53 protein-coding genes (2 of these 53 running past the window's edge) are annotated in these 57,209 nt (G+C 71.1%); 45 read left to right on the top strand and 8 right to left on the bottom strand.

The features are described from left to right. The 4 genes from ABCS02_RS25945 to ABCS02_RS25930 form a co-directional block, all read left to right on the top strand. Nucleotides 1-717 carry the 3' portion of a L,D-transpeptidase gene (locus tag ABCS02_RS25945; protein WP_345838582.1) on the top strand. The gene continues 177 nt to the left of window position 1, outside the view, so 717 of the gene's 894 nt are visible here — the last part of the coding sequence; its start codon lies beyond the left edge, outside the window; its stop codon occupies nt 715-717. A 287-nt stretch (nt 718-1,004) separates the two neighbouring features. Next, nucleotides 1,005-1,805: a glycosyltransferase family A protein gene (locus tag ABCS02_RS25940; protein WP_345838581.1), complete on the top strand. Its 801-nt coding sequence runs from the start codon at nt 1,005-1,007 to the stop codon at nt 1,803-1,805. Between the two features lie 11 nt (nt 1,806-1,816). After that, a complete protein-coding gene (locus tag ABCS02_RS25935) occupies nt 1,817-2,299 on the top strand; it encodes an A24 family peptidase (RefSeq protein ID WP_345838580.1) in 483 nt (160 codons plus the stop codon). Nucleotides 2,300-2,308: 9 nt separating this feature from the next. Next, the gene (locus ABCS02_RS25930) at nt 2,309-3,322 is read left to right on the top strand and encodes a YihY/virulence factor BrkB family protein (RefSeq protein WP_345838579.1); all 1,014 of its coding nucleotides are present in this window, start codon (nt 2,309-2,311) and stop codon (nt 3,320-3,322) included. A 13-nt stretch (nt 3,323-3,335) separates the two neighbouring features. Here ABCS02_RS25930 and glgP read toward each other — a convergent pair whose 3' ends face one another. Then, nucleotides 3,336-5,879 (bottom strand): alpha-glucan family phosphorylase, encoded by a 2,544-nt coding sequence (glgP, locus tag ABCS02_RS25925; protein WP_345838578.1) that lies wholly within the window; start codon nt 5,877-5,879, stop codon nt 3,336-3,338. 84 nt (nt 5,880-5,963) lie between these two features. Between glgP and ABCS02_RS25920 the strand changes: the two genes are divergently transcribed. Next, nucleotides 5,964-6,209, top strand: coding sequence for a response regulator (locus ABCS02_RS25920; RefSeq protein WP_345838577.1), 246 nt, complete (start codon nt 5,964-5,966; stop codon nt 6,207-6,209). A 7-nt stretch (nt 6,210-6,216) separates the two neighbouring features. Next, nucleotides 6,217-6,828: a CYTH domain-containing protein gene (locus ABCS02_RS25915; RefSeq protein WP_345838576.1), complete on the top strand. Its 612-nt coding sequence runs from the start codon at nt 6,217-6,219 to the stop codon at nt 6,826-6,828. A gap of 13 nt (nt 6,829-6,841) precedes the next feature. Here ABCS02_RS25915 and lpdA read toward each other — a convergent pair whose 3' ends face one another. After that, nucleotides 6,842-8,239: a dihydrolipoyl dehydrogenase gene (lpdA, locus tag ABCS02_RS25910; protein ID WP_345838575.1), complete on the bottom strand. Its 1,398-nt coding sequence runs from the start codon at nt 8,237-8,239 to the stop codon at nt 6,842-6,844. Between the two features lie 83 nt (nt 8,240-8,322). Here lpdA and ABCS02_RS25905 point away from each other — a divergent pair, with 83 nt between their 5' ends. The 3 genes from ABCS02_RS25905 (at nt 8,323) to ABCS02_RS25895 (ending at nt 10,169) form a co-directional block, all read left to right on the top strand. Then, a complete protein-coding gene (locus tag ABCS02_RS25905; protein WP_345838574.1) occupies nt 8,323-8,817 on the top strand; it encodes an FHA domain-containing protein in 495 nt (164 codons plus the stop codon). Beyond that, complete coding sequence (locus ABCS02_RS25900) at nt 8,817-9,506, top strand: MerR family transcriptional regulator (RefSeq protein ID WP_345838573.1); 690 nt, start codon at nt 8,817-8,819, stop codon at nt 9,504-9,506. The genes ABCS02_RS25905 and ABCS02_RS25900 overlap by 1 nt, the downstream gene beginning before the upstream one ends. Before the next feature lie 186 nt (nt 9,507-9,692). Beyond that, nucleotides 9,693-10,169, top strand: a complete 477-nt coding sequence (locus ABCS02_RS25895) for a MerR family transcriptional regulator (protein WP_345838608.1) — start codon at nt 9,693-9,695, stop codon at nt 10,167-10,169. A gap of 188 nt (nt 10,170-10,357) precedes the next feature. Here ABCS02_RS25895 and ABCS02_RS25890 read toward each other — a convergent pair whose 3' ends face one another. Next, on the bottom strand, nt 10,358-11,167 hold the full coding sequence (locus ABCS02_RS25890; protein WP_345838572.1) for a ParA family protein: 810 nt from the start codon (nt 11,165-11,167) through the stop codon (nt 10,358-10,360). Between the two features lie 115 nt (nt 11,168-11,282). Here ABCS02_RS25890 and ABCS02_RS25885 point away from each other — a divergent pair, with 115 nt between their 5' ends. From ABCS02_RS25885 to def, 3 genes are all read left to right on the top strand, one after another. Continuing rightward, nucleotides 11,283-14,690 carry a pyruvate carboxylase gene (locus ABCS02_RS25885; RefSeq protein ID WP_345838571.1) on the top strand — a complete coding sequence of 1,136 codons (3,408 nt, stop codon included), beginning with the start codon at nt 11,283-11,285 and terminating at the stop codon, nt 14,688-14,690. A gap of 71 nt (nt 14,691-14,761) precedes the next feature. Then, on the top strand, nt 14,762-16,207 hold the full coding sequence (locus ABCS02_RS25880) for a MinD/ParA family protein (RefSeq protein WP_345838570.1): 1,446 nt from the start codon (nt 14,762-14,764) through the stop codon (nt 16,205-16,207). Nucleotides 16,208-16,214: 7 nt separating this feature from the next. Then, complete coding sequence (gene def, locus ABCS02_RS25875; RefSeq protein WP_345838569.1) at nt 16,215-16,706, top strand: peptide deformylase; 492 nt, start codon at nt 16,215-16,217, stop codon at nt 16,704-16,706. A gap of 136 nt (nt 16,707-16,842) precedes the next feature. On the opposite strand, the gene ABCS02_RS25870 is transcribed toward def, so the two are convergent. Beyond that, on the bottom strand, nt 16,843-18,675 hold the full coding sequence (locus ABCS02_RS25870) for an AMP-binding protein (RefSeq protein WP_345838568.1): 1,833 nt from the start codon (nt 18,673-18,675) through the stop codon (nt 16,843-16,845). A 119-nt stretch (nt 18,676-18,794) separates the two neighbouring features. Here ABCS02_RS25870 and ABCS02_RS25865 point away from each other — a divergent pair, with 119 nt between their 5' ends. The 3 genes from ABCS02_RS25865 (at nt 18,795) to ABCS02_RS25855 (ending at nt 21,981) form a co-directional block, all read left to right on the top strand. Next, nucleotides 18,795-19,511 carry a lysophospholipid acyltransferase family protein gene (locus ABCS02_RS25865; protein WP_345838567.1) on the top strand — a complete coding sequence of 239 codons (717 nt, stop codon included), beginning with the start codon at nt 18,795-18,797 and terminating at the stop codon, nt 19,509-19,511. Between the two features lie 4 nt (nt 19,512-19,515). Then, on the top strand, nt 19,516-20,853 hold the full coding sequence (locus ABCS02_RS25860; RefSeq protein WP_345838566.1) for a 3-deoxy-7-phosphoheptulonate synthase class II: 1,338 nt from the start codon (nt 19,516-19,518) through the stop codon (nt 20,851-20,853). A 198-nt stretch (nt 20,854-21,051) separates the two neighbouring features. Next, nucleotides 21,052-21,981 (top strand): hypothetical protein, encoded by a 930-nt coding sequence (locus ABCS02_RS25855; protein WP_345838565.1) that lies wholly within the window; start codon nt 21,052-21,054, stop codon nt 21,979-21,981. A gap of 98 nt (nt 21,982-22,079) precedes the next feature. On the opposite strand, the gene pknB is transcribed toward ABCS02_RS25855, so the two are convergent. Continuing rightward, nucleotides 22,080-24,035: a Stk1 family PASTA domain-containing Ser/Thr kinase gene (pknB, locus tag ABCS02_RS25850; protein ID WP_345838564.1), complete on the bottom strand. Its 1,956-nt coding sequence runs from the start codon at nt 24,033-24,035 to the stop codon at nt 22,080-22,082. 88 nt (nt 24,036-24,123) lie between these two features. On the opposite strand from pknB, the gene ABCS02_RS25845 reads away from it, so the two are divergent. Further along, nucleotides 24,124-24,468, top strand: a complete 345-nt coding sequence (locus ABCS02_RS25845; RefSeq protein WP_345838563.1) for an Rv2175c family DNA-binding protein — start codon at nt 24,124-24,126, stop codon at nt 24,466-24,468. A gap of 163 nt (nt 24,469-24,631) precedes the next feature. Here ABCS02_RS25845 and ABCS02_RS25840 read toward each other — a convergent pair whose 3' ends face one another. Then, entirely contained in the window at nt 24,632-25,729 is a 1,098-nt protein-coding gene (locus tag ABCS02_RS25840) for a polyprenyl synthetase family protein (RefSeq protein ID WP_345838562.1), read from the bottom strand. Nucleotides 25,730-25,793: 64 nt separating this feature from the next. On the opposite strand from ABCS02_RS25840, the gene ABCS02_RS25835 reads away from it, so the two are divergent. The 12 genes from ABCS02_RS25835 to ABCS02_RS25780 all read left to right on the top strand — a co-directional run bounded on the left by ABCS02_RS25835 (nt 25,794) and on the right by ABCS02_RS25780 (nt 39,252). Next, nucleotides 25,794-26,150 (top strand): DUF3040 domain-containing protein, encoded by a 357-nt coding sequence (locus ABCS02_RS25835; protein ID WP_345838561.1) that lies wholly within the window; start codon nt 25,794-25,796, stop codon nt 26,148-26,150. Between the two features lie 173 nt (nt 26,151-26,323). Then, on the top strand, nt 26,324-26,755 hold the full coding sequence (mraZ, locus tag ABCS02_RS25830) for a division/cell wall cluster transcriptional repressor MraZ (RefSeq protein WP_345838607.1): 432 nt from the start codon (nt 26,324-26,326) through the stop codon (nt 26,753-26,755). Between the two features lie 100 nt (nt 26,756-26,855). Next, the gene (rsmH, locus tag ABCS02_RS25825) at nt 26,856-27,821 is read left to right on the top strand and encodes a 16S rRNA (cytosine(1402)-N(4))-methyltransferase RsmH (RefSeq protein ID WP_345838560.1); all 966 of its coding nucleotides are present in this window, start codon (nt 26,856-26,858) and stop codon (nt 27,819-27,821) included. Beyond that, nucleotides 27,818-28,393, top strand: a complete 576-nt coding sequence (locus tag ABCS02_RS25820) for a hypothetical protein (protein WP_345838559.1) — start codon at nt 27,818-27,820, stop codon at nt 28,391-28,393. Before rsmH ends, ABCS02_RS25820 begins: the two co-directional genes overlap by 4 nt. Nucleotides 28,394-28,406: 13 nt before the next feature. Further along, nucleotides 28,407-30,194, top strand: coding sequence for a penicillin-binding protein 2 (locus ABCS02_RS25815; protein ID WP_345838558.1), 1,788 nt, complete (start codon nt 28,407-28,409; stop codon nt 30,192-30,194). A 20-nt stretch (nt 30,195-30,214) separates the two neighbouring features. Then, the gene (murF, locus tag ABCS02_RS25810; protein WP_345838557.1) at nt 30,215-31,627 is read left to right on the top strand and encodes a UDP-N-acetylmuramoyl-tripeptide--D-alanyl-D-alanine ligase; all 1,413 of its coding nucleotides are present in this window, start codon (nt 30,215-30,217) and stop codon (nt 31,625-31,627) included. Beyond that, nucleotides 31,624-32,733, top strand: a complete 1,110-nt coding sequence (gene mraY, locus ABCS02_RS25805; RefSeq protein ID WP_345838556.1) for a phospho-N-acetylmuramoyl-pentapeptide-transferase — start codon at nt 31,624-31,626, stop codon at nt 32,731-32,733. The genes murF and mraY overlap by 4 nt, the downstream gene beginning before the upstream one ends. Continuing rightward, the gene (murD, locus tag ABCS02_RS25800) at nt 32,715-34,268 is read left to right on the top strand and encodes a UDP-N-acetylmuramoyl-L-alanine--D-glutamate ligase (RefSeq protein ID WP_345838555.1); all 1,554 of its coding nucleotides are present in this window, start codon (nt 32,715-32,717) and stop codon (nt 34,266-34,268) included. Before mraY ends, murD begins: the two co-directional genes overlap by 19 nt. Further along, nucleotides 34,222-35,469, top strand: a complete 1,248-nt coding sequence (gene ftsW / locus ABCS02_RS25795; RefSeq protein WP_345838554.1) for a putative lipid II flippase FtsW — start codon at nt 34,222-34,224, stop codon at nt 35,467-35,469. The genes murD and ftsW overlap by 47 nt, the downstream gene beginning before the upstream one ends. A gap of 10 nt (nt 35,470-35,479) precedes the next feature. Then, on the top strand, nt 35,480-36,556 hold the full coding sequence (locus ABCS02_RS25790; protein WP_345838553.1) for a glycosyltransferase: 1,077 nt from the start codon (nt 35,480-35,482) through the stop codon (nt 36,554-36,556). 163 nt (nt 36,557-36,719) lie between these two features. Further along, nucleotides 36,720-38,117: a UDP-N-acetylmuramate--L-alanine ligase gene (gene murC / locus ABCS02_RS25785; RefSeq protein ID WP_345838552.1), complete on the top strand. Its 1,398-nt coding sequence runs from the start codon at nt 36,720-36,722 to the stop codon at nt 38,115-38,117. 4 nt (nt 38,118-38,121) lie between these two features. After that, on the top strand, nt 38,122-39,252 hold the full coding sequence (locus tag ABCS02_RS25780) for an FtsQ-type POTRA domain-containing protein (protein ID WP_345838551.1): 1,131 nt from the start codon (nt 38,122-38,124) through the stop codon (nt 39,250-39,252). Between the two features lie 59 nt (nt 39,253-39,311). Here the strand turns inward: ABCS02_RS25780 and ABCS02_RS25775 are convergent, their stop codons facing one another. After that, nucleotides 39,312-40,019, bottom strand: a complete 708-nt coding sequence (locus tag ABCS02_RS25775) for a MerR family transcriptional regulator (protein WP_345838550.1) — start codon at nt 40,017-40,019, stop codon at nt 39,312-39,314. Between the two features lie 66 nt (nt 40,020-40,085). Here ABCS02_RS25775 and ABCS02_RS25770 point away from each other — a divergent pair, with 66 nt between their 5' ends. The 13 genes from ABCS02_RS25770 (at nt 40,086) to ABCS02_RS25710 (ending at nt 53,089) form a co-directional block, all read left to right on the top strand. Continuing rightward, nucleotides 40,086-40,502, top strand: coding sequence for a hypothetical protein (locus tag ABCS02_RS25770; protein ID WP_345838549.1), 417 nt, complete (start codon nt 40,086-40,088; stop codon nt 40,500-40,502). A 188-nt stretch (nt 40,503-40,690) separates the two neighbouring features. Then, nucleotides 40,691-41,833 carry a cell division protein FtsZ gene (ftsZ, locus tag ABCS02_RS25765; RefSeq protein WP_345838548.1) on the top strand — a complete coding sequence of 381 codons (1,143 nt, stop codon included), beginning with the start codon at nt 40,691-40,693 and terminating at the stop codon, nt 41,831-41,833. A 3-nt stretch (nt 41,834-41,836) separates the two neighbouring features. Beyond that, complete coding sequence (locus tag ABCS02_RS25760; protein WP_345838547.1) at nt 41,837-42,526, top strand: YggS family pyridoxal phosphate-dependent enzyme; 690 nt, start codon at nt 41,837-41,839, stop codon at nt 42,524-42,526. A 32-nt stretch (nt 42,527-42,558) separates the two neighbouring features. After that, on the top strand, nt 42,559-43,014 hold the full coding sequence (gene sepF, locus ABCS02_RS25755; protein ID WP_345838546.1) for a cell division protein SepF: 456 nt from the start codon (nt 42,559-42,561) through the stop codon (nt 43,012-43,014). A 2-nt stretch (nt 43,015-43,016) separates the two neighbouring features. Next, nucleotides 43,017-43,319 carry a YggT family protein gene (locus tag ABCS02_RS25750; protein ID WP_345838545.1) on the top strand — a complete coding sequence of 101 codons (303 nt, stop codon included), beginning with the start codon at nt 43,017-43,019 and terminating at the stop codon, nt 43,317-43,319. 88 nt (nt 43,320-43,407) lie between these two features. After that, complete coding sequence (locus ABCS02_RS25745) at nt 43,408-43,998, top strand: DivIVA domain-containing protein (protein WP_345838544.1); 591 nt, start codon at nt 43,408-43,410, stop codon at nt 43,996-43,998. Nucleotides 43,999-44,006: 8 nt separating this feature from the next. Next, nucleotides 44,007-44,582, top strand: coding sequence for a signal peptidase II (gene lspA / locus ABCS02_RS25740; RefSeq protein WP_345838543.1), 576 nt, complete (start codon nt 44,007-44,009; stop codon nt 44,580-44,582). 1 nt (nt 44,583) lies between these two features. Continuing rightward, the gene (locus ABCS02_RS25735) at nt 44,584-45,504 is read left to right on the top strand and encodes an RluA family pseudouridine synthase (protein WP_345838542.1); all 921 of its coding nucleotides are present in this window, start codon (nt 44,584-44,586) and stop codon (nt 45,502-45,504) included. A gap of 28 nt (nt 45,505-45,532) precedes the next feature. Next, nucleotides 45,533-49,045: a DNA polymerase III subunit alpha gene (gene dnaE, locus ABCS02_RS25730; protein ID WP_345838541.1), complete on the top strand. Its 3,513-nt coding sequence runs from the start codon at nt 45,533-45,535 to the stop codon at nt 49,043-49,045. Nucleotides 49,046-49,108: 63 nt separating this feature from the next. After that, nucleotides 49,109-50,149, top strand: a complete 1,041-nt coding sequence (locus ABCS02_RS25725; protein WP_345838540.1) for a hypothetical protein — start codon at nt 49,109-49,111, stop codon at nt 50,147-50,149. A 33-nt stretch (nt 50,150-50,182) separates the two neighbouring features. Beyond that, nucleotides 50,183-51,484, top strand: a complete 1,302-nt coding sequence (gene hisD / locus ABCS02_RS25720) for a histidinol dehydrogenase (RefSeq protein ID WP_345838539.1) — start codon at nt 50,183-50,185, stop codon at nt 51,482-51,484. A gap of 7 nt (nt 51,485-51,491) precedes the next feature. Continuing rightward, nucleotides 51,492-51,974, top strand: a complete 483-nt coding sequence (gene nrdR, locus ABCS02_RS25715) for a transcriptional regulator NrdR (protein ID WP_345838538.1) — start codon at nt 51,492-51,494, stop codon at nt 51,972-51,974. Between the two features lie 80 nt (nt 51,975-52,054). Then, on the top strand, nt 52,055-53,089 hold the full coding sequence (locus ABCS02_RS25710) for a quinone-dependent dihydroorotate dehydrogenase (protein WP_345838537.1): 1,035 nt from the start codon (nt 52,055-52,057) through the stop codon (nt 53,087-53,089). A gap of 113 nt (nt 53,090-53,202) precedes the next feature. Here ABCS02_RS25710 and ABCS02_RS25705 read toward each other — a convergent pair whose 3' ends face one another. Further along, a complete protein-coding gene (locus tag ABCS02_RS25705; protein ID WP_345838536.1) occupies nt 53,203-53,763 on the bottom strand; it encodes a DUF3043 domain-containing protein in 561 nt (186 codons plus the stop codon). A 70-nt stretch (nt 53,764-53,833) separates the two neighbouring features. Here ABCS02_RS25705 and ABCS02_RS25700 point away from each other — a divergent pair, with 70 nt between their 5' ends. From ABCS02_RS25700 to ctaD, 4 genes are all read left to right on the top strand, one after another. Continuing rightward, on the top strand, nt 53,834-55,246 hold the full coding sequence (locus tag ABCS02_RS25700; protein ID WP_345838535.1) for a M20/M25/M40 family metallo-hydrolase: 1,413 nt from the start codon (nt 53,834-53,836) through the stop codon (nt 55,244-55,246). A gap of 43 nt (nt 55,247-55,289) precedes the next feature. Further along, nucleotides 55,290-55,655, top strand: a complete 366-nt coding sequence (erpA, locus tag ABCS02_RS25695; RefSeq protein WP_345838534.1) for an iron-sulfur cluster insertion protein ErpA — start codon at nt 55,290-55,292, stop codon at nt 55,653-55,655. Nucleotides 55,656-55,843: 188 nt separating this feature from the next. Further along, complete coding sequence (coxB, locus tag ABCS02_RS25690; protein ID WP_345838533.1) at nt 55,844-56,740, top strand: cytochrome c oxidase subunit II; 897 nt, start codon at nt 55,844-55,846, stop codon at nt 56,738-56,740. Continuing rightward, nucleotides 56,740-57,209 carry the 5' portion of a cytochrome c oxidase subunit I gene (gene ctaD / locus ABCS02_RS25685; protein ID WP_345838532.1) on the top strand. It continues 1,285 nt past the right edge of the window, so the window shows 470 of its 1,755 coding nt (coding positions 1-470); it begins with the start codon at nt 56,740-56,742; its stop codon lies off the right edge, out of view. Before coxB ends, ctaD begins: the two co-directional genes overlap by 1 nt.

Raw genomic sequence — 57,209 nt, 5'->3', positions numbered from 1 at the left:
ACGCGCGCGGGCCCCCCGGCGAACACGAAGGGGTACGACCTCGCGGGCCTGCCCGCGGTCGACGTGTTCGCGGTCATCCCGGCCCTGCCGGTCGACGCAGACCCCACCGCGCCCACGACGGGCCTCGTCGCGACGCCGGCCGCCGCGGTGGTGCCGGTCTTCGCGGACCCCACGGCCGACCCGGTCGCGACGCTCGCCTCGCATCAGACGTACGACGGCACGACGGTCCCGGTCGTGGAGAAGTACGCCGACTGGGTCAAGGTCCTGCTCGTGGGCCGCGAGACGGTGCCGTCGAACGGACAGGTCGCGGGCTGGATCCGGATGGCGGACGTCACGCTGTCGCCTCTGGACACGCACGTCGAGGTCAGCCTGTCGGCGCGCACGATCGATCTCGTGAGCGCGTCCGGTTCGGAGCGGATCGCGACCGACTTCGGGTGGGGCACGCCGCAGACGCCGACGCCCGTCGGCCGCGCGTTCGTCATGATGACGCGCACGGCGCCGGAGCTCGGCTACACCCGCGGGCATCCGCTCGTGTACCTGTCCACGCAGTCCGAGGCGCTGGGCGACTTCGGTGGTGCCGCGGTCGCCGTGACCGCGTTCCACTACCACGACGAGCACTCCGGCGACGTCTCGAACGGCTGCCTCCGCGTGAGCGCCGACGTGATCGACCGCCTCGCCCCGCTCCCCGAGGGCACGGTCGTCGAGATCCGCCCCTGACCCCGGCCCTCCGGGCCTGTCGCCTCCTCCGGCCCTCCGGGCCTCGGGCCTGTCGCCTCCTCCGGCCCTCCAGGCCCCGGCCTGTCCTCCCCTCCGCGAGAACGCGCTTGTGTCCCGTTTTCACGCCGATTTCGTGACATACGCGCGTTCTCAGCGGGGCGTGGCCGGCCCGGGCCCGCCCGTCCTGACCTGGGAGTCAGGGGGGCCTGCAGGGGCGGCGGCGGCGTGTCCACAGGGGTGGGGCGAGGCGGAAGCCCGCGGGGCGGGGCGCGAGTAACGTGACGGGGGTGCCATCCCTCCCTCGCGTGACCGTCGTGATCCCGTGCCGCGACGACGCGTCCTTCCTCGAGGAGTGCCTCGCGGCACTGAACCGACAGACCCGCCCCGCGCACCGCGTCATCGTCGTGGACAACGACAGCTCGGACGACTCGGCCGACGTCGCCCGGCGCCACGGCGCGAGCGTGGTCGAGGAGCCGCTCGTGGGGATCTGGCCGGCAGCCTCGCGCGGCTACGACGAGGCGCTCGGGGCGAGCGACATCATCGCCCGGCTGGACGCCGACTCCCGGCCGCATCCGGACTGGATCGCCCGCATCGTCGCGGCGTTCACCGCGGATCCGGGGCTGAGCGTGCTCACCGGCGGCGCGGAGTTCTACGGCGCCTCGCCGCTCACGTGCTACCTCGGCCGGCACTGGTACATCGGCGGAGGCCGGGTGTGGATCAAGCTCTGGCTCGGCGTCCCGCTCGTGTTCGGTTCGAACTTCGCGATGCGCGCCGACGTCTGGGAGCGCGTGCGCACCCGCGTGCACCGCGGGAACTCGCGCATCCACGACGACCTCGACCTCACGATCCACCTCCGGGAGACCGACGTCGTGCGGTGGGACCACGACCTGCGGATGCCGGTGTCCGCGCGTCCGCTGCGGACCCCGCGCGGGCTCCTGCGGCGGGTCTGGCGGGTCGTGCCGACGTTCGCGGCGAGCTGGCCGGCGGGAGCCCCGGGGCGGCGCCCGCTCGTGCCGCCGGTCGCCCCACCGGTGCCGACGTGGGAGCCGGGCGACGACGAGGATCTGTCGCCGGAGTTCGGACGCTGACGGCGGGCGTCGTGCCTCTCGCGGTCGTGATCGTCGCCTACGCGGTCTTCGCCGTGCTGAGCGTCATCCTCGTCGTCATCGACGCGCGCACGCACCGCCTGCCGAACGCACTGGTCCTGCCGGCGTATCCGGTCGCCCTCGTGCTGCTCGCCCTCGCGTGCCTGCTCGGATGGCCGTGGGACGCGTTCTTCCGCGGCCTCGTCGGGGGTGCCGCACTGTTCGCGTTCTACCTCGTGCTGCGGCTCGTGCAGCCGCGGGGCATGGGCGGGGGAGACGTCAAGCTCGCCGGTCTCGTCGGGCTCCACCTCGGGTTCCTCGGCTGGGAGCAGCTCGTGGTGGGCGCGTTCGCCGGGTTCCTGCTCGGCGGGCTGTACGGCGTGCTGCTGATCCTCCGCCGTCGCGCGCATGGCCGGAGCCGGATCGCCTTCGGCCCGTGGATGCTCGCCGGCACGTGGGCCGTCATCCTCACCACGACGGCCTCCGCGATCCTCTAGCGTGGCGTCATGCGATCGGTGTTCGCGCTCGTCGCCCGCGTGATCGCCTGGGCGCTGTCGCTCAAGGCGACGCGATCGTTCCTGCTCTACCTCGAGCGGCGCGGCCCGCAGTTCGCGGATGCCATCACCTATCGCACGCTCTTCAGCGTCTTCGCCGGGGTGCTCCTGGGCTTCTCGCTCGCCACCCTGTGGCTCGCGGACAACCCGATCGCGTGGAAGGCGCTCGTCGACGCAGTGGATGCCGTCATCCCGGGCCTGGTCGGCGAGGGCGGCCTGATCGACCCCAAGGCGATCCAGGTGCCGGCCGGGCTCACGGTCGTGGGGGTGCTCGGCCTCGTGGGTCTCATCGGCGCCGCCATCGGCGCGATCGGCTCGCTGCGCACCGCGCTGCGCGTCCTCGCGGGCCGGGTGACCGAGGACGTCCAGTGGTACTGGGTCATCGTCCGGAACCTCGCGCTCGCCGCGGGGATTGGCGCCGCGCTCGTGGTGTCCGCCGCCCTTACGTACTTCGGCACGGTCGGCGTGCGGACGCTCCTGACCTGGCTGGGCGCTCCCGACTCGGGCGACGCCGCGACCTTGCTGCCGCGAATCGTGTCGCTCGTCATCGTGTTCGGCCTCGACGCGTGCATCGTCGCGGTCCTGTTCCTCGTGCTGGCGGGCGTGCGGCCCTCCGCCCGGTCGCTGTGGACCGGCGCGCTCCTCGGGGGCTTCGGCCTCACCGTGCTGCAGGCGCTCTCGAGCCTGTTCGTGGGTGGGGCATCCGCGAACCCGCTCCTCGCGTCCTTCGCGGCGCTCATCGCGCTACTGCTGTGGTTCAACCTGTCGGCGCAGGTCATCCTGATCGCCGGCGCCTACATCATCACGGGCGCGGAGGAGGAGAAGGATCGCGTCCGCGCGAAGTTCGGCGCGACGACCTTCGCACAGCGTCGGGTGCAGCGCGCGGAGGACGCGGTCACCGCCGCGGCGCGCGAGCTCGATCTGGCTCGCGCCGCGGCGGCCGCCGAGCGTGCCTCGTCCTCCTGACCCGCGGCGCGGCTCAGCCGGCGATCGACACGAGGCCCAGCTCCACGGGGGACAGGAGGCCGGGGTGGGCGGGCACGACGCGCACGGTGTAGCCGAACGGGCCGGTCTGCTGCAGCGCGAGGCTGCCGGCGAACGCCGTCACGCCGTCGGCGGTCTCGCCCGCCTGAAGGCGGAGCGTCGCGTGGTCGGGCGAGAGGAGGTCGTCCTCGTTGGTCGGCCCGGAGGCGAGCTCGACCGCGACATCGTCGGCGGACAGGCCGCCGAGCGCCACGGACACGCGCACGTCGAGCGTGTCGCCCGCCTGCGCCTGCTGCGTGATGCCGGTCGCGTCGACGTTCGTGATGTGCACGCTCGGCCACGCGCCGCGCACGCGCTTCACGAACGCGGCGAGCTCTCGCGCGGCGGCGAAGTCGTCCGCCCGCAGGTCCGCGTCGTTCGCGGCCGCGGGCAGGTACAGACGGATGACGTACTCGCGCACCATCCGGTCGCTCGTCGCCTTCTTGCCGAGCTCGGTCATGGTGTGGCGCACCATCGCGAGCCACTTCGGCGGCACCCCGCCCACGCGGTCGTAGTACGCCGGCACGAGCTGGTGCTCGATCAGGTCGTAGAGCGCGGCCGCCTCCGTGTCGTCGCGCTCGTCGTCGTTCGCCGCGGTGTCGGCCGTGGGGATCGCCCAGCCGTTCTTGCCGTCGAACCACTCGTCCCACCAGCCGTCGAGGATCGAGAGGTTCAGGGCGCCGTTCAGCGCGGCCTTCATCCCCGACGTGCCGCAGGCCTCGAGCGGGCGCAGCGGGTTGTTGAGCCACACGTCGCAGCCGGGGTAGAGGCGCTTCGCGAGGGCGATGTCGTAGTCGGGCAGGAACACGATGCGGCCGCGCACGCGGGGGTCGCGGCTGAACCGCACGAGCTGCTGGATCAGGAGCTTCCCGGAGTCGTCGGCCGGATGGGACTTCCCGGCCACCACGATCTGCACGGGACGCTCGGGGTCGGTGAGGATCCGCGCCAGCCGCTCCGGGTCGCGCAGCATGAGCGTCAGCCGCTTGTACGTGGGCACGCGCCGGGCGAAGCCGATCGTGAGCACGCCCGGATCGAGGAGGTCGTCGATCCACGCGGGGGCCGCGTCGTCCGCCGCGGAGATGCGGCGGCGCGCCTCGGCGACGAGCTCGTTCTTCATCACCCCGCGCACGCTCCACAGCTCCTCGTCGGAGACGACGCTCGCGTCGCGCCAGTCGTGCGTCGCAGTGAGCGCATCGCCGAACGCGCGCTCGCTGACGGACTTCAGCGCGGGGTGCACCCAGGTCGGCGCGTGGACGCCGTTCGTGATCGACGTGATCGGCACCTCCTCGGCGTCGATCTCCGGCCACAGGGCCCCGAACATCTCGCGGCTCACGCGGCCGTGGAGGAGCGAGACCCCGTTCGCGTGCTGCCCGAGGTGGAGGCCGAGCACCGCCATGTTGAAGACCGACGGATCGCCGCCCTCGTAGCTCTCTAGTCCGAGGCTCAGGGCGCGCGCCGGGTCGACGCCGGACAGGAGACCGCTCCCGAGGTGGCTCGCGATGAGGTCCCGCGGGAACCGGTCGATGCCGGCGGGCACGGGCGTGTGCGTCGTGAACACGGTCGAGGCGCGCACCTGGGCGAGGGCCTCGTCGAAGGAGAGCCCGTCCGAGGTCATGAGCTCGGACATCCGCTCCAGCCCCTGGAAGCCGGCGTGCCCCTCGTTCGTGTGATAGACATCGGGCGTCGGACGGCCGGTGACGGCGCACCACGCGCGGATCGCCCGGACCCCGCCGATGCCGAGGAGCAGCTCCTGCAGCAGACGGTGCTCGCCGCCGCCGCCGTAGAGGCGGTCGGTGACCCGGCGGAGGTCCTCCGTGTTCGAAGGGGTCTCGGCATCCAGGAGCAGTAGGGGGACGCGGCCGATGTCGGCGATCCAGACGCGGGCGGCCAGGTGGCGGCCGCCGGGCAGATCGAGGCCGATCTCGACCGGCTGGCCCGCCTCGTCGCGCAGCAGGGTGAGCCCGAGGCCGTACGGGTCGAGCAGGGGGTAGCTCTCGCGCTGCCAGCCGTCGTCGCCGATCGCCTGCGTGAAGTACCCGGCGCGGTAGAAGAGGCCCACGCCAGTCAGCGGGACGCCGAGGTCCGACGCACTCTTGAGGTGGTCGCCGGCGAGGATGCCGAGACCGCCGGAGTACTGCGGCAGCGACGCGTCGACCCCGAACTCGGGGGAGAAGTACGCGATGTGCGCGGGCGTCTCGCCCTCGAGGCGCTGGAACCACTGCGCTCCCGTGAGATATGCCTCGAGGCGGTCGTCCTCCGCCTGCACGCGCGCGACGAACTCCTCGTCGTCGGCGAGCTCGTTGAGCCGGTGCTGCCCGAGCGCACCGAGCATCCGGGCCGGGTTCTCGCCGATCCGGACCCACAGGTCAGGATCCATCGATGCGAACAGGGCATGCGTCGTGCGGCTCCAGGACCATCGCCAGTTGGAGGCGAGGCGGTTCAGCGGCGCGAGGGAGTGAGCGAGGACGGGGCGGACGGTGAACGTGCGGATGGCCTTCACGACGGTGATTGTAGGTCCCGCGGATGTCCAGGCAGAGGCCGGATGCCAACGGGCCTGGCTAGGCTGGGGAACAGGGAGGTGCTCATGTCCATCGCACGTCTTGTATCTGGACCCCTGGACGGCCAGGTGGTTCCGCTCGACTCCGTCATCGGCGACTCCTACATCGTCCCCTACGGGGAGGGCCAGCTCGTCTACCGCCGGCAGGGTGACGCCCAGCACACCGGCGCCGCGGACGGCCCCACCGAGGAGACCTTCGTCTTCGTCGAGTCGACGGAGAACATCTCGCCCGGCGACGACTCCGAGCCGGGCGACCTCGCGCAGCCGTGGTGAGCGCGCGGTGAGCGACCCGTCGCACTCGCTCGAGGTCGAGCGCAAGTACGACGTCGACGACGCCACCCCGCTCCCGGACTGGACGGCGCTGCCGGGCGTCGCGAGCGTCGGCGAGCCGGAGGTGCGCGAGCTCGACGCCCGCTACTTCGACACCGACGACCTCGCCCTGGGTCGCGCACACGTCGCGGTGCGCCGTCGCGAAGGCGGCCCCGACGCGGGCTGGCACGTGAAGGCGTCCGCCACCGAGGGGCGGCACGAGTGGCATTGGCCGCTCGACGCGGGGGAGGCCGACGCGGTGCCGGATGCCGTGGCTCAGGCCGTCGCGGAGTGGGCGCGGCCTCCGTTCTCGCCCCTCGCGCGGATCCGCAACACGCGGACCGCGTACGCCCTCCGCGATGCGGAGGGCCGCGCCGTCGCGGAGGTCGTCGACGACCACGTCCGCGCACGCGCCGAGCGTACCGGCGTCGAGCAGGCGTGGCGCGAGTGGGAGGTCGAGCTGGCGGAGGCCGCGCCCGCCGACGCGGAGGCCTTCTTCCGCGCCGCCGACGCGCTCGTGGCGACCGCCGGCGGCGGGGTCGCGGCATCCGACTCGAAGCTCGGCCGCGCCCTCGGCCTCTGACCCCGTCCGGGCGTCAGAGGTTGATCATGTGGCCGGCGAGGCCGTGGAAGGCCTCCTGGACCGCCTCGCTGAGCGTCGGGTGCGTGTGGACGTTGCGGGCGCCCTCGAGCGCCGTGAGGTCCCACTTCTGCGCGAGCGTGAGCTCGGGGAGGAGCTCCGACACATCCGGTCCGATGAGGTGCGCGCCGAGAAGCTCGAGGTGCTCGCCGTCCGCGATGACCTTCACGAACCCGATCGGCTCGCCCAGGCCGTTGGCCTTGCCGTTCGCCGAGAACGGGAACTTCGCGACCTTGACGTCGTAGCCGGCGTCGATCGCCTGCTGCTCCGTGAGGCCGAAGCTCGCGACCTGCGGGTTGCAGAACGTGGCGCGCGGCATCATCCGGTAGTCGCCGAGCGGCATCGTCTCGGCCTTGCCGATGGTCTCGGCGGCCACGACGCCCTGCGCCTCCGCCACGTGCGCGAGCTGGAGCTTCGCGGTGACGTCGCCGATCGCGTAGATGTGCGGGACGTTCGTGCGCATGTAGTCATCGATCGCGATCGCGCCGCGCTCGGTCAGCTGCACGCCGGTGTTCTCGAGCCCGAAGCCGTCGACGCGCGGGGCGAACCCGATCGACATGAGCACCTTGTCGGCCTCGATCGTGGCGGGCGCGCCGTCCTTCGGCGTGTAGGTGACGGTGACCTTGTCGCCCGAGTCGACGACGGTCTCCACCTTCGTCGAGGTGAGGATGTCGACGCCGAGCTTCTTGTACTGCTTCTGGATCTCCTTCGAGACCTCGGCGTCCTCGTTCGGGAGGGCGCGGTCCAGGAACTCGATGATCGTGACCTTCACGCCGTAGTTCACCAGGACGTACGCGAACTCCATGCCGATCGCGCCCGCGCCCACGATGACGATCGAGCCCGGCAGCTCGCGCGTGAGGATCTGCTCCTCGTACGTCACGACGTTGTCGCTCAGCGTCACGCCGGGCAGCAGCCGGACGGTCGAGCCGGTCGAGACGATCGCGTTGTCGAAGGTGACCCGCTCCGTCGATCCGTCGGCCTGGGCGACGTCGATCGTGTGCGCGTCGACGAACGTGCCACGGCCCTCGTGCTCGGCGATCTTGTTCTTCTTCGTGAGGAAGTGGATGCCCTTGACATGGCCCTCGGCGACCTTGCGGCTCCGATCCCAGGCCACGCCGAAGTCGAACGTCGCGTTGCCGGAGATGCCGAACAGGTCGGCCTGCGCGTGGAACGTGTGCGCCAGATCCGCGTTGCGCAGCAGCGCCTTGGAGGGGATGCAGCCGACGTTCAAGCAGACGCCGCCCCAGTACTTCTCTTCGATGATCGCGGTGCTCAGACCCAGTTGCGCGCAGCGGACCGCGGCGACGTAGCCGCCGGGGCCCGCGCCAAGGATGACGACGTCATAGTGAGGCATGTCTCAAGCCTAGGGGCGGGTCGGTGAGGCAGCGCGCGCGCTGCCCTTTCCGATACTCTGTCGGGGGAAGAGGAGGGACAGGCGTGGCAGAGAACGAGGCACCCGAGCCGGACGAGATCCGGCGAGGACCCGGCAACGACAACGGACCGTCCCCCGACACGACGCAGACGTTCGGGCACGACTCCGATCTGTCCTTCGTCCCCTTCGGCTCCGAGCTCAGCGCCGCCGAGATGGAGGCCATCGAGGCACTCCCGACCCGCTCCGCGCTGCTGATCGTGCGTTCGGGCCCGTCCGCCGGCGCCCGCTACCTCCTCGACACGGACGTCACGACGGTGGGCCGGCATCCGGACGCCGACATCTTCTTCGACGACGTCACGGTCTCGCGCCGGCACGCGGAGATCACCCGCACCGGAGCCGCGTTCGACCTCGTCGACCAGCGCTCCCTCAACGGCACGTACGTGAACGGCGAGCGCGTCGACCGCGCGGTCCTGGAGAACGGCGCCGAGGTGCGCATCGGGAAGTTCCGCCTGAACTTCTTCGTCTCACCCGCAGACCTGCCGCGGGCGGCGGACGCCTGATGCCCGCAGGAGCAGCCGCCGGTCGCGCCGCGCCCGGGGGTGTCCTGAGCATCGGTCAGGTCCTCGCGCGGCTGACCCCCGAGTTCCCGGCGCTCACCTCCAGCAAGCTCCGATTCCTCGAGGTGCAGGGGATCGTCCGACCGCGACGCACCGAGTCCGGATATCGCAAGTTCGCGCCGGCGGACCTCGAGCGGCTTCGGCTGGCGCTCACGCTGCAGCGCGACCACTACCTTCCGCTCGTCGTGATCCGCGACTACCTCGACCAGCGCGATGCCGGCGCCGACCCGGAGCTGCCGTCCGCCGTCCCGGCGTCGATCGTGCCGGCCCCGCGCCGCTACCGGCGCGACGACCTGCTCGTGGCGTCGGGGGCGAGCCCGGCCCTTCTGGTCGAGGCCGTCAGTGTCGGGCTCGTGCCGGCCGCGGAGGTCCACGACGAGTCGGCGCTCGGCGTGCTGCGCGCCCTCGTGGCGCTGGAGCGGCACGGGATCGAGCCGCGCCACCTGCGGGCGCTCCGTCAGAGCGCGGAGCGCGACGCCACACTCATCGAGTCGGCGCTCGCCCCGCTCCTGCGCCGCCCCGACGGCACGTCTCGGGCGCGGGCGCTGGATGCCGCGCCGGAGCTCGCGCGCCGTTTGGACGAGGTGCGTGCGGCGGTGCTCCGCGCGCAGATCGCGCGCTTCGGCGCGTGAGGTGCGACACGCCGCCGGTGTGCGTCGGATGTCGTTGCTGGAGGGGCATCGCTCCTCTACCGTGGGACTATCCGGATGAGGCGAGGAAACATGCAGATGGGGGAGGAGCCGCGCGTGACCGCTGGTGAAGCTGCAGGTGAGCCCCGTTTCGTCGCAGACCTGCTGTTCACCGACGGCCTTCCGGAGATGGACGACGAGGTCGGGTATCGCGGTGCCGTCGCGGCCCGCGCCGCGGGGATCACGTACCGCCAGCTCGACTACTGGGCGCGGACCGAGCTCGTGGAGCCCACGGTGCGCGGCGCGAGCGGTTCCGGTTCGCAGCGGCTGTACGGGTTCCGCGACATCCTCGTCCTCAAGCTCGTGAAGCGCCTGCTCGACACCGGCATCTCGCTGCAGCAGATCCGCACGGCCGTCGAGCAGCTCCGCGCCGCCGGCATCCGCGACCTCGCCGGCACGACCCTCATGAGCGACGGCGCCTCGGTGTACCTGTGCACCTCGAACGACGAGGTGATCGACCTCGTCAGCCGCGGTCAGGGCGTCTTCGGCATCGCCGTCGGCAAGGTCCTGCGCGAGGTGGAGTCGACCCTGGTCGAGTTCGAGGACCCGCAGGCGCCGGACGCACTCGACGAGCTCGCCGTGCGTCGCGCCCGCCGCTCCGCCTAGCCGCCCCGCCCGCGCCGCCGCCGCCCCGGCATCCCCGCCGGCGCCCCGGCCCGCGCTCGCAAGCGAGCCCGCATCCCGTCCGCGCTACTGTTCCCCGCGCGCGCCACTGAGATTCGCGTAGCGCGTGCGCGAAACAGTAGCGCGAGCTGGATGCGGCGGGCGACGCGCCCGGGAGAAGCGCGCCCGGGTCAGGAGCGGGCGGCGTCGGGGACCGTGATGCGGCCCGTGCGCATGACGCGATCCAGCAGGGAGTCGAAGTCGGCCGCGAGCTCCTGGGCGGAGTCGCCCGGCCAGATGTGCAGCGGCTTCGCCGCGCCCTGCGCCTGCTGCAGGGACGTGCGCTCCGGCAGCTGCGGGGTGAGCACGAGCGGGCCGAACATGTCGCGGAGCTCCTTGATGCGGAACTGGTGCTCGATCGACTGCGGGCGCACGCGGTTCACGACGATCCCGAGCGGCTGCAGTCGCGGTGAGAGGCCGCGACGGATCTCCTCGATCGCCCGGAGGGCACGGTCGGCCGCGGCGACGGAGAACAGGCCCGGCTCGGTGACCACGATGACGCGGTCGCTCGCCGCCCACGCGGTCCGGGTGAGGGCGTTGAGCGAGGGCGCGCAGTCGATCAGCACGAGGTCGTAGTCGGCCTCGACCGTGGCGAGGGCCTCCTCGAGCTTCCACACGTCGCGGACGCTCGGGTGCGGGCCGTCGAAGTTGATGGCGGACGGGCTCCCGATCAGGACGTCGATCGTGCCGGGATGCACCTTGGCCCAGCCGCTGGAGGTGATCGCCTGGCGGACGATCTTCTCCTTCGGGTTGGCGAGCACATCGGCGATGTTGAGGCGCCCCGCGACCTGGATGTCCATGCCGGTCGACACGTCGGACTGCGGGTCGAGGTCGACGACGAGCGTGCGGATGCCGCGGGCGAATGCCGCCGACGCGAGTCCCAAGGTCACGGTCGTCTTGCCGACGCCACCCTTGAGAGAGCTGACGGACAGTACGTGCACGAGACCCCACGTTACCGTCCCCTAGGCTGTGAGCACACTCAGGCGCCGATGCGAGTGGCGCGGACACTGCCCAGCTCGTGCGCGGCGGCCTCTCTCCCTGAACGAGGGGATCCCCATGTTCCGCAAGATCCTGGTCGCCAACCGCGGTGAGATCGCGATCCGCGCCTTCCGCGCGGCGTTCGAACTGGGGGCGCGGACCGTCGCGGTCTACCCCTACGAGGACCGCACCTCGCTGCACCGCCTGAAGGCGGACGAGGCGTACCAGATCGGCGAGGAGGGGCATCCGGTCCGGGCGTACCTCGACGTGGACGAGATCATCCGGGTCGCGAAGCTCGCGGAGTGCGATGCGATCTATCCCGGATACGGCTTCCTGTCCGAGAACCCGGAGCTCGCGGAGAAGGCCGCGGCGAACGGCATCGTCTTCATCGGTCCGTCCGCCCCCGTGCTGGAGATGGCCGGTAACAAGGTCACCGCGAAGCACCACGCGATCGAGGCGGGGGTCCCGGTGCTCCGCTCGACGGACGCCGACCACGACATCGACGCGCTCCTCGCCCAGGCGGACGACATCGGCTTCCCCCTGTTCGCGAAGGCGGTCGCCGGCGGCGGCGGGCGCGGGATGCGACGGGTCGAGACGAAGGCCGAACTCGCGCCGGCGCTTGCCGCGGCGATGCGGGAGGCGGACAGCGCCTTCGGCGACGGGCGGATGTTCCTCGAGCAGGCGGTCCTCCGACCCCGGCACATCGAGGTGCAGATCCTCGCGGACAAGACGGGCCACACGGTCCACCTCTTCGAGCGGGACTGCTCCGTGCAGCGTCGCCACCAGAAGGTCGTGGAGATCGCCCCAGCCCCGCATCTGGCGGAGGATGTCCGCGCGGCCCTCCATCGTCACGCGATCGCGTTCGCGCGGTCGATCGGCTACGAGAACGCGGGCACGGTCGAGTTCCTCCTCGAGACGGCGGGCCCGCGCGCGGGCGAGGTCGTCTTCATCGAGATGAACCCGCGCATCCAGGTGGAGCACACCGTCACCGAAGAGGTGACGGATGTCGACCTCGTGCAGTCGCAGATGCGAATCGCCGCGGGGGAGACCCTCGACGCGCTCGGTCTCGCGCAGGCGGACATCCACCTGCGCGGTGCGGCGCTCCAGTGCCGCATCACGACGGAGGACCCGACGCAGGGCTTCCGCCCGGACACCGGCATCATCACGACCTACCGCTCGCCGGGCGGTGGCGGCATCCGCCTCGACGGCGGCACGACCGCGGCCGGGGCGGTCGTGAGCCCGCACTTCGACTCGATGCTTGCGAAGCTGACCTGCCGCGGCCGCGACTTCCCCGCTGCCGTGCAGCGCGCGCGCCGCGCGCTCGCGGAGTTCCGGATCCGCGGCGTCGCGACCAACATCGCGTTCCTGCAGGCGGTCCTCGAAGACCCGCAGTTCCTGGCGGGCGACATCAGCACGGCCTTCATCGAGGAGCGCCCGGAGCTCCTCCGCGGGCGCGAGTCCCGGGATCGCGGCACGAAGATCCTCCGCTGGCTCACGGATGTCACCGTCAACCGGCCGAACGGTGCGAACCCCCTGACGGTCGCGCCGGCGCGCAAGCTCCCGCCCCTCGACCTCGCGGTTCCCGCGCCCGCCGGATCCCGGCAGCACCTGCGCGAACGGGGTCCTGCCGGCTTCGCCGCGGACCTGCGCGCGCAGACCGCGCTCGCGGTGACGGAGACGACGTTCCGCGACGCGCACCAATCGCTCCTCGCCACCCGGGTGCGGACGAAGGACCTCGTCGCGGTGGCCCCGTACGTCGCACGCCTGACGCCGCAGCTGCTGTCCGTGGAGGCCTGGGGCGGGGCCACGTACGACGTCGCGCTCCGCTTCCTCGGTGAGGACCCGTGGGCACGGCTGGACGCGCTCCGGGAGGCGCTGCCGAACGTGGCGATCCAGATGCTGCTGCGCGGCCGCAACACGGTCGGCTACACCCCGTACCCGAACGAGGTCACCGACGCCTTCGTCCGCGAGGCGGCGGCATCCGGCGTCGACGTCTTCCGCATCTTCGACGCCCTCAACGACGTCGCGCAGATGCGCCCGGCGATCGATGCGGTGCTGGAGACCGGGACCGCGGTCGCTGAGACCGCGCTCTGCTACACGGGCGACCTCCTCGATCCCGCGGAGGACCTCTACACGCTCGACTACTACCTGCGCCTCGCCGACGAGATGATCGTGGCCGGCGCCCACGTCCTCGCCATCAAGGACATGGCGGGTCTCCTGCGCCCCGCCGCCGCCGCGAAGCTCGTCGCCGCCCTGCGCGAGCGATTCGACGCCCCGGTCCACGTGCACACGCATGACACCGCCGGCGGGCAGCTCGCCACCCTCCTCGCGGCGAGCGCCGCGGGCGCGGATGCCGTCGACGCCGCGGCCGCGCCCCTGTCCGGCACCACGAGCCAGCCGTCGCTGTCGGCGCTCGTCGCGGCCCTCGCCCACACCGAGCGCGACACGGGCCTCGACCTTCAGGCGGTGTCCGACCTCGAGCCGTACTGGGAGGCGGTCCGCCGCCAGTACGGGCCGTTCGAGTCGGGGCTGCCGGCGGCCACGGGGCGCGTCTACCACCACGAGATCCCGGGCGGCCAGCTCTCGAACCTCCGGCAGCAGGCGATCGCCCTCGGCCTCGCCGACGACTTCGAGCTCATCGAGGACATGTACGCCGCCGCGAACCGCATCCTCGGTCGCATCCCGAAGGTCACGCCGTCGTCCAAGGTCGTCGGCGACCTGGCGCTCCACCTGGCGGCCGTGAAGGCCGACCCCGCCGACTTCGAGGCCCACCCGGAGCGGTACGACATCCCGGATTCCGTCGTCGGCTTCATGGCGGGCGAGCTCGGCGACCTGCCGGGCGGATGGCCGGAGCCGTTCCGCACGAAGGTCCTCGCCGGCCGCGACGTGCGGATCGGCGTGCGGCCCGTGCCGCCCGCCGACGCCGCCGCCCTCGACGGCGATTCGGCCGCACGCCGGGACGCCCTCAACCGGCTCCTGTTCCCGGCGCCGACGCGTGCGTTCCGCGAGTCGCGCGATACCTACGGCGACCTGAGCGTGCTGGACACGAGCGACTACCTGTACGGCCTGGTGCCCGGGCACGAGCACGTTGTCGAGATCGAGCGCGGCGTGCAGCTGCTCGTCGGGCTCGAGGCGATCGGGGATGCCGATTCGAAGGGCATGCGGACCGTCATGACCACGCTCAACGGCCAGCTCCGGCCGGTGTTCGTGCGCGATCGCAGCATCGCCGTCGAGGCCCGCGAGGTGGAGAAGGCGGACACGTCGCGACCCGGCCAGATCGCCGCTCCGTTCTCCGGAGCGGTCACGCTGAAGGTCGCCGAGGGCGATGCGATCGAGGCGGGACAGCAGATCGCGTCGATCGAGGCGATGAAGATGGAGGCCGGCATCACGAGCCCCGTCGCGGGGGTCGTCCAGCGCCTCGCGATCGCCGGGACGCAGCAGGTCGAGGCGGGCGATCTTTTGCTCGTCGTTCTGCCCTCCCACTAGCCTGGGTCCGGCGCAGCCGCCAGGCGAGCCGGATGGCGCACGCCACCGCGCGCCGATGGGAGAGAGACGTCGTGACCCCGGATCGAACGGAAGACCACCCGGACGAGGATGCCGACAACGGCCTCCTCGAGGAGCCCGTGGCGGTCCACACCGTCGGCATCGGCGTCGCGACCGAGCAGGTCGCCGTCGTGCTTCCGGTCGAGAGCGAGGACGATCTGGACCTCGAGGACGACGGCGTCGAGATCCCCTCCTTCGAGAGCCAGGGCGCCTTCGAGAGCCAGGCCTCGTCGGTGCGCACGCCGTCCGCTCCCGCCGTGGAGCCGCCCGCGCCGGCGGAGGAGCCGCAGGCCCCCGCCGCGGAGGTTCCCGCGGCCGAGGTCCCGTCGCTCGCGTTCGCCCCGCGCCCGTCCGGATTCGGGATCGCCGCGGTCACGCGTCCGGGTGCCGAGTCCGGGACCGCAACGCCGGCGGCACCCGCCCCGGTGAGCCCCGAGCCGGTCGCCGAGCGCGTCAGCGAGCCGCTGCCGGTCGTCGTGCCGGTGCCGCTCTCGGCCAAGCGCGTCGATGACGCCGCGACCCGCGAAGGCTCCGACGTCCTCACGGCCGAGCGCCTCATCGACCCGAGCAAGCGCGTGCGCACCGAGCCGGAGGGGGCGTGGCAGCACGTCCTCTACACGCTGAGCGGCCGGCGCCTCACCCTCGGCGAGAGCCGCCGAGCCCGCGAGCGCCGGGAGCTGGACGCCCGCATCGGAGCATCCCTCGCCGGCGGCGCCAAGTTCGTCCCGATCCTGTCCCGCAAGGGCGGCGTCGGCAAGACCACGGTGACCACGCTGCTCGGCATGGCGCTCGCGGACGCGCGCGACGACCGGATCATCGCCGTCGACGCGAACCCCGATCGCGGCACGCTCGCCGAGCGGATCGTGCGCCCGAGCGGCCGCAGCGTGCGCGATCTCGCGCACAGCACCGTCCAGATCGGCGGTTTCAACGAGCTGTCCACGATCGTGGCCCGGGACGACACGCGGCTCGACGTCCTGGCATCCGACGCCGACCCCCGGGTGTCGGAGGCCTTCAGTGACACGGACTACCGGGATGTCGCGGCGCTCGCCGCGCACTACTACTCGATCGTGCTCACCGACACCGGGACCGGCATCGTCCACTCCGTCATGGACGCGACGCTCGCCCTCGCCGACGTCCTCGTCATCGTGTCCGGCCTCAGCGTCGACGAGGCGCGCCTCGCATCCGAGACGCTGACCTGGCTCGAGACGAACGGGTACGGCGACAAGGCGCGCAGCGCGATCGTCGTGCTCAACACGTCGCGGCCGGGCGCGCCGCTCGTGCGCGTCGACGAGCTGGAGGCCCACTTCGGCTCGCGGGCGGCGACGGTCGTTCGGATGCCGTACGACGGCGCGATCGCAGCAGGCAGCACGATCACCTTCAGCGAGCTGCAGCCGGTGACGCGCGATGCCGCGCGGACGCTCGCGGCCGCGGTCGTCGAGGGCCTGCGGGCCTCCGCCTGACGCGCCGATGGCCGTTCGACCGATTCGCCTGTTCGGCGACCCGGTGCTCCGCAGCCCGAGCGCCGAGATCACGCGCCTCGACGAGGGGGTGCGCGCGCTCGTGCGCGATCTCCTCGACACCGTCGAGGAGCCGGGGCGTGCCGGCGTGGCCGCTCCGCAGATCGGCGTCGCGCTCCGCGCGTTCAGCTACAACGTCGATGGCGTGATCGGCTACGTCCTCAATCCCGTGCTCGTGGAGACGTCCGGGGAGCCGGTGCCGTTCGGCGAGGGATGCCTCTCCGTGCCGAACCTGTGGCACGAGGTCGTGCGGTCGCCGTACGCGCGCGTAACGGGCATCGACGTCGACGGCCGCGAGGTCGTCCTGGAGGGCGAGGGCGTGCTGGCGCAGGCTCTGCAGCACGAGACCGATCACCTCGATGGGAAGCTGTACCTCGACCGCCTGGACCCGGCCTCCCGCCGCCTGGCGATGCGCCAGGTGCGCGAGTCCCCCTGGTTCTGACCCCCGTCCCCCCTCCCCGGACCCCGTCCACCCCTCCGCGAGAACGCCCTTGTGTCACGAAAACGGGCCGTTTTCGTGACACAAGCGCGTTCTCGGCGGGAGGCGGTCAGGCGGGAGGGGGACCTGCGGGAGGGGGTCAGGTGAGGGAGACGTTCGTCGTGCTCACCGGGACGGCGTAGAGCTGCTCGACCTCGTCGGCGAAGTCGTCGATGATGACCTGGCGCTTGATGCTGAGCTTCGGCGTGAGGTGGCCGCTGGCCTCCGTCCACTCGACCGGGAGGATCGCGAACTTCCGGATCGACTCGGCGCGTGAGACCTGCGTGTTGGCGTGGTCGACGGCGCGCTGCACCTCGGCGCGCACGGCGTCGTTGGTCGCGGCATCCGCGAGCGACATCGTCTCGGGCAGACCGTTGTTCTTCAGCCACGTCGGCAGCATCTCGGGATCGAGGGTCACGAGCGCCGCGATGAAGGGACGCTGGTCGCCCACGACGATGATCTGACCGACGATCGGGTTCGCGCGGATCGGGTCCTCGAGCACCGCGGGCGCGACGTTCTTCCCGCCGGCCGTGACGAGGAGCTCCTTCTTCCGCCCGGTGATCGTGAGGAAGCCGTCCGCGTCGAAGGAGCCGATGTCGCCGGTCTTGAACCAGTCGCCGTCGAACGCGGCAGCCGTCGCCTCCGGGTTCCGCCAGTACTCCTTGAAGACGTCGATGCCGCGCACTTCGATCTCGCCGTCGTCCGCGAGACGGATGCCGACGCCGGGCAGCACCGGTCCGACCGTGCCGATCTTGGAGACGTCGGCGCGGTTGACCGTGGCGGGAGCCGTCGTCTCGGTGAGCCCGTATCCCTCGAGGATCGTGACGCCGAGGCTGTGGAAGAAGTGGCCGAGACGCGGCCCCAGCGGCGCGGAGCCGGAGACCGCGTACTGCACCCGGCCGCCCATCGCCTCGCGCAGCTTGCTGTAGACGAGCCGGTCGAACAGCGCGAACTGCACCCGGAGCCCGAAGGGGATCCGCTTGCCCTCCTGCTGCAGGGTCGACCGCCGGACCGCGACGTCCGCGGCGCGCCGGAAGATCTTGCCGCGCCCGCCGGACTCTGCCTTCTGCTCCGCGGAGTTGTAGACCTTCTCGAACACGCGCGGCACGGCGAGGAGGAAGGTCGGCCGGAAGCTGCCGAGCGCCGGCAGCAGCTGCTTCGTGTCCGGCTGGTGCCCGGTCTTGACGCCCGCGTGGACGTCGAGGATCGAGATGAACCGCGCGAACACGTGCGCCGTCGTGATGAACAGGAGCGTCGAGGCGCCCTCGACCTCCACCACCGCGTGGAGCGCCTTCGCGGCGTTGCGGGACAGCTCCACGAAGTTGGAGTGCGTCAGCACACAGCCCTTGGGGCGGCCCGTCGAGCCGGACGTGTAGATGAGCGTGGCGATGTCGGAGCCCTGCGCGAGCGAGCGCCGACGCTGGATCTCGTCGTCGGCCACGGCCGCGCCCTTCGAGACGAGCGCGTCGAGGTCGCCGCCCTGCATGACCCACACCTCGCCTACGAGCGGCAACTCGGCGCGTACCTCCTCGAGTCGCGCGAGGTGCTCTTTCGACTCCACGATGCAGACGGACGCCTCGGAGTCGGAGAGGATCCACTGGATCTGGGCGGGCGAGCTGGTCTCGTAGATCGGCACCATGACGGCGCCCGCGTAGAAGAGGGCGAAGTCGACGAGCGTCCACTCGTACGTCGTTCGGGCGAGGAAGCCGACCTTGTCGCCGGGCTGGATGCCGGCGGCCACGAAGCCCTTTGCGAGGATGATGACCTCGCGCTCGAACTCGGCGGCGGTGATGTCGCGCCATCCCTCGCCTTCCGGGACGGCGAACAGCGCGAGATCCGGAGTCTCCGCCACCCGCTGAACCAGCAGGTCGGTGACGTTCGCGCCGGGGTCCGCGGGCACGATCGCGGGTGCCTCGAATGTGACGTCGCTCATATCGGCAGCTCCTTCGATACCGGCGGCGGTGCCGTCTCGGGGGACCTCGATTCTAGTCGGGGCCTCGGCCGGAATCCCAGGGATCCCGCGGCGATCCCGCGTCGGCTAGAGTGCGAGCGATGTTCTACTGGATCCTGAAGTACGTGGTCGTGGGGCCCCTGCTGAAGGCGATCTTCCGGCCGTGGATCGTCGGTCGCAGCAATGTGCCGCGCGAGGGTGCGGCGATCCTGGCGAGCAACCATCTGTCGTTCTCGGACTCCATCTTCTTGCCGCTCATGATCGACCGGCCGATGACGTTCCTCGCGAAGAGCGACTACTTCACGGGTCGCGGCCTGAAGGGCTGGGCGCAGCGCGTCTTCTTCCGCGGCACCGGGCAGATCCCGATCGACCGCTCCGGGGGTGCGGCCTCCGAGGCATCCCTCAACACCGGCCTCCAGGTGCTCGGCCGCGGCGACCTCCTCGGGATCTATCCCGAGGGGACGCGCAGCCCGGACGGCACGCTGTACCGAGGCCGCACCGGCATCGCGCGGATGGCGCTCGAGGCCGGGGTGCCCGTCGTCCCGGTGGTCATGGTGGACACCGACACGATCATGCCGATCGGCCATCAGGTCCCGCGGATCGGCCGCGTCGGCATGGTGATCGGCGAGCCGCTCAACTTCTCCCGCTTCCACGGCATGGAGAGCGACCGCTACGTGCTGCGCTCCGTGACGGACGAGATCATGGTCGCGCTCCAGCGGCTGGGGGAGCAGCGGTACGAGGACATCTACGCCACCGCCGCGAAGGAGCGCCTGGCCTCCCCGGCCGCGTCTACCGGGGATCTCGCCCCGGTAGACTGAGCGGATGCTTTCCCCCGTCGAGCCTCTGGATCAGTGGCGGAGCCTTCCGATCAAGCAGCAGCCGCAGTGGCCCGATGCCGACGAGGTCGCGCGCGTGTCCGCGGAGATCGCGACGCTGCCGCCGCTCGTCTTCGCGGGCGAGGTCGACATCCTCCGCGACCGGCTCGCCGCCGCGGCGGCCGGCCGGTCCTTCCTCCTGCAGGGCGGCGACTGCGCGGAGACGTTCGCCGGTGCGACGGCGGACCAGATCCGCAACCGCATCAAGACGCTCCTGCAGATGGCCGTCGTCCTCACGTACGGTGCGTCGATGCCGGTCATCAAGATGGGCCGGATGGCGGGGCAGTTCGCCAAGCCGCGGTCGAAGGACACCGAGACCCGCGGCGACGTGACGCTGCCGGCGTACCGCGGCGACATCGTGAACGGATACGACTTCACGGAGGGCTCGCGCGGGGCGGACCCGTCGCGGCTCCTGAAGGCGTACCACACGTCGGCCGCGACGCTGAACCTAATCCGCGCGTTCACCCAGGGCGGCTTCGCCGACCTCCGCGAGGTGCACAGCTGGAACCGCGGCTTCGCGCAGAACCCGGCGAACCAGCGGTACGAGGGCCTGGCAGCCGAGATCGACCGGGCGATCAAGTTCATGGAGGCGGCCGGAGCGGACTTCGACGAGCTGCGTCGCGTCGAGTTCTACACCGGCCACGAGGGCCTGCTCATGGACTACGAGCGCCCCATGACCCGCATCGACTCCCGCACCGGCACGCCGTACAACACCTCGGCGCACTTCGTGTGGATCGGGGAGCGCACGCGCGACCTCGACGGCGCGCACGTCGACTACTTCTCGCGCATCCGGAACCCCATCGGCGTCAAGCTCGGCCCGACCACGACGCCGGATGACGCGCTCGCCCTCATCGACAAGCTCGACCCCGAGCGCGAGCCCGGGCGTCTGACGTTCATCACGCGGATGGGCGCGGGCACGATCCGCGATGCCCTGCCGCCGCTCCTCGAGGCGGTCCGCGACGCGGGCGCCATGCCGCTCTGGGTCACCGACCCGATGCACGGGAACGGCATCACGACGCCGACCGGGTACAAGACGCGTCGTTTCGACGACGTCGTGAACGAGGTCCGGGGCTTCTTCGACGCGCATCGCGCCGTCGGCACGCATCCGGGCGGCATCCACGTGGAGCTCACCGGCGACGACGTCACCGAGTGCCTCGGCGGCTCGGAGATGATCGACGAGGCCGCCCTGGCGACCCGCTACGAGAGCCTCTGCGACCCGCGCCTGAACCACATGCAGTCCCTGGAGCTGGCCTTCCTCGTGGCCGAGGAGCTCGAGCACCGCTAGCCCGGTCCCCGGCCCCGGCCCGTCTGCCCGGCGCCGGTCCACCCCTCCGCGAGAACGCGCTTGTGTCCCGAAAACGGCCTGTTTTCGGGACACAAGCGCGTTCTCGCGTGTTCTCCCCAGGCCGAACGGCGGGCGCATCCCTCCACAGATCGGGATGTGGGAGCGTGAGCTCGGCCGGATGGGACGGAGCGTGGGGGGATGCTCCGCCCCAGACCTCTCCCGGGCGCGCTCGACGGGCGCGCGTTCACGTTCTCCGAGGCCGTCGAGAACGGGGTACCGCGCTCGCGGCTCCGCAAGGACGACCTCGCGCATCCGTTCCGCGGCGTCTACGCCGCGGCCGAGGGTCGAGACACCCTGGTCGCGCGCTGCGTCGAGGCGCTCGGCCTCCTCGGAGCGCCGCACGTTTTCAGCCATGTGACCGCCGCCCGCCTGTGGGGCATCCCCGTGCCGTGGCCGTGGACTCCCGACGAGGAGATCCACGTCCTCGCGGCCGGCGAACGCGGACGGATTCGTCGGGCGGGGATCCGATCGTGGGAGACCGGGCGCGATGACGCGATTCCGCACCGGATCGGCGAGCTGCTCGTGCCCCCGCCCGCCCTCGTCTGGGCGCAGCTCGGCGGGATGACGTCGCCGCGTCTGACCCGCGAGTGGATCGTGGCGGCGGGGGACTTTCTCGTGAGCGGGGTCCGGCTCGAGGGCGGGCGTCGGACCGAGCCGCTCGCCCCGCTCGAGTCGCTGAGTGGTGTCGTCGGCGCACGGAGCGGGATGCGCGGTGCGCGCGTGCTCCGCGAGACGCTCCCGCTCATCCGGACGGATGTCGACTCACCGCAGGAGACCCGCCTACGGCTGGCGCTCGTAGACGCCGGTCTTCCCGAGCCGCTCATCCACCCCGCAATCATGACCGCCGCCGGCGTCCTCCATCCCGATCTCGGCTACCCCGCGCGCCGCGTGCTGCTGGAGTACCAGGGCGAGGAGCATCGCGTCGATCGGCAGCGGTGGTTGCACGATCTCACGCGAGTCCAGCTGTTCCAGGATGCCGGCTACCGCGTCATCCTGATCGGCGCCGCCGATCTGCTCCCGCGGAACCGGTCGGCGCTGGTCGCCCGCATCCGTCGATCCCTCCGCTGAGAACGCCCGTATGTCTCAAAAGCACGTCATTTTCATGACACAAGCGCGTTCTCGCGGGGAGGTGGCGGATCCCCGAGCCCGAGGTCCGGGTGAGGGGGTCAGAGCGTGGGGGTGAGGGTGACCGTGCTGCCCTTCGGGGCGGACGTGCCGGCGGCGGGGTTGGTCGCCTTCACCTTGTAGACGTCCCAGTACTTGAAGCCGAGGGGCAGCGTGCCATCCTCGATGCCGGCGTTGACCTGGAAGCCGAGCGCCTGCAGCTGGGTGACCGCGTCGCGGATCGACTTCCCGACGACGTTCGACGGGATCTGCACCGGCTGCGGGCCCTTCGAGAGGTCGAGCGTGACGGTGTCGCCGACGTGCCAGTCGCCGCCGCCGCTGCGAGGTCCGATCCCGATCACCCGGCCCTCGGCGATCGAGTCGCTGTAGTCGGCGGTCGTATCGCCGGATACCTGGAGCCCGACGTCCGTGAGGGTCTTCGTCGCCTGCGTCGGGGGCATGCCGGAGACGTCCGGAACGTTCCCCTTCGAGACCGTCAGCAACGCGGCATCGCCCTCGTGGACGGTGCAGCCCTTCGTGCAATCGATCGGATTGCCCCCGCGCTGCTGCACGGCTGCGGAGATCACGGAGTCGGCCGGGGCGCCGGTGAAGACGTACGTGGAGTCGCCAACCGTGACGCCAGCGCCGGAGAGCGCCTGCCGCGCCTGCGCCTCGGGCATCCCGCCGAGTGCGGGGAGGTCGTGCGGCTGCGGGCCCAGGGACACGAGCACCGTCACTGTGGCGCCCTTGTCCAGCGGTGTGCCGGGGCCCGGGTCGGAGCCGACGACGGTCCCCGACGCGACGGTCAGGTCGTACACGTCCCGCCGCTGCGCGACGAGCGTCTGTTCCGTGAGGGTGGCCTGCGCCGCGGCGAACGTGCTGCCTGCGAGGTCGGGCACGCCGACCTTCGAGCCCGGACCGCTCCCGAACCACCAGCCCGTTCCCGCGGCCAGCGCGGTCAGCGCGATCACGATCACGACGAGCCATCCGCCGCGCGCCGCGCGCCGCTTGGCGCGTCGGCGGAGCCGTGCCGCGTTGTCGACCGTGTCGACGGGGGTGAGGTGGGTCGTGACGGTCGCCGGCAGGGCGCGGGTCAGCTCGTCGGAATCGAGAGTCCGGGTGCTTCCCGTGGCGGTGCCGACCGCGACGGTGCGCGCGACCTGCGGCGCGATCCCGAGCTCGCGCTCGATCTCGCGCAGGCGCGTCAGCATCTCGTCGGCATCCGTCGGGCGCGCGTCCGGCGACTTCGCTGTCGCCCACAGGACGAGCTCGTCGAGCTGCTCCGGCACGCCCTGGTTCTTCGCGCTCGGCCGCGGCACGGACTCGGTCGCGTGCTGGTAGGCGATCTGCATCGGCTGTTCGCCGCGGTACGGCTGCTCGCCGACGAGCATCTCGTACAGGAGGATGCCGAGGGAGTAGATGTCGCTGCGAGCATCCGCGGTGCCGCGGGTCACGAGCTCGGGGGCGAGGTAGGCGATCGTGCCCATCAGCATCTGCCCGCTCGCCGTGTTGGCGGTCGTGGCGCGGGCGAGCCCGAAGTCGCCGATCTTGATGCGGCCGTCCTCGGCGAGGAGCACGTTCTCCGGCTTGACGTCACGGTGGACGATGCCGGCCCGGTGGGCGGCGGCGAGCCCGGACAGGATCGCGTCCATGATCGCGACGGTCTGCGGCACGGAGAGGCGGCGCTGCTCGCGCAGGAGCTCGCGCAGCGTGATCCCCGGCAGATACTCCATGACGAGGTACGCCATGTCGCCGTCCTGGCCCTGATCGAACACGTTCACCACGTGCGGATCGGCGAGCCGGGCGGCGGCGCGCGCCTCCTGGATGAAGCGGCTCTGGAACACGGCGTCGTCGCTCAGATGGCCGTGCATCACCTTGAGCGCGACCCGCCGCTCGAGTCGGAGGTCCGTCGCGACGTACACGGTCGCCATGCCGCCGCGCGCGATGCGCGCGCGCACCCGGTATCGGCCGTCGACGAGACGGCCGATCAGGGGATCGGCTTGTTGGCTCGTGCTCACGGGGAGAGTCTACGAAGACGCGGTGCACGAACCCTGGCGGCTCACCGCGTGCGGTCCTGGCGTTACGTACACGTGAGATACTCTCCGGGTGACCGGCGAGACCGCGGTGGAGACCGACTGGCTGACCCTTCCGGATCTTGTCGAGGTGCTCGACCTCCCTCTCGGGCGGGTCCGGAAGCTTCTCGACGAGTCGTACCTCATCGGCGTCCGGCGTGAGGGCGTCCTGAAGGTGCCGAGCGTCTTCCTCGTCGAAGGGCATCCGCTCGCGTCCCTCCGGGGCACGGTGATCGTGCTGCGGGATGCCGGCTTCACCGACGACGAGGCGGTGGAGTGGCTCCTCGGCCCCGAGGACTCGATCGGCATCGCCCCGATCGACGCTCTGCGTGCCGGCCGCAAGAGCGAGGTGCGCCGCGTCGCGCAGGCGCTCGCCTGACCTGACCCGCGCCCGGCCCTGCGCCCGCCGCGCCCGCTGGGCCTGACCCCGCCGGTCGTGAGAACGCGCTTGTGTCACAGACACGCCGCAAGAACGTGACATACGCGCGTTCTCGCGGAGGAGGGGGACGGGCTCGGGGAGGAGGGGGACGGGCTCGGGCGGGTCAGGAGTCGCGCGAGGCGGCGGCACGGGCGAGGTCGCGGAGCTCGGACACGGCTGCGTGGCCGAGCGGAGCGCCGGCGAGGGCCCGGTCCGCGTCGCGCGTGTACTCGGCGATGAGCGCCTCGACCCGCTCCCGCGCGCCACTGTCGGTGATCGTCGCCTGGAGCGACTCGATCTGGGCGGGCTCGAGCGCCGGGTCGCCGAGGAGCTCGTCGAACACACGGCGCGGGCCCGGTCCGAGGGCGTCGCGCGTGTAGGCGACGAGGACCGTGCGCTTCCCCTCGCGCAGGTCGTCGCCGGACGGCTTGCCGGTCAGGGCCGTGTCGCCGAACACGCCGAGTACGTCGTCGCGCAGCTGGAACGCCATCCCGATCGGATGCCCGAAGTCGATGAGCGCCCGCCGCTGCGCGGCATCCGCACCCGCGAGCGTCGCGCCGATGAGGAGCGGCTGCTGCACGCTGTACCGAGCCGACTTGAGCGAGGCGACTCGCAGCGCGCGCTCGGCGTGCTGGGCGTCGGGCGCGGTCGTCCAGGCCGACTCCTCCGCGATGTCGAGGTACTGGCCGATCGTGACGTCGCGGCGCATCCGCGCGTACTCGGCGCGCGCCGTCCGCGCGGCGGACGGGATCGCGTCGGCGAGGCTCTCCTCGAACAGGTCGTCGCTCCACGCCACGAGGAGGTCGCCGAGCAGGATGCCGGCGGCCCGGCCGTGCGCGGCGGCGTCGCCGAACCAGCCCGCGTCGCGATGGGCCGCCTCCAGCACGCGATGCGCGGCGGGGTGGCCGCGGCGGGTGTCGGAGTTGTCGATGAGGTCGTCGTGGACGAGCGCCGCGGCGTGGAAGACCTCGAGCGCTGCGGCCGCGCCGATCGCCTCGGGGGCGATCTCGTCCCGGCGAGCCCCATCCGCCTCCGCGACCGCGCGCCATCCGGCGACGCAGAACCGCGCCCGCAGCAGCTTGCCGCCGGTCACCGCGGCGGCGGCGATCGCGACCAGGGCCTCGGCCTCCGGCCCCGCCGGCTCCGCCTCCGCCCGCCGGGCCGCAGAGAACGTGTCGAGTCGCTGGGAAACCTCCGCGATCACGTCCGTCGAAGGGGGCACGGGCCTAGCCTAGTGATCGACGGCGCGCGTACAATCAGCGCTATCAGCCACCCGAGGGGGATCAATGCCACTGTCCGAGCAGGAGCAGCGTCTGCTCGATGAGATGGAGCGTCATCTCATGGGCAACGACGCCGATGTCGTGACCGCTGATCGATCGGGCAGGTCCCTCAGTTACCGCCATCTCGTGTTCGGGGCGCTCCTGTTCATCGCGGGCCTGGGCGGGATCATCGCGGGTGTCGCGTCGCAACTCATCTTCATCGGCGTCATCGGCTTCGTCGTGATGCTCGGCGGCGTCGTTCTCGCCGTCACTCCACTTCGCTCCACCGTCGCGCGCGAGCCCAAGGGTCGCGCCGCGAAGGCGCCGCGATCGAGCTTCATGGACAAGATGAACGACCGTTGGGACCGCCGCAAGGGCCAGTAGCCCTCCGCCCCTCCTACATCGCCAAAGGCGCCGACCTCCGGGTCGGTGCCTTTTTCGTTGCCCGGAGCCGCTCCGAGGGGCATCCGGGGGCAGGAAATGATGGTGATGTGGAGGGAAGTGGAGTAGGGTGGAGGAGAACTTCGCAGGCCGGACGAAGGGGGGTGGCAGCTCGCATGCTGCTGGGCACGCACACTCCCAAGCTCGACGACAAGGGCCGCGTCATCCTCCCGGCGAAGTTCCGCGACGACCTCGGCGACGGGATCGTCGTCACCCGAGGTCAGGAGCGCTGCCTCTACGTCTTCTCCACGGAGGAGTTCGAGCGGGTGCACGAGCGGATCCGCGAGGCGCCGCTCACGAACAAGCAGGCGCGGGACTTCCTGCGCATGTTCTTGTCCGGCGCGAGCGCCGAGCAGCCCGACGGGCAGAACCGGATCACGATCCCGCCCGCGCTCCGGACCTATGCCGGGCTGACGCGCGACCTCGTCGTGACCGGGGTCGGCGCCCACGCCGAGATCTGGGACGCGGAGGCGTGGAACGCCTACGCCGAGAGCAACGAGGAGACCTACGCCGAGATGGAGCAGGAGGTGATCCCGGGACTGTTCTGACCTCGGGCCGTGATCTCTCGCCGCCCGCCCTGACGCACTTCCCCGGCGCCAGGTCGCGCGGCGGGGGATCAGGGTCCGAGATCGGATCCCCGCTCCGCACATGGACGCGAACGAGATCCACACCCCGGTTCTGCTCGATCGCTGCGTCGAGCTGCTGGCTCCCGCCCTCACCGGCCCGGCGCCCGTCCTCGTCGACGCGACGCTCGGGATGGGCGGTCACTCCGAGGCGTTCCTCGAGCGGTTTCCCCACCTCCACCTGATCGGGCTCGACCGCGACCGCGACGCGCTCGGCATCGCGGGCGCGCGGCTCGCGCGCTTCGGCGACCGCGTGACGCTCGTGCACACCGTCTACGACGGGATCGCCGACGCCGTGGCCTCCACCGGCCGCGCGGCGGTCGACGGCATCCTCTTCGACCTCGGCGTCTCCTCGCTCCAGCTGGACGAGGCCGATCGCGGCTTCGCCTACTCCAAGGACGCGCCGCTCGACATGCGCATGGACCAGACCCGGGGCGTCACCGCCGCGGACGTCGTTGCGACGTACAGCGAGGGCGAGCTGCGCCGGATCTTCGAGCGCTACGGCGAGGAGAAGCTCGCGGGGCGCTACGCGCGGGCGATCATCGCGGCGCGCGAGGATGCCGCGATCGAGCGGTCCGGGCGGCTCGTGGAGATCCTGGTCGCCGCGACCCCCGCCGCGGCCCAGCGCGCGGGACACCCGGCCAAGCGCGTGTTCCAGGCGCTGCGGATCGAGGTCAACGCGGAGCTCGCCGCTCTCGGGCGCGCGATCCCGGCCGCGATGGGGATCCTGCCGGTCGGCGGCCGCATCGTCGTGATGTCGTACCAGTCGCTCGAGGACCGCCTCGTCAAGCAGGCCTTCGCGGAGGCCTCGGCATCGACCGCGCCGGCGGGCCTCCCGGTCGAGCTGCCGGAGCACGCCCCCCGCTTCCGTCTCCTCGTGAAGGGCGCCGAGCGCGCGTCCGACGCGGAGATGGCCGTCAACCCCCGCGCGACGCCCGTCCGGCTGCGCGCTGCCGAACGTGTGCGGGCGATCCGAGGAGAGGTCTCATGAGCACGGTGATTCAGGCTCTACCCCAGTCTCCGATCGAGGCGCTTCCTGAGCGTCGCCTAGGGATCGCCCCACGACCGGCGCGCCGACGCCGCCCCAAGCTCGTCTACGGCATCGTTGCGCTCATGGGTGCGCTCGCCATCACCGCCGCGCAGATGGTCGTGTCCATCATGACGACCGAGACGTCGTATCAGCTCTCCTCGCTCCAGCAGCAGCAGAAGACGCTGACCTACCAGAAGCAGATCCTCTCCGACAAGGTCGCCGGCCTCAGCTCGCCGCAGTACCTCGCGGCGAACGCGGCCGCGCTCGGCATGGTCATCGGGCAGCCGCCGAGCTACCTGCGCCTGAGCGACGGCGCGCTGATCGGTTCGCAGCAGCCGTCCTCCGGGACATCCTCGGTCGACGCGCTGGGCCGAGGGGCCGTCGCCAACGCGCTCGTGACGAACACCCCGCTCGTGACCCAGCCCGACGCGACGATCAAGGGCGTCCCGACGAAGCCCGTGACGAATGCCGCGGGCGCCGTCGTCATCCCGCCCACCCTCACCCAGGGTCTCCCGACCCCGACCACCCGCTGAGACGCGAGAGTCCATGACGACACGCAGCACCCGCAGCCCTCGTCGCCGCACCGTCGTCGCCCTGGCCATCGTCTTGGTGATCATCGTCGGCTTCGTCGCGCGGCTCGTCGACATCCAGGTCGTCAATGCCAGCGACAACGTGAAGCAGTCGCTCGGCCTCGGGCTCGCGGACTCGCAGACGCTCGCCGGCACGCGCGGCTCGATCGTCGACGAGAACGGACAGCCCCTTGCGTCGAGTGTGCTCACCTACGACGCGCAGCTCGACCCCCTGAACGTCGGTCCGATCCCGCGGTCCGACGGGAAGGGCGGCACCACCCAGGTCAGCTGGGACCAGCTCTCCGGCGAGATGGGAGCGATCACCGGCCAGTCGGCGCAGGACATCCAGGCGATCGTGTCGCAGGCGCTCGCGGACAACCCGCAGAGCCGGTTCGCGTACCTGAAGCGCGGCCTGTCGACCGAGCAGTACCGCGCGCTCGTCGCGCTCGGCGCGCCGTTCCTCACGTTCACGGCGCAGGCCGCGCGCACCTACCCGGACGGCGCGGTGGCGGGCAACCTCGTCGGCTTCGTCGGCTCGGACGGCACCCCGCTCGGCGGGCTCGAGATGTCGGAGAACTCCTGCCTGTCCTCGACGGACGGCCAGGTCGCCTACCAGAGGGGCAAGGACGGCGTCGTCATCCCGGGCACCGAGCAGGAGACACCCGCCGTGAATGGCGGCACGCTGACGCTCACGATCAACCGCGACCTGCAGTGGTACCTGCAGCAGCTCATCGCCGAGCAGGTGCAGAACCTCGGGGCGAAGAGCGGCACGATCACGGTCGTCGAGGTCAAGACGGGCAAGATCCGCGCCGCCGCGGAGTTCCCCTCGGTCGACCCCAACAACGTCGGCGCCTCGGCCCCGCAGGACCGCGCGAGCCGGATCTTCACCTCGACGTTCGAGCCGGGCTCGACGTTCAAGGCGCTGACCGCGTCCGCCCTCATCGACACGGGCGTCGCGACCCCCGAGTCGACCGTCAGCGCGGCATCCTTGGAGACCTTCCCGGGCGGCGCGCGCGTGCGTGACGCGGAGCCTCACCCGACCAACCAGTACACGCTGACCGGCGTCCTGATCGACTCGTCGAACGTCGGCATCTCGAAGTTCGCGCAGCAGATCGACCCCAACATCCGCGTCGACTACCTGAAGAAGTTCGGGATCGGCTCGGGGAGCGCGGTCGGCTTCGTCGGCGAGCAGAAGGGCGAGATCCACCCGGTCAGCCAGTGGGACCCGCAGACCTTCTACAACACCTCGTTCGGCCAGGGCCTGACGACGACCGTGCCGGAGCTCATGGGCGCGTACGAGACCATCGCGAACGACGGCGTGAAGATTCCGCTGTCGCTCGTCGAGTCGTGCACGAAGGAGGACGGCACCGTGGAGACGCCGCAGCTGCCGGATCCGACGCGCGTGATCAGCGACCAGACCTCGACCGAGGTGCGGCAGATGCTGGAGAACGTCGCGCTGCAGGGCACGAACGCGGATGCCGTCAAGATCCCCGGCTACCGCATCGGGATCAAGACCGGCACCGCGGAGAAGTACGACCCCGCGACCGGCGGGTACAAGCCGGACCTGTACTTCACGACGATGATCGGGATGGCGCCCATGGACGACCCGCAGTACCTCGTCGCGATCACGCTCGACGAGCCCACTGCGGTAACATCCTCTGCGGCGAACGCGCCGGGCTTCCAGAAGGCCATGACCCAGGTCCTGAAGACGTTCCGGGTCATGCCATCGACGACGCAGCCGACCATGCTGCCGAAGTTCGGCTGACCGCGTCGCCCGCCTCTCGAATGATCTCACTCGCACTCACGCACATCGCCGATGTCCTGCGTGGCGACCTCCTCCTCGCCGGCACCGACACCCCTGCGACCCGTGTCGACGGGGTCGTCGACACCGACTCCCGCCTCATGGCCCCGGGCGGCATCTTCGTCGCCAAGCGGGGTGAGGAGACGGACGGACACCTGTACGTCGCCGCTGCTGTCGAGAAGGGGGCGGTGCTCGCGATCGTCGAGCATCCCGTCGACGTCCCGGTCACGCAGATCGTCGTGGCGGATGCCGTGGACGCGCTCGCCGACCTCGCCCGCGACGTCGTGGCTCGTGTCCGCGCGCGCGGGTCCCTGCGCGTCGTCGGCATCACGGGCTCGAACGGCAAGACAACGACGAAGAACCTGCTCGCCCGGATTCTGGAAGGCGAAGGGGAGACCGTCGCCGCGCGCGCGTCCTTCAACAACGAGGTCGGCGCGCCGCTCACGATGCTGCGCGTCACCGAGACGACGCGGTTCCTCGTGAGCGAATTCGGCGCGAGCTCCCCGGGCGAGATCGCGCGGCTCGCGGGCCTCGTCGAGCCCGACGTGTCGGTCGTGCTGATGGTCGGGATGGCGCACGCCGGCGGGTTCGGCGACGTCGAGACCACGCAGAAGGCGAAGTCCGAGCTCGTGCACGCGCTGCGACGCGGGGGCATCGCGATCCTGAACGTCGACGACCCGCGGGTCGCGGCGATGGCTCCGGTGGCGGCGGAGCGCGAGGGCTCCGTGCGGTGGTTCGGTCAGGGCGACCGTGCGGACGTTCGCGCGAGCCGGATCGAGGTGGACCCCGCCGGGACGAGCTCGGCCCTGACCGTGGACGGCGTGGACCTCCCGCTGCGGCTGCGCGTCCTCGGCGCGCACCACGTCATGAACGCGCTGGCGGCCATCGCGGCCGCGACCGCGCTCGGCGTGGCGGCCGCGGACTGCGTCGCGCGCCTCGAGACGGTCGAGCTCGCCGAGCGCTGGCGGATGCAGCCCCTCGGCAACGACCGGGTCCGTATCATCAACGACGCGTACAACGCGAGCCCCGACTCGATGGCGGCCGCTCTCCGCACCCTCGCGCAGATCACTGCGCCCGAGGAGCGCATGGTGGCCGTCCTCGGCGCCATGAGCGAGCTGGGGGAGTACGCCGGCGAGGAGCACGACCGGATCGGCCTGCTCGCCGTGCGCCTCGGCATCCAGCGCATCGTCGTGGTGGGCGCGGACGCCCGCCGTCTCTTTCTCGCCGCGGTCGGCGAGGGCTCGTGGGACGGCGAGGCCGTCTTCTTCCTCACCGCAGACGAGGCGCACGACTACCTCCTGGGCGAGCTGCGCGACGGAGATCGCGTCATCGTGAAGTCGTCGAACTCCGCCGGCCTCCGGCACCTCGGCGATCGTCTGGGAGAATCGTTCGCGTGAGATCCCTCCTGACGGCAGCCGCGATCTCCCTGGCTTTCACGCTGTTCCTCACGCCGGTGTTCCTGCGGCTGTTCCGCCGGTGGGGTTGGGGTCAGGTGATCCGCACGCCCGAGGACATCCACAATCCCTCGCACGGTGCGAAGCGCGGGACGCCCACGATGGGCGGGGTCATCTTCATCGCGGGTACGGTCGTCGGCTACCTCATCGGATGCTTCGTCGGGAACAACCCGCCGTCGATCTCCGGCCTCCTCGTGCTCTGGATGATGATCGGCTTCGGCGCCGTCGGCTTCATCGACGACTTCATGAAGGTGCGCCAGCAGAAGAGCCTCGGGCTGTCCGGGTGGCGGAAGATCCTTGGGCAGGTCATCGTGATCGTGCCCTTCGCGGTCATCGGGCTGAACTTCCCGAACCCGGCGGGTTCGACGCCGGCGAGCGCGCACATCTCCCTCTTCCGGGACATCCCGGTCCTGAACTTCATGGCGCTGGGCTTGGTCGTCGGCTGGCTCCTCTACATCGTCTGGGTCGCCCTGATCGGCGTCGCGGCGTCCAACAGCGTCAACGTGACCGACGGTCTGGACGGCCTCGCCGCGGGTGCCGGCATCTTCGTCATCGGCGCACTCAGCCTCATGTCGTTCTGGCAGTTCAAACAGCTTTGTGCGCGCGCCGCGCTCGATCCGCTCAACCAGCCCGGTTGCTACGAGGTGCGCGATCCGTTCGACCTCGCGATCGTCTCGGCGGCGTTCGTCGGGGCCCTCATCGGGTTCCTGTGGTGGAACGCACCGAAGGCGCAGCTGTTCATGGGCGACGTCGGGTCCATGGCCATCGGCGGCGTCGTCGCGGCGATGGGCATCCTCATGCACGTCGAACTTCTGCTGATCCTCGTCGCGGGCGTGTACGTGATCGCGTCCGGCTCGGTCATCCTCCAGCGCGGCTACTTCAAGCTCACCCGGGGCAGACGCCTGTTCCTCATGAGTCCGCTGCATCACCATCTCGAGATGCGCGGCTGGCCGGAGATCACGATCGTCGTGCGGATGTGGATCATCGCGGGCCTCCTGGCCTTCTCGGGTGTGGGGCTCTTCTACGTCGAATGGCTCTCGCGCACGTGAGCGCCCGCCCGGACACACTGACGAGCTGGCACGCGGACTGGTCGGGGCTGCGCGTCCTCGTCCTGGGGCTCGGGGTGACCGGCTTCTCGGTCGCCGACACGCTCGCCGAGCTCCGCGCGGACGTCCTCGTCGCGACGGACGCCGCCGGCGAGGAGTACGCACGCCTGCTCCCCGTGATCGGCGCGCGGCTGTGGGAGGGGGCGCTCCGCTCCGTTCCGGAGGAGATCGTCGCGTTCGCGCCCGAGCTCGTCGTGGCTTCGCCCGGGTTCTCGCCGGAACACCCGGTCATCGTGTGGGCGCAGGCGGCCGGGATCCCGCTCTGGGGCGACCTGGAGCTCGCGTGGCGGGTGCACGACAAGGTCCTGCGTCCGGACGGCACCCCGGCCGACTGGGTGCTCGTCACCGGGACCAACGGCAAGACCACGACGACGCGGCTGACGGCGACGATGCTCGCTGCGGGCGGCCTGCGGGCGGCGCCGTGCGGGAACATCGGGGTGCCGGTGCTCGACGCCGTCCGCGACCCCGGCGGGTTCGACGTGCTCGTCGTCGAGGTCTCGAGCCACCAGCTCTGGTACCTGGGCCTCAGCACCCCCGCGGGGATGCTGTCGCCGCACGCGAGCGTGTGCCTCAACCTCGCCGAGGACCACCTCCAGTGGCACGGCTCGTTCGCGGCCTACCGCGACGCGAAGGCGGTCGTGTACCGCAACACCCGGGTCGCGTGCGTGTACAACAAGTCGGACGAGGCCACCCGGCGGATGGTGGAGGAGGCGGACGTCGTCGAGGGCGCGCGGGCGATCGGGTTCGACCTGGGCGTGCCCGGGCCGAGCGATCTGGGCGTCGTCGACGGCATCCTCGTCGATCGCGCGTTCCTCGCCGAGCGTCGGACGAGCGCCCTCGAGCTCACGACCGTCGGCGCCCTGGCCGAGCACGGCCTCGGGGCGCCGCACATCGTCGCGAACGTCCTCGCCGCGAGCGCGCTGGCGCGCTCGCTCGACGTGCCGCCCGCCGCGATCCGCGACGCGCTGACCGAGTTCCGGCTCGACCCCCACCGCATCGAGGTCGTCGCGATCGCCGACGGTGTGACGTGGATCGACGACTCGAAGGCGACGAACCCGCACGCCGCGGCCTCGTCGCTCGCGGCCTACCCGAGCGCCGTCTGGGTGGTCGGCGGTGTGCTGAAGGGCGTCGACATCGGCGCGCTCGTGGCCGCTCGCGGGCCCGGCATCCGGGCCGCCGTCGTGATCGGCGCGGAGCGTGCGGAGATCGCGGAGGCGTTCGCGCGACACGCGCCGGCGGTGCCCGTCTTCGAGGTCGTCCACGATGAGACTGAAGACGTCATGGCGCGGGTCGTCGAACTGGCTGCCGGGATCGCACGTGACGGGGACGTGGTGCTTCTCGCCCCCGCCGCGGCGTCCTTCGACCAGTTCGAGTCCTATGCCGATCGAGGTCGCCGGTTCGCCGAGGCCGTCCGCAGGCGAATCGGGAGGGATGCCGGTGACCAGCACCGAGACCCCTCCGCAGGCTCCGTCGGCTGACCCGCCGGAGCGTCGCGGCCTCGCCGCGCGCGTGCGGCTCGGGGCCGTGTTCGCGCCGGTGTCGAGCGAGTTCCTCCTCATCGCGTCGACCGCGCTCCTGCTGACCGGGTTCGGGCTCGTCATGATCCTGTCCGCGACCTCGGCGACCGCGACCGCGGCGGGTCAGCAGCCCTACGACGCCGTGCTCAAGCAGGCGGTGTTCGCGGTCATCGGCATCCCGCTCATGTTCATCGCGTCCCGGCTGCCGCTGTCGTTCTGGAAGAAGGCGGCCTGGCCCGGGCTCATCGCGGCGTCGGCCTTGCAGCTCCTCGTGCTGACGCCGCTCGGGGTGGAGAACGACGGCAACCGCAACTGGATCTCGATCGGCGGACTCCAGGCGCAGCCCGCCGAGTTCCTCAAGCTCGCCCTCGCACTCTGGCTCGGCACGGTGCTGTTCCGGAAGCAGGCTCTCCTCGGCAAATGGCGGCATGCGCTCATCCCCGCGTTGCCCGTGACCATCCTCGTCATCGGGACCGATCTCGCGGGCGGCGACCTGGGCACGGCGATGATCCTGTTCGTCGTCGCGCTCGCCGGGTTGTTCTTCTCGGGCGTGAAGCTGCGGATCCTCCTGGTCCCGCTTACGCTGTCGGCGGCGGCGGTCGGCTTCCTGGCCCTGAACAGCAGCAACCGGATGGCCCGGATCATGAGCTTCCTCAATCCGGACACGACCGCGTGCTACTACAACGAGTGCTACCAGTCGCTGCACGGCATCTGGGGGCTGGCCGGCGGCGGCATCCTCGGGCTCGGCCTGGGGAACTCGAAGGAGAAGTACGACTGGCTGCCGGCGGCGGCGAACGACTACATCTTCGCGATCATCGGGGAGGAGCTCGGGCTCGTCGGCTGCCTCGTGGTCCTCGCACTGTTCACGATCTTCGCGATCGGGGCCTTCCACATCGTCCGGCGCTCCAACGACATGTTCGTCCGCGTCGTGGCCGGCGCGATCGGGGTCTGGGTCATCGGACAGGCGCTCCTGAACATCGGCGTGGTGCTGCGGCTGTTCCCCGTGCTCGGGGTTCCGTTGCCGTTCGTCTCGCAGGGTGGCACGTCGCTGATTTCGGTCCTGCTCGCGTCCGGCGTGCTGCTGTCGTTCGCCCGGAACCTCCCGCCGAAACCGGCGGCGCGCAGGACCGCTGCGCCCGACGACGCGGATCCGATCGCCTAGGCTCGACCGGGTGACGACGTACCTCCTGGCCGGTGGGGGCACCGCCGGCCACGTCAACCCGCTGCTCGCCGTCGCGGACGCGATCCGCGAGCGCGAGCCCGACGCGGGCATCCTCGTGCTCGGCACGCGGGAGGGGCTCGAGGCGCGGCTCGTGCCGGAACGCGGGTACGAGCTGCTGTTCGTCGACAAGGTGCCGTTCCCGCGGCGCCCGGACCGGGCGGCCATGGCCTTCCCGAGCCGCTTCCGCCGTGCCGTCGCCCGAGTGCGCGGCTACATCGCCGAGCGTGGGGTTGACGTCGTCGTGGGGTTCGGGGGATACGCCTCGGCCCCCGCGTATCGCGCGGCCCGCCGCGCGGGCGTGCCGCTCGTCGTGCACGAGGCCAACGCGCGGCCGGGTCTCGCGAACGTCCTCGGCGCGCGATGGACCGCCCAGGTCGGCGTGGTCTTCCCCGGCACCCGCCTGCGCGGGGCGCGGGTCGTGGGGATGCCGCTGCGCCGCGAGATCGTCGACCTCGACCGGGCCGCCGTCCGCGCGGACGCGGCGGCGCACTTCGGCCTCGATCCCGACCGTCCGACGCTGCTCGTGTTCGGCGGCTCGCTCGGGGCGCAGCGGATCAACGAGGCGATCGCGGGCTCCTGGCGTGACATCCTCGACGCCGGCTGGCAGCTCCTGCACATCACGGGGGAGCGGGCGGTCGACGCGGCGCCGGAGGTCCCGGGGTACGCCGTGCTCCGTTACGTCGACCGGATGGATCTCGCCTTCGCGCTCGCGGACCTGATCCTCTGCCGTTCCGGCTCGGGGACCGTGAGCGAGATCAGCGCCCTCGGCATCCCCGCCCTCTACGTCCCGTATGCGGTGGGCAACGGTGAGCAGCGGCTCAACGCGGCATCCGCGGTCGCGGCGGGCGCCGCACGCATCATCCCCGACGGCGACCTCACGCCCGACCGCGTGCGCGCCGAGGTCGTGCCGTTGCTGCACGACGCCGCGGCGCTGGCCGCGATGCGCGATGCCGCGGCATCCGTCGGCACCCGCCGCGGCACCGAGAACCTACTCGCCCTCGTCGACGAGGCCCTGGCGCGCCCCTGACCCCGGCGCCCGCCCCTGACCCCGGCCTGCCTCCGTCCCTAGCGGAGGAGATGGGACGGGCGGAGGGCCGAATCGCCAGCATCCTTCCTCCCTCGCTCACATCTCCTCCGCTCGGCACGGCGACGGCGGATGCCCAGGGGCCCCGACCTAGGATTGTCGGGTCATGATCAGACCCGACCTGAGCCTGCCCATCCCCGAGCGCATCGAGGCCGCGCACTTCATCGGCATCGGCGGATCCGGGATGTCGGGGCTCGCGCGCATGTTCCTCGCCCGCGGCATCCGGGTCTCCGGCTCCGACCGCTCCGACTCGGCCGCCCTCCGCGACCTCGCGGCGCTCGGCGCCCGTGTCGCGATCGGGCACGACGCGGCGCACCTCGGCGATGCCGACACGGTGATCCACACCGGCGCGATCTGGCCGGAGAACCCCGAGTACGTGACCGCCAAGGAGCGCGGGATGCCGGTGATCCACCGCTCACAGGCCCTGCACTGGCTGATCGGCGGCCGTCGCCTCGTCTCGGTCGCCGGCGCCCACGGGAAGACCACGTCGACCGGCATGATCGTGACGGCCCTGCGCGAGCTCGGGATCGATCCGAGCTTCGTCAGCGGCGGCGTCATCGCGCAGCTCGGCTCCTCCAGCGGGCCGGGCGTCGATGATCTGTTCGTCGTGGAGGCCGACGAGTCGGACGGGACGTTCCTGCTCTACGACACCTCGATCGCGCTCATCACGAACGTGGATGCCGACCACCTCGACCACTACGGCACCGCGGAGGCCTTCGACGATGCGTTCGTGCGCTTCGCGGCCGAAGCGCGCGAGGCGGTCGTCATCTCCGCGGACGACGCCGGCGCCCGCCGGGTGCGGGCACGTCTCGAGCACCCGCGCGTCGTCACGTTCGGGACGGATGCCGACGCCGACGTGCGCGTGAGCGGCATCCGCACCGACGGACCCGTCGTGTTCACGGTCCACGCCGGCGGCGAGAGCGTCGAGGCCCGGCTCGGGATCCCGGGCCGGCACAACGCGATCAACGCGACCGGTGCGGTCGCGGTCCTGCTGAGCCTGGGCCTTCCGCTCGAGCCGGCGGTGCGGGCGGTCGAGACGTTCGCCGGCACGGTCCGCCGCTTCGAGCTGCACGGCATCGCGCGCGGAGTCAGCGTCTACGACGACTACGCGCACCACCCGACCGAGGTCGCCGCGGCGCTGGCCGCCGCCCGGTCGGTCGTGGGCGAGGGGCGGCTCATCGCCGTCCACCAGCCGCACACGTACTCCCGCACGCTGCAGATGTCGGGCGAGTTCGCGCGCGTGCTGGAGGAGTACGCCGACCACACCGTCGTGCTCGACGTCTACGGCGCCCGGGAGGACCCGGTCGCCGGAGTCACGGGCGCGCTCGTGAGCGAGGCCTTCCGCGATCCGGATCGCGTCCGCTACGTGCCCGATTGGCAGGACGCCGCGGACTACGCCGCGACCGTCGCGCGCCCGGGCGACTACGTCATCACGCTGGGCTGCGGCGACGTGTACCGCATCGTGCCGCAGCTGCTCGCCTCGCTCGCCCGCGCGGAGGACTGAGCGGATGCGCCGGCCGACGCCGCTCCCGCCTCCTCCGGGTGCGTCCGAGCCGGACGCGAAGCCCGGGTCCCGTCCGTCCGCGGGAGCCCCGGCATCCGAGCCGCGGCTCCCGCCCCACGGCGCGGCGAAGCCCGCGTCCCGTCCGTCCGCACCCGTCGCCGGGGCGTCCGGGTCCGTCGCGGCTCCTCTGCCCGCCCCGCCGATGACACCTGCGGACGAGCAGCCGACCGCGCCCATCCCGCCGTTGCTCGCCTTCGCGCGGGACGCGCTTCCGGACGATGCCCCGGATGCATGGCCTGCGCGAGAGACCGACCCCGCGCCGCCCGCCGAGCCGGCCTCGACGGAGCCGGAGCCCGAGCCCGAGCCTGCCCCGGTCGGATGGCGCGAGGTCTGGCGTGCGGCCCGCGCACGCCGCCGCGCGATGCGCGCGGAGGTGCGCCGGTTCACGGTCCGCCAGCGGCGCCGCCGCGCGGTCTGGCTCGGCGCGATCGGATCCCTCGTCCTCCTCGTGGCGGGGAGCTTCGCGGCCGCTTACAGCCCCTTGTTCGCCGTGGAGGAGGTGTCGGTCGTGGGCACGCAGCAGCTGGATGCCGGGACCGTCGCCGGCGCGCTGTCGTCGATCGTCGGCACCCCCCTCCCGCTCGTGGACGAGAGCGCGGTGAAGGCGGCGCTCGTCGCCTTCCCGCTCGTCGAGTCGTACACGCTGGAGGCCCGCCCGCCGCACGAGCTCGTGGTCCGGATCGTGGAGCGCACCCCCGTCGGCGTCATCGCCTCGCCGTCCGGGTACACGCTCGTGGATGCCGCGGGTGTTGCGCTCTCGACGACTCCGACCGCGCCGCCGGGCTACCCGACGCTGTCGATCCCGGGGGGCGTCGGGTCGGATGCGTTCGCCGCCGCGGGCACGGTGCTCCGCTCGCTGCCGGCCGACCTGCGCTCTCGCGTGGCCGACGTGACGGCATCCTCTCCCGACGACGTCGCGTTCACCCTCACGGGCTCGGGCGCGCGGATCGTGTGGGGGAGCGCGGACCAGTCCGCGCGGAAGTCGCTCGTCCTGCAGAAGGTGATGGCCGATCGCCCGCCCGCGCCCGGCATGAGCTACGACGTGTCTTCTCCCGAAGCCGTCGTCGTCGGCTGATCCCTCCGCTCCCTCCCTCCTCTCCCTCGAGCCCACCTCCTCGTCGCGAGAACCCCTCTTTACGGCGTGTCGAACGGGTGGTCTCGCGAGGAGGAAGTGGGCTCGCGGTCGCCGGTGGGGGCAAGGGGCGGGCTGGGTGACCCTCCACGACGAGCGTGCGGAGCGGGCACCGCGCCGCTCACGAGAAGCTGCTGATGCGCGAGCCGGCGGAGCGCGAGCAGGATCGGCTCGTACAGCGCGGTGCCCAGCACCGCATAGCGGATCGCCTCGGCGGGCGACATCGCCGCGATCGGCGCGACCTCCTCCCGCGCGACCGCTTGCATTGCGCGCCCGTACCGTGCCACGGTATCGGCGTCCCAGGCGAGGCCCGCTTCTTCCAGGCCCCGGATGGCCGCCTCGAGCTGTGCGACCGCGGTGAAACGGGGGGTGTAGACGAGACCGAGCGCCTCGATCGTGGCACGCGCCCGGGCGTGGTCGCCGTCGTCCTCCACGTACGGCGGGAGTGCGCCGGTCGCCCGTCCCAGCGTCTCGACCACGTCGTCGCCCGGGGCGTCGACGAGTGCGAGGATCTCGCGCACCCGAGACAGGGGGAGACGGCGCACGTCGGCGAGCGCATGGATGAGACGCAGGCGTCCCTCGTGCTCCGGGCCGTATTCCGCGCGCGTCGCGGACGTGGTCGTGCCCCGGGGCAGCATTCCCTCGCGGATGTAGAACTTGATCGTCGGGATCGAGCACCCCGTGCGCTCCGCAAGCTCGGAGATTCGCATCGTCCCTCCCATTGGATACTATAGCTATCTAGTTCACACCGAGCTTTCCACCCTTCTGGAGGTGCGATGGATCCTGTCCTCACGATCGTCGCCGGCGCGACGATCCTCACCGTCATCGGCATCATGTCCGGTGGCACGTTCCTGCTGCGGGTCACGACCGGCGGTCTCCCGTTCTCCCCGCTGCAGAAGTCGTTCTTCCGGGCGGGCCATGCCCACGCCGGTGTCCTCGTGATCCTCGGGCTCGTCATCCTGTTGATCGAGTCCGCGGCGGGCGTCTCCGGCGGCTGGCAGTGGTCTGGGGTTGGCGTCCTGGCCGCTGCCCTGCTGATCCCGGGCGGCTTCTTCCTGTCGGTTCTCGGGCGTGACGTGACCAGACCTGGGCGCGCGATCGCGCTCCTGTGGACGGGCGTCGCCGTCCTCGCAGTCGCCCTGGCGGTCAGCGGCGTCGCCGTGATCGTCGCCGGCGCGGCCCGCCTCGCCTGAGCCGGCAATCCGAATCCGCACGCATCGCGCGACACGCCCTCTCGCGTCCCGGACTCGGCGCGGTCGGACCGTACGTTCGATCCAGGAAATGCATACCGGGCAATTCTTTAAACCTCTACGTGAACTTCAAGGTTGACAGTCGAGGCTGGGGAACGATCGGTGCGGGTTCGGACGAGACGGGAGCCGGGATGAGCCAGAACCAGAACTATCTCGCGGTCATCAAGGTGGTCGGCGTCGGTGGCGGCGGCGTCAATGCCGTGAACCGCATGATCGAGCTCGGCCTGCGCGGCGTCGAGTTCATCGCTGTCAACACCGACGCGCAGGCGCTGCTCATGAGCGACGCCGACGTCAAGCTCGACGTCGGCCGCGAGCTCACGCGGGGTCTCGGCGCGGGCGCAGACCCCGAGGTCGGGCGCCGCGCCGCGGAGGACCACGCGGAGGAGATCGAGGAGGCGCTCAACGGCGCCGACATGGTCTTCGTCACCGCCGGCGAGGGCGGCGGCACAGGCACGGGCGGTGCGCCCGTCGTCGCGCGCATCGCGAAGTCCATCGGCGCGCTCACGATCGGCGTCGTCACGAAGCCGTTCTCGTTCGAGGGCCGTCGCCGGCAGAGCCAGGCGGAGCTCGGTGTCGCGAAGCTCAAGGAAGAGGTCGACACCCTTATCGTGGTGCCCAACGACCGCCTCCTCGAGATCAGCGACCGCGGGATCTCGATGATCGAGGCGTTCGCCACGGCCGACCAGGTGCTTCTCGCCGGTGTTCAGGGCATCACGGACCTCATCACGACGCCCGGCCTCATCAACCTCGACTTCGCCGACGTCAAGTCGGTCATGCAGGGCGCCGGTTCCGCGCTCATGGGCATCGGCTCGGCCCGCGGCGCAGACCGCGCGATCAAGGCGGCCGAACTCGCGGTGGAGTCGCCGCTGCTCGAGGCCTCGATCGAGGGCGCACACGGCGTGCTGCTGTCGATCCAGGGCGGCTCGAACCTCGGCATCTACGAGATCAGCGATGCGGCGCAGCTCGTCAAGGAGGCCGCGCACCCCGAGGCGAACATCATCTTCGGCACCGTGATCGACGACACGCTCGGCGACGAGGTCCGCGTCACGGTCATCGCGGCCGGCTTCGACGGCGGCGAGCCCCAGCCGCGCCACGAGATCCTCGGCGAGCGGCAGGCCGCTCCCGCGGCACCGCCCGCTCCGACGCCCGAGGCGGACGCGTCGGCCGAGCAGCCGCTCGAGAGCGTCCCCGTGACCGCCGGAGTGTCCGAGGGTGCGTCGTACGACTCGGTCTTCGCCGAGGACGACCTCGACGTCCCCGACTTCCTGAAGTGACGCGTGGCCGCGACGCTGCGTGATCGTCTCGCGGACGTCGACGCCCGGATCGCGGATGTCGCGACGGCGGCCGGACGGGATGCCGCGGACATCACGCGCATCGTCGTGACCAAGTTCCATCCCGCGTCGCTCGTCCGCGAGCTCGCCGCGCTCGGCGTAACCGACGTGGGCGAGAACCGCCAGCAGGAGCTGTCGGCCAAGCGGGCCGAGCTCACCGACCTCGCCGGCGTCCGCTGGCACTACATCGGGCAGGCGCAGACGAACAAGGCGCGACAGATCCGCCAGGCGGCATCCGTCGTCCACTCCGTCGACCGCGAGCGGCTCGCGGACGCGCTCGACCGCGCGGCGGACGAGGGCGCGCCCGTGCTGGACGTCCTCCTGCAGGTCAACCTCACCGACGAGCCCGGCCGGGGCGGCGTCGCGCCGACGGACCTGGAGGCCCTCGCCGAGCATGCCGCCGGATGCCGGACGCTGCGCGTCCGTGGCGTGATGGGCGTGGCGCCGCTGGACGAGGATCCCGCTCCGGCGTTCTGGCGGCTGCGCGAGTATGCCGAGCGCGTGCGCGGGATCGTCCCGGACGCGGACTGGATCTCCGCCGGGATGACCGGCGACTTCCCCGCGGCGATCGCGGCGGGCGCGACACACCTGCGGATCGGCTCGGCAATCACGGGTCCGCGGCCCGTGCGCGGTTAACCTCGAACTCAGACGAGCAAACGGAGGATGCGATGTCGAACCCGCTCAAGAAGACGATGGTCTACCTGGGCCTCGCCGACGAGGAAGAGGTCGTCCCGGAGGCGGAAGTGGCGCCCCTGACGAGCCGCAAGACCCAGCCGGAGAAGACCGCACCGGTCACTCCGATCCACCGCCCGGCGGTCGTGCGCCAGCCGGCGCCGAGCGCAGTGAGCGAGATCGTCACCGTGCACCCCAAGCAGTACCGCGACGCGCAGACGATCGCGGAGAGCTTCCGCGAGGGCGTTCCGGTCATCATCAACCTCTCGCAGATGAGTGACGCCGACGCGCGTCGGCTGATCGACTTCGCGAGCGGTCTGTCTCTCGGGCTCTACGGGCGCATCGAGCGGGTGACGAGCAAGGTCTTCCTGCTCTCCCCGGAGAACATCGCGGTCTCCGGTGACGGCGCGCTCGCGCACGCCGACGCCGAGCCCGCGTTCGCGCAGCAGTAACCGTGTCGATCGTCGGCGTCGTCGCGACGATCGCCAACATCCTGCTGCTGATCTACATCTTCATCCTGTTCGCGCGGTTGATCCTGGACTACGTCCAGATGTTCAACCGCCAATGGCGGCCGCGGGGTGCGGGCCTCGTCGCCACCGAGCTCGTCTACACGGTGACGGATCCTCCGATCAAGCTGCTGCGGCGTTTCATCCCGCCGCTGCGCATCGGACCCGTCGCCATCGACTTCGCGTTCGCGCTCACGCTGCTCGTCTGCTTCATCCTCCTCAGCGTGACCCGTTCTCTCGCAAGCTCATGACGCGGAGACTATGCTCTTCAGAGAATCTCCCCAAGGAAACCGGTCCCAGACCTCGGACAGCCGACAAAGCCCCGAAAGAGGAAGCACCATGCCCCTGACCCCGGATGACGTCGTCACCAAGCAGTTCCAGCACGTCCGGTTCAAGGAGGGTTTCGACCCGGACGAGGTCGACGACTTCCTGGACGAGGTCGTGGTGGAGTGGCGCAAGGCGCTCGCCGAGAACGAGGAGCTGAAGGCCAAGCTCGCCGCCTACGAGGCGGGCGGGGCCCCCGAGGCGCCGGCCGAGTCGGCCGCGGTGGAGGCTCCGGCCGAGACCGTCGCCGTTACGCCGCCGACCCCGGCTGCTGTCGCGCCGAGCGAGTCGACCGCTGCGATGGCGAGCATCATCGAGCTCGCCCAGCGCGTGCACGACGAGCACGTCGCCGAGGGTGTCGCGCAGCGCGACAAGCTCGTCTCCGAGGCGCAGACGCAGGCGGCCTCGATCATCGCGGACGCCGAGGCCCGCAGCCGCGACGAGCTCGCACGCCTGGAGCAGGAGCGCGCGTCGCTCGAGAACAAGCTCACCGAGCTCCGCCAGTTCGAGCGCGACTACCGCTCGCAGCTGCGCTCCTACTTCGAGAAGAAGTTGAACGAGCTCGACACCAACACGACCAGCAACTCGCCCGTCGCGACCTCCTAGGTCCTTCTTTGGCAGATCGCGCCCCCCTGCGGGCGTCGGCGGCCGGCATCCTGCTCGCGATCCTCGCGCTGCTGGTGCTGGCCGCCGACCAGTTCGCGAAGTACCTCGCCCTCCAGAACCTGCCGCTGCAGGTGAACGTCCCGATCCTCGGCGACCTCCTGCAGTTCTATCTGGTCCGGAATGCGGGCGCCGCGTTCTCGCTCGGCGAGGGCGTCACGTGGCTCTTCACGATCGCGCTCGTCGTCGTCGCGATCGCGATCATCGTCCTCTTTGCGCTGGGACGCGTGCGGTCCCGGGCATGGACGGTCGTCCTCGGCCTCCTGCTCGGCGGCGTCCTCGGGAATCTCAGCGACCGGCTCTTCCGCGATCCGGGGTTCGGTGTGGGCCACGTCGTCGACTTCATCTCCACCCCGTGGATGATGCCGGCGATCTATAACGTCTCCGACATCTTCATCGTGACGATGATGATCGGCGTCGCGCTGCTGGTGCTGCTCGGCTTCCGTCTCGACGGCACGCGCGAGCGCCGGGCCCGGCCCTCGGAGGACGACGACGAGGAGCGCAGGCCCGACGACACGGAGTCCTGACGTGGAATCGCGGACCCTTCCCGTGCCCGACGGGCTCGACGGCAGCCGGGTGGATGCCGGGATGGCGAAGATGCTCGGCTTCTCGCGCACGTTCGCGGCGGACGTCGCCGACGCCGGGGGTGTGCTCCTCGACGGGCGTCCGGTCGGGAAGTCCGATCGACTGCTCGGAGGTGCCGTCCTGGAGGTGTCGTGGACCCCGCGGCGGGAGCCCGAGGTCATCCCGATCGCGGTGCCCGACCTCGGCATCGCGTACGACGACGACGACCTCGTGGTCGTCGACAAGCCCGTCGGCGTCGCGGCTCACCCCTCGGTTGGATGGGAGGGCCCCACCGTCCTCGGGGCGTTGTCGGCCGCGGGCTTCCGCGTCGCCACGACGGGCGCGGCCGAGCGGCAGGGGATCGTGCATCGTCTCGACGTCGGCACGAGCGGCCTCATGGTCGTCGCGAAGACCGAGCGCGCGTACACGGCGCTCAAGCGCGCGTTCAAGGAGCGCGAGGTGGAGAAGGTCTACCACGCGGTCGTGCAGGGCCACCCCGACCCGCTCTCCGGCACGATCGACGCGCCGATCGGCCGGCATCCGTCGCACTCGTGGAAGTTCGCCGTGACGCCCGACGGCAAGCCGTCCATCACGCACTACGAGACGATCGAGGCGTTCCCGCGGGCGTCGCTGCTCGAGATCCACCTGGAGACCGGTCGCACGCACCAGATCCGCGTGCATATGGCCGCGCACCGGCATCCATGCGTCGGCGACCCGCTCTACGGCTCCGACCCGGTGCTCGCCGAGCGGCTAGGTCTCACGCGCCAATGGCTCCACGCGCGGGAGCTGTCGTTCACGCATCCGGCGACGGGGGAGTGGATGACGACCGAGTCGCCATACCCGGCGGACCTCGCGCACGCGCTGGAGGTCCTGAGCGACGCGTGATGTCCGGGGCCGCGGGTAGCCTCGTCGCATGGCATCCGACTCCTTCGTCCACCTGCACGTGCACAGCGAGTATTCGATGCTCGACGGTGCTGCACGCATCGGGCCGATGATCCAGGAGGCGGTCCGGCAGGAGATGCCGGCGATCGCGGTGACCGACCACGGCAACACGTTCGCCGCCTACGAGTTCTACAAGACCGCGAAGGATGCGGGGATCAAGCCGATCGTCGGCATCGAGGCCTACGTCACTCCGGGCACGCACCGCACCGACAAGTCGCGTGTGCGCTGGGGCACCCCCGAGCAGAACGACGACGACGTGTCGGGGTCGGGGGCGTACACGCACATGACGCTCCTGTCGGAGACGACGGAGGGCATGCACAACCTCTTCCGTCTGTCGTCGAAGGCGAGCATGGAGGGCTACTACTTCAAGCCGCGCATGGACCGCGAGTTGCTGCAGAAGTACTCGACGGGCCTGATCGCAACCACCGGGTGCCCGTCCGGCGAGGTGCAGACCCGGCTGCGCCTGGGGCAGTACGAGGCGGCGCGCGCGGCGGCGGCCGAGTTCCAGGACATCTTCGGCAAGGAGAACTACTTCGCCGAGATCATGGATCACGGGCTGTCGATCGAGCGCCGGGTCATGAGCGATCTCCTCAAGATCGCGAAAGACCTCGACATCCCGCTCGTCGGCACGAACGACCTGCACTACACACACCAGCACGACGCGACGAGCCATGCGGCCCTGCTCTGCGTGCAGTCCGGCTCGACGCTCGACGACCCCAAGCGGTTCAAGTTCGACGGCGACGGCTACTACGTGAAGTCGGCGGCGGAGATGCGTCAGGTCTTCCGCGACCACCCTGAGGCGTGCGATGCCACGCTGCTGATCGCCGAGCGCTGCGACGTCGAGTTCAACACGTCGGCGAACTACATGCCGCGCTTCCCGGTGCCGGAGGGCGAGACCGAGGAGTCATGGTTCGTCAAAGAGGTCGAGAAGGGCCTCGAGTTCCGCTACCCGGCCGGGATTCCGGACACTGTCCGGAAGCAGGCGGAGTACGAGACCGGCGTCATCGTGCAGATGGGGTTCCCGGGCTACTTCCTCGTGGTCGCCGACTTCATCAACTGGGCAAAGGACAACGGCATCCGGGTCGGGCCGGGCCGCGGCTCGGGGGCCGGGTCCATGGCCGCGTACGCGATGCGCATCACCGACCTCGACCCGCTCCAGCACGGCCTCATCTTCGAGCGCTTCCTGAACCCCGACCGCGTGTCGATGCCCGACTTCGACGTCGACTTCGACGACCGCCGTCGCGGTGAGGTCATCCAGTACGTGACCGAGAAGTACGGCAGCGAGCGCGTCGCGCAGATCGTCACGTACGGCACGATCAAGGCCAAGCAGGCGTTGAAGGACGCCGGCCGCGTGCTCGGCTTCCCCTTCAGCATGGGGGAGAAGCTCACGAAGGCGATGCCGCCCGCGGTCATGGGCAAGGACATGCCGCTCGACGGCATGTTCGACAAGGACCACCCCCGCTACAAGGAGGCGGTGGAGTTCCGGACGCTCATCGAGACGGATCCCGAGGCGAAGACCGTCTACGACACCGCAGTGGGGCTGGAGAACCTCAAGCGCCAGTGGGGCGTGCACGCGGCGGGCGTGATCATGTCGAGCGATCCGCTCGAGGACATCATCCCGATCATGCGCCGCGAGCAGGACGGCCAGATCGTCACGCAGTTCGACTACCCGGCGTGCGAGTCCCTCGGCCTCATCAAGATGGACTTCCTGGGCCTGCGGAACCTCACGATCATCAACGACGCACTCGACAACATCACCGCGAACCGCGGGGCGCCGATCGTCCTGGAAGACCTCGCGCTCGACGACCGGAGCGCGTACGAGCTGCTCACGCGGGGCGACTCGCTCGGCGTCTTCCAGCTCGACGGCGGGCCGCTCCGCAGCCTCATGCGGCTCATGCGGCCCGACAACTTCGAGGACATCTCGGCTCTCATCGCGCTCTACCGCCCGGGGCCCATGGGGGCGAACTCCCACATCAACTACGCGCTGCGCAAGACCGGGCAGCAGGACATCACCCCGATCCACGAGGAGTTCCGCGACTCCCTCGCTGACATCCTCGACACGAGTTACGGGCTGATCATCTACCAGGAGCAGGTCATGGCGATCGCCCAGCGCGTCGCCGGCTTCACCCTCGGTCAGGCCGACATCCTCCGACGGGCGATGGGCAAGAAGAAGAAGTCCGAGCTCGACAAGCAGTTCGCGGGCTTCCAGGCCGGGATGCACGCGAACGGCTACTCCGACGACGCCGTCCAGAAGCTGTGGGAGATCCTGCTGCCCTTCTCGGACTACGCGTTCAACAAGGCGCACTCCGCGGCCTACGGGCTCGTCTCCTACTGGACGGCGTACCTGAAGGCGCACTATCCCGCCGAGTACATGGCTGCGCTCCTCACGAGCGTCGGCGACTCGAAGGACAAGATGGCGGTGTACCTCAACGAGTGCCGTCGGATGGGCATCAAGGTGCTTCCGCCGGACGTGAACGAGTCGACGCTCTACTTCTCCGCGGTCGGGGAGGACATCCGGTTCGGCCTCGGCGCGGTGCGCAACGTCGGCACGAACGTCGTGGAGGGGATCGTCGCGTCGCGTGTGGATACCCCGTTCACGTCCTTCCACGGCTTCCTCGACACGGTGCCGCCGCACGTCGCGAACAAGCGCACGATCGAGTCGCTCATCAAGGCGGGCGCCTTCGACTCGATGGGCTCGACGCGCCGGGCGCTCCTGGAGATCCACGAGGGCGCGACCGAGCAGGCCGTGCTCGACAAGCGCCGCGAGGCGAATGGCGAGGTCGGCTTCGACTTCGACAGCCTGTGGGACGAGCCGCAGCAGGTGCAGAAGGTGCCCGATCGCCCGGAGTGGACGAAGAAGGACAAGCTCGCGTTCGAGCGGGAGATGCTGGGCCTCTACGTGTCCGATCACCCGCTCGCCGGTCTCGAGGTGCCGCTCGCGAAGCACGCCTCGATCTCCATCAATGACCTGTTGGAGTCCGAGGATCTGCAGGACGGTGATCAGGTGACGGTGGCCGGTCTCGTGACGAGCGTGCAGCATCGCGTGGCGAAGTCGAGCGGGAACCCCTACGGCATGATCACGATCGAGGACTTCAACGGGGAGGTGACGGTCATGTTCATGGGGAAGACCTATCAGGAGTTCCAGCCCGTGCTTCAGCCCGACGCGATCCTCGTCGTACGCGGTCGCATCTCCCGGCGTGATGACGGGCTCAATCTGCACGCGGTATCAGCGTTCGCGCCCGACCTCGGTGCGGTGGATGCGGCGGGTCCGCTCGTTCTCGTGATGCCCGAGCACCGGGCGACCGAGACGGTCGTCCAAGAGCTCGCCGAAGTTCTGGCGCGGCACCGGGGCGAGACCGAGGTCACGCTCCGGCTCCACAAGGGCGAGGTCGCGAAGGTCTTCGAGGTGCCCGTGCCGGTGCGCATCACGGCCGACCTCTACGGCGAGCTGAAGGGACTCCTGGGGCCCCACTGCCTGGGCTGAGTCGGAGGCTCGGCGGGTACCATCGAGGAGCGTTACCCCCCCACACGCACGAGAGGAATCGACGTGAGCGACCCTTCGACCGCGAACACCCCCGACGAGAACGTCCCCGCCGGCGAATCCGGAGCCGGTGGAGGGGCGATCGATGAGACGCTGATCATCGCGCAGGACGCGGACGGCACGATCGAGGTCATCGACATCATCGCGGAGCAGCCCGCGGCGGCCTCCGCGCCCGCTCCGGCATCCTCGAGCGCTCCGGCCGCCGCCCTGGCGGAGACGCCCCTCTACGGCGTCGGCCCCCTGACGGTGCGTGAGCTCGTCCTCGGCTGCGTGTGGCTCGTCGCGTTCTTCTTCTCGTTCTTCCCGATCACGCCCGGCCCGTTCGCGTCGCTGTGGTCGTCCGGCCTCCTGTGGATCCTCACGATCGGTGTCCCGACGGTGGCCGTCTTCCTGCTCCTGCTCCGCCGGTTCTCGCCGCAGGGTATCCCGCGCGTGGGCTCGCTCGGGGTCGATCAGTTCGCCTCGGTCGCGTTCTCGGTGTCGGCCGTGGTGTGGATCCAGATGGCGTGGGATGCGGTGTCGTTCACCGCCGCCAGCGGCATCGTCGTGCGGACGTGGGTCATGTGGCTCGAGCTCGTCCTCATGCTGGCCGGCGTCGTGCTGACCGTGCTGGCACCGTTCATCCCCGTCTTCCGCGACGACTTCCGCGGTCGCCCCGAGCAGGTCGCGCACCCGAACGCGCGCCCGGTGCGTCCCGTCGAGCCACGGCCCGCGGTGGTCCACCACCCCCACGCGACTCCCGTGCCTCACGCGTACGCGGCTCCGGTCGACTCGGGTTACGCACCCGAGGCCTATGCGACCGGCGCCTACACGCCGCTTCCCGACTCCGGGACCCCGGTGACCGAGCCCATTCACGCCCATGAGGCCTTCTGGGCCCTCGCGCCGGTCGAGCGCGATGTCGTGGACGAGTACGGCACGCCGATCTTCCGCATCGGCCCGACCGCGTGGGCGCTCGTGGTCGAGGATCGCGGTGCGGTGTTCGTCGTCCGGCATGAGGACGGGCGCGTCGGCTATCTCCACGACGTGTCCGACGTCGTGCGCGGCTGAGTCGCGCACGACCCGCGCCGGTAGGCTGATCGGATGCTCCGCACGATCGATCTCCGAGGCCGACGTCTGTCCACGGCCGAGCTGCTCGCGACCGTTCCGCGCGCCCAGGTCGCCCGTGACGCGGCTCTCGCGACCGCGGCCCGGATCGTCGTCGACGTCGCCGACCGCGGCGAGGACGCGCTCCGGGAGCAGGCGGAGCGCTTCGACGGGGTCGTCGGCCATGACCTCCGCGTGCCCGCGGAGCACCTCGACGCCGCGCTCGCCGGGCTCGACCCGAGGGTCCGTGCGGCGCTCGACGAGGCGATCGTGCGCGTGCGTGAGGCATCCGCGGCCCAGATCCCGCCGGCGCGCGAGACCGTCCTCGGACGTGGCGCGCGCGTCGTACAGCGCTGGCAGCCCGTCCGGCGCGTGGGGGTGTACGTGCCCGGCGGCAAGGCGGTCTATCCCTCGAGCGTCGTGATGAACGTCGTGCCCGCGCAGGTCGCCGGCGTCCGCGAGGTCGCTCTCGCCTCGCCGCCCCAGCGCGACCACGGCGGCCGGGTGCATCCCGTCATCCTCGCCGCCGCGCGCCTGCTCGGCGTCGAGGAGGTGTACGCGATCGGCGGCGCGGGCGCCATCGCGGCGTTCGCCCACGGCGTCCCCTCGATCGGCCTGGAGCCGGTCGACGTCGTGAGCGGCCCCGGCAACAATTTCGTCGCCGCCGCAAAGCGGGCGGTCGCCGGCCTCGTGGGGACGGATGCCGAGGCCGGCGCGACCGAGATCCTCGTGGTCGCCGACGAGCACGCCGACCCGCGGCTCATCGCGGCCGACCTCATCAGCCAGGCCGAACACGATGAGCAGGCCGCGGCCGTCCTCGTGACCGACTCCGCGGATCTGGCGGACGAGGTCGCCGCCGAGTTGCAGATCCGTGCGCCGCGCACACGCCACGCCGAGCGCATCGCGGCCGCCCTCACGGGTCCGCAGTCGGCCGTCATCCTCGTCGACGACCGCGCGGCGGCGGTCGAGGTGAGCAACGCCTACGCGCCGGAGCACCTCGAGTTGCATCTGCGCGATCCGCGCCCGGAGGAGTTCGTCAACGCCGGCGCGATCTTCGTCGGCGCCGACTCGCCGGTGAGCCTCGGCGACTACCTCGCCGGCAGCAACCACGTCCTGCCGACGGGCGGCCAGGCGCGCTACAACGCGGGGCTCTCGGCATCCACGTTCCTGCGGCCGCAGCAGCTCATCGAGTACGACCACGACGGTCTCCGCGAGGTCCGCGAGAGCATCGTCGCGCTCGCGCAGGCGGAGGCCCTGCCCGCGCACGGCGAGGCCGTCGAAGCCCGGTTCGAGTCGTAGGTCTCGCGTGCACTGCCCGTTCTGCCGCCATCCGGACTCGCGCGTCATCGACTCGCGCACCAGCGACGACGGCCTCAGCATCCGCCGGCGCCGGCAGTGCCCCCAGTGCGGACGCCGCTTCTCGACGATCGAGACGGCGAGTCTGAACGTCATCAAGCGCTCCGGCGTGATCGAACCGTTCAGTCGCGAGAAGGTCATGTCCGGCGTCCGGAAAGCGTGCCAGGGACGCCCCGTCACGGAGGCTGACCTGGCGGTGCTCGCGCAGGCCGTCGAGGAGACGGTGCGCCAGACGGGTGCAGCGCAGGTGGATACGAACGACATCGGTCTCGCGATCCTCGGCCCGCTGCGCGACCTCGACGAGGTCGCCTACCTCCGCTTCGCGAGCGTGTACCAGGCGTTCGACTCGCTCGAGGACTTCGAGGGTGCGATCGCCGAGTTGCGCGTCGACCACGGACATGCCGCGCCGGAGCCCGACGAACCGCTCCGATAGCCTGGGGCGGATGTATCGCCGCCGTGTCTGTCCACGGCTGACGCCGGAGGCGTGGAGCGCGCTCCGGTAGCCTGGGGCGGATGTACCCCCTCCTCTTCCGTCACGTCCTCTCACGTCTGGATCCGGAGACGGCGCACCATGCGGCGATGCTCGTCATCCGGATGCTGGGGGTTCCGCCGCTCTCGTGGATCGCGCGACGGATGACGCGGCCCGATCCGTCGCTGCGCGTCGAGGCGCTGGGGCTCACGTTCCCCTCGCCGTTCGGCGTCGCGGCCGGCTTCGACAAGAACGTGGTCGGCGCGCGCGGGCTCGGCGCGCTCGGCTTCGGGCACGTAGAGGTCGGCACGGTCACGGCTCTCCCGCAGGACGGGAACCCGAGGCCACGCCTGTTCCGTCTCATCCCGGACCGAGCCGTCATCAACCGCATGGGCTTCAACAACGGTGGCGCCGACCGCGCAGCGGCTCGCCTCGCGAAGCTCCGCCTCGCCCGTCGCCGGCCGGTGATCGGCGTCAACATCGGGAAGAGCCGCGTCGTCGCGGTCGAGGACGCGACCGCCGACTACGTCCGCAGCGCGCGGCTGCTCGCACCCCTGGCCGACTACCTCGTCGTCAACGTGTCGTCGCCCAATACGCCTGGGCTGCGCGGGCTGCAGGAGATCGAGCTCCTGCGTCCGCTGCTCGCCGCGGTGCGGGATGCCGCGGGCACGACGCCGCTCCTCGTCAAGATCGCGCCCGACCTCGCCGATGCCGAGGTCGAGGCGGTCTCGCGGCTCGCGGTCGACCTCGGGCTCGCCGGCATCGTCGCGACCAACACGACGATCTCGCGCGCGGGGCTCCGGACCGATCCCGCCATCGTCGAGGCGGCCGGCGCCGGCGGCCTGTCCGGCGCTCCGCTGAAGGAGCGGGCGCTCGAGGTGCTGCGTCTCGTGCGCGCGAACGTCCCCGCGGACTTCTGCGTGATCGCGGTCGGCGGCATCGAGACGGCCGCCGACGTACGGGAGCGGCTCGATGCCGGCGCGACCCTGACCCAGGGCTACACAGCCTTCCTCTACCAGGGCCCCCTCTGGGCGCGGACCCTCAACCGTGCCCTCCTCCGCCCCGCCACCTCTCGCTGAGAACGCGCGTATGTCCTCGACACGCCGTCGAAAAAGGACACACGCGCGTTCTCGCGTAGGAGGTGGCGCGGGTCGGGCCCGGGGAAAGGGAGGGGCGAGGCTCGGCCGGCGGGTCAGGAGGGGTAGTGGCGGCGAGCGACCTGCGGCTTCGGCAGGCGCATGAACCGCATCTGGATCGAGCGCATCGACCCATACCAGCTCAGGCCGCGTTCGAGGCGGTCCCCGAACTTGCGGCGGGCGGCGCGCCGGATGCGGAACGACGTGATCACCATGTCGATGACGACGGCGATGACGTAGACCCACAAGAGGATGAACGCCCAGTACTGGATGTCGGGCACCGGCAGGAACGTCGCGACGATCACGAGCACCATGAACGGCAGGATGCCCTCGCCGATGTGGTAGCCGGCGTCGATCCAGTCGCGGACGAAGCGCCGCTGCGGACCCTTGTCGCGCTGCGGGAGGTAGCGGTCCTCGCCGGCGGCCATGCCGGCGCGTGCCTTCTCGCGCTGCTGCGCGAGCTCGACGCGCGCGCGCTCCTTCGCCTCTTTCGTGTTCGCGACGAGCGGGCGCTTTCGGGCGGCCTCCTGCTCCGCGCGGCTCGGCGTCGGGCGTCCCTTGCCGCCGGCATCCTGCGGGGTGTCCTGGGGAGCGGGGGCGGGTGGCTGCTTCGGCACGGTGTTCCTCGAACGGCGGACAGGGTTCCGCCTCGAATCGGCGGATGGGCGTACGCCTAAGATTACCCGCATGCTCCCCGAGAACGCCCGAGAGGATGCCGTGCGTGCCGCCGCGCTCGCGGCCACGCCGCACGCCCTCGCAGAGCTCGGGCAGCTCGTCCGCATCCCGTCGATCGCCTTTCCCGGCTTCGACGCTGACGAGGTCCGGCGCAGCGCCGAGGCGGTCGCAGCCCTCGCGGAGGGCCTCGGCGTGTTCGACCGCGTCGAGATCGCGACGGCGGAGGTCGCGGGATCGGCTGATCTCGGCATGCCGGCCGTGCTCGCCACGCGTGCCGCCCGCGACGGCCGCCCCACGGTCGTCCTCTACGCCCATCACGACGTCCAGCCGCCCGGCGATCCCGCGCGGTGGCAGTCGTCGCCGTTCGAGCCCACCGTGCGCGGCGGCCGGCTCTACGGCCGCGGCGCCGCGGACGACAAGGCAGGGGTCATGGTCCACCTCGCAGCCATCCGCGCGCTGGCCCAGATCGCCGGCGACGACCTGGCGCTGGGGATCACGCTCTTCGTCGAGGGGGAGGAGGAGGCCGGCTCGCGCTCGTTCACCTCGTTCCTCACCGATCACGCCGAGGCGCTGGGGGGCGACGTCATCGTCGTGGCCGACTCCGGAAACTGGGATGCCACGACTCCGGGCCTGACGGTCTCGCTGCGCGGCAACGCCCGCTTCACGCTGCGCGTGCGCACGCTCGACCACGCGTCGCACTCCGGCATGTTCGGCGGCGCCGTCCCGGATGCCATGATGGCGACGATCCGGCTGCTGTCGACCTTGTGGGATGCCGACGGCTCGGTCGCCGTCGACGGACTCCGCGTCCGCGAGGCCGAGACCCCCGCCTACGCCGAGCGCACGCTGCGCGCGGAGGTGGGCCTTCCCGCGGGCGTCTCGCCGATCGGCTCCGGCCCGATCCTGGGCCGCATCTGGAACAAGCCGGCCCTCACGGTCACGGGGATCGACGCGCCGACGGTGGCGAACGCCGCCAACACGCTGACGCCCGAGGTGTCGGTCGTCGTCAGCGTGCGGGTGGCCCCCGGCCAGTCCGCGCGCGAGGCGTACGCCGCGATCGAGGCGCACCTGCGCGCGCACGCGCCCTTCGGCGCTGCCCTGAGCTTCGAGGACGTCGACCTCGGCGACGGCTTCCTCGTCGACACCGACGGATGGGCCGTCGAGCTGGCGCGCGACGCACTCGCCCGCGGCTACGGCGTCGACCCCGTCGACATCGGCGTGGGGGGCAGCATCCCGTTCATCGCGGATCTCGCGCACCGGTTCCCCGCGGCGCAGATCCTCGTGACCGGTGTGGAGGATCCCCACACCCGCGCCCACAGCCCCGACGAGTCGCTCGACATCGCCACGTTCCGCCGCGCGATCGTCGCGGAGGCGCTGCTGCTCGACGCGCTCGACAGCCGGCCCACCCCGGTGCGTGGCGGCGTATGATCGGGGAAGCCGCGGGAACCACGCGGAGTGAGGGAGGAGTGTCATGACCGACACCGCACTGTCCACCGAAGAGACGGTCCACTCGCACGGCGTGCTCCTGACGGACGCGGCCGCCGCCAAGGTGAAGAGCCTGCTCGACCAGGAGGGTCGCGACGACCTGCGACTCCGGGTCGCGGTGCAGCCGGGTGGCTGCTCGGGCCTCATCTACCAGCTGTACTTCGACGAGCGCTTCCTCGACGGTGACGTGACGGCCGACTTCGACGGCGTCGAGGTCATCGTCGACGAAATGAGCGTCCCGTACCTCGACGGCGCTTCGATCGACTTCAAGGACACCATCTCGGAGCAGGGTTTCACGATCGACAACCCCAACGCCTCGGGCAGCTGCGCATGTGGAGACTCCTTTCATTGAGTGAAGGGGCGACGCCTTCGGCTTCTCGCCGGGGCCGCTGCTGATCAGCACTTTCTTGCCTTACGTCGGCGCGATCGGAGTCTCTCCGGTCGCGCCGACGGCGTTCCAGGGCTGGGTGTGTGGCCGGAATCGGGTGTGAGCTTGCCCTAGACTGAACGTTGCTACGTTCGTGACCGAAGGGTGCCCCTGTGCCTGTGAAACGCCGCCTCCGCTGGGTCGCCCTCCCCGTAGGGATCGGTGCCGCGGTAGCCCTCGCCGGATGCAGCCCGACGCAGCTGCACGGCTTCCTTCCGGGCTTCACGGAGGACGGGCAGGCAGCGACGAACCGCACCGACATGGTCGCGGGTCTGTGGGTGAACTCCTGGATCGTGCTGCTCGCAGTGGGCATCGTCACGTGGGGTCTGATGCTGTGGGCGATGATCGCGTACCGCCGTCGCCGCGGTCAGACGGGCCTTCCGACCCAGCTGCGCTACAACATGCCGATCGAGATCTTCTACACGGTCGTGCCGCTCATCCTCGTGGTCGGCTTCTTCGCCTTCACCGCCCGCGATCAGACGGTCCTCGAGACGCAGAACCAGAACCCCGACGTCTCGATCATCGCGATCGGCAAGCAGTGGGCGTGGGACTTCCAGTACAACGGCAAGGCCGCCGACCAGTCCGACGCGGTGTGGTCGATGGGCGTCCAGGCGCAGGTGGCGAAGAACGGCGACGTCGACACCGCCGCGCTGCCGACGCTGTACCTGCCGGTCGACAAGTCGGTGCGGATCAAGCTCGAGTCCCGCGACGTCATCCACTCCTTCTGGATCATCGACTTCCTCTACAAGAAGGACATGTACATCGGCCAGGACAACTCGTGGTCGTTCACGCCGACCCGCGAGGGCACCTACGCCGGAAAGTGTGCCGAGCTCTGCGGCGAGTACCACTCGGCGATGCTCTTCAACGTCAAGGTCGTGAGCGACGCCGAGTACGAGCAGCACCTCACGGAGCTGCGCGACGCCGGACAGACGGGCGCGATCACGCAGGCGTACGATCGCCTCGACAACCTCCCCGGCACGGGTGCCACGACCAACGAGGACGGTAAGTGATGGCCACCACGCTCCCACTTCAGGAGGGCCGTACGACGACCCTTCCCCCTCGGCAGGCGGCGCTGCTCAGCTCGTCGCGCGTCGAGCAGAAGGGCAACATCGTCGTCAAGTGGGTCACGTCGACCGATCACAAGACGATCGGCTACATGTACCTGATCTCGGCGTTCGTCTTCTTCCTCCTGGGCGGCGTGATGGCTCTCATCATCCGCGCCGAGCTCTTCGAGCCGGGGATGCAGATCCTGCCGACGAAGGAGCAGTACAACCAGCTCTTCACGATGCACGGCACGATCATGCTGCTCATGTTCGCGACCCCGCTGTTCGCGGGCTTCGCGAACGCGATCCTGCCGCTGCAGATCGGTGCCCCTGACGTCGCCTTCCCGCGTCTGAACGCCTTCGCGTTCTGGCTCTTCCTCTTCGGCTCGACGATCGCCGTCTCCGGCTTCCTCACCCCGACGGGTGCGGCCGCGTT

The organism is Microbacterium sp. X-17 (assembly GCF_039615055.1).
This window is presented reverse-complemented; position numbering and strand designations above follow the sequence as displayed.

What these genes read in the sequence shown, in the direction of transcription:
- sepF (WP_345838546.1), top strand. Translation starts at nt 42,559, where the DNA reads ATGTCGAACCCGCTCAAGAAGACGATGGTCTACCTGGGCCTCGCCGAC.
- ABCS02_RS25835 (WP_345838561.1), top strand. Translation starts at nt 25,794, where the DNA reads ATGCCACTGTCCGAGCAGGAGCAGCGTCTGCTCGATGAGATGGAGCGT.
- rsmH (WP_345838560.1), top strand. Translation starts at nt 26,856, where the DNA reads ATGGACGCGAACGAGATCCACACCCCGGTTCTGCTCGATCGCTGCGTC.
- ABCS02_RS25710 (WP_345838537.1), top strand. Translation starts at nt 52,055, where the DNA reads ATGTACCCCCTCCTCTTCCGTCACGTCCTCTCACGTCTGGATCCGGAG.
- ABCS02_RS25700 (WP_345838535.1), top strand. Translation starts at nt 53,834, where the DNA reads ATGCTCCCCGAGAACGCCCGAGAGGATGCCGTGCGTGCCGCCGCGCTC.
- ABCS02_RS25920 (WP_345838577.1), top strand. Translation starts at nt 5,964, where the DNA reads ATGTCCATCGCACGTCTTGTATCTGGACCCCTGGACGGCCAGGTGGTT.
- mraZ (WP_345838607.1), top strand. Translation starts at nt 26,324, where the DNA reads ATGCTGCTGGGCACGCACACTCCCAAGCTCGACGACAAGGGCCGCGTC.
- ABCS02_RS25895 (WP_345838608.1), top strand. Translation starts at nt 9,693, where the DNA reads ATGGACGACGAGGTCGGGTATCGCGGTGCCGTCGCGGCCCGCGCCGCG.
- lpdA (WP_345838575.1), bottom strand. Translation starts at nt 8,239, where the DNA reads ATGCCTCACTATGACGTCGTCATCCTTGGCGCGGGCCCCGGCGGCTAC.
- ABCS02_RS25855 (WP_345838565.1), top strand. Translation starts at nt 21,052, where the DNA reads ATGCTCCGCCCCAGACCTCTCCCGGGCGCGCTCGACGGGCGCGCGTTC.
- erpA (WP_345838534.1), top strand. Translation starts at nt 55,290, where the DNA reads ATGACCGACACCGCACTGTCCACCGAAGAGACGGTCCACTCGCACGGC.
- ftsZ (WP_345838548.1), top strand. Translation starts at nt 40,691, where the DNA reads ATGAGCCAGAACCAGAACTATCTCGCGGTCATCAAGGTGGTCGGCGTC.
- ABCS02_RS25780 (WP_345838551.1), top strand. Translation starts at nt 38,122, where the DNA reads ATGCGCCGGCCGACGCCGCTCCCGCCTCCTCCGGGTGCGTCCGAGCCG.
- murC (WP_345838552.1), top strand. Translation starts at nt 36,720, where the DNA reads ATGATCAGACCCGACCTGAGCCTGCCCATCCCCGAGCGCATCGAGGCC.
- def (WP_345838569.1), top strand. Translation starts at nt 16,215, where the DNA reads ATGGCCGTTCGACCGATTCGCCTGTTCGGCGACCCGGTGCTCCGCAGC.
- ABCS02_RS25930 (WP_345838579.1), top strand. Translation starts at nt 2,309, where the DNA reads ATGCGATCGGTGTTCGCGCTCGTCGCCCGCGTGATCGCCTGGGCGCTG.
- ftsW (WP_345838554.1), top strand. Translation starts at nt 34,222, where the DNA reads ATGCCGGTGACCAGCACCGAGACCCCTCCGCAGGCTCCGTCGGCTGAC.
- ABCS02_RS25860 (WP_345838566.1), top strand. Translation starts at nt 19,516, where the DNA reads ATGCTTTCCCCCGTCGAGCCTCTGGATCAGTGGCGGAGCCTTCCGATC.
- murF (WP_345838557.1), top strand. Translation starts at nt 30,215, where the DNA reads ATGATCTCACTCGCACTCACGCACATCGCCGATGTCCTGCGTGGCGAC.
- ABCS02_RS25820 (WP_345838559.1), top strand. Translation starts at nt 27,818, where the DNA reads ATGAGCACGGTGATTCAGGCTCTACCCCAGTCTCCGATCGAGGCGCTT.
- ABCS02_RS25770 (WP_345838549.1), top strand. Translation starts at nt 40,086, where the DNA reads ATGGATCCTGTCCTCACGATCGTCGCCGGCGCGACGATCCTCACCGTC.
- murD (WP_345838555.1), top strand. Translation starts at nt 32,715, where the DNA reads ATGGCTCTCGCGCACGTGAGCGCCCGCCCGGACACACTGACGAGCTGG.
- ABCS02_RS25745 (WP_345838544.1), top strand. Translation starts at nt 43,408, where the DNA reads ATGCCCCTGACCCCGGATGACGTCGTCACCAAGCAGTTCCAGCACGTC.
- dnaE (WP_345838541.1), top strand. Translation starts at nt 45,533, where the DNA reads ATGGCATCCGACTCCTTCGTCCACCTGCACGTGCACAGCGAGTATTCG.
- ABCS02_RS25885 (WP_345838571.1), top strand. Translation starts at nt 11,283, where the DNA reads ATGTTCCGCAAGATCCTGGTCGCCAACCGCGGTGAGATCGCGATCCGC.
- hisD (WP_345838539.1), top strand. Translation starts at nt 50,183, where the DNA reads ATGCTCCGCACGATCGATCTCCGAGGCCGACGTCTGTCCACGGCCGAG.
- ABCS02_RS25900 (WP_345838573.1), top strand. Translation starts at nt 8,817, where the DNA reads ATGCCCGCAGGAGCAGCCGCCGGTCGCGCCGCGCCCGGGGGTGTCCTG.
- ABCS02_RS25870 (WP_345838568.1), bottom strand. Translation starts at nt 18,675, where the DNA reads ATGAGCGACGTCACATTCGAGGCACCCGCGATCGTGCCCGCGGACCCC.
- ABCS02_RS25815 (WP_345838558.1), top strand. Translation starts at nt 28,407, where the DNA reads ATGACGACACGCAGCACCCGCAGCCCTCGTCGCCGCACCGTCGTCGCC.
- ABCS02_RS25775 (WP_345838550.1), bottom strand. Translation starts at nt 40,019, where the DNA reads ATGCGAATCTCCGAGCTTGCGGAGCGCACGGGGTGCTCGATCCCGACG.
- ABCS02_RS25865 (WP_345838567.1), top strand. Translation starts at nt 18,795, where the DNA reads ATGTTCTACTGGATCCTGAAGTACGTGGTCGTGGGGCCCCTGCTGAAG.